Consider the following 54,868-nt stretch of genomic DNA (forward strand, 5'->3'; position numbering starts at 1 on the left):
TGGTTCTACAGCCGGCACCCGATGCCGCAGTTCGACGCCAAGGGCAACGCCATTCCCGTGACGCCCAAGCCCGGCCTGGTGGCCAAGATGCGCAAGACCACTCCCGAAGAGGCGGCACCGCCCGCCCCGCCGGAGCCTAAGATCATTAGGCAGCAGCCCAGCCGCCAGTCCCGCAGCAAGCGCACCGGCAGCAAGAAGTCTTGAACACGAAGGAGAGGCCGGCCATGACCGAGGCCGAGCAGGAGAAGGCTCCTGATCTCAACGCGCTTGAGCAGGAAGGCGAGATCGCTGCCGACTACGTCGAGGGCCTTCTCGACATCGCCGACATCGACGGTGACATCGACATGGATGTCGAGGGCGACCGAGCCATGGTCTCCGTCGTGGGGCTCAAGGGCAACGAGCTGGTCGGGCCCGCGGGGGAGGTCCTGGAGGCGCTGCAGGAGCTGACCCGCCTGGCCGTCCACCGGCAGACCGGGGAGCGGTCGCGGCTCATGCTCGACGTCGCCGGCTACCGCGAGCGGCGCCGGGCCGAGCTGAGCAAGCTCGGCACCGAGATCGCCATCCAGGTCAAGGAGAAGGGCGAGCCGAAGGCGCTGCACCCGATGACGCCGTTCGAGCGGAAGATCGTCCACGACGCGGTGGCGGCCGCCGGGCTGCGCAGCGAGTCCGAGGGTGAGGAGCCGCAGCGGTACGTGGTGGTCCTTCCCGCCTGAAACGTGAATTGTCAGCCGGTTCGGCCGTCTGTCGGCGCTTGGTTGCGCTGATGGGCGGCCGTTTCCGTATTTATGGCTGTACGTGCGGGTGGGCGAGCTTGTGTGGGCGGTTAGCGGGTTTGTGAGCGGACATCCAGACCTGTGCAGATCGATCCGGACTGTTGGTGGTCGGAGCGTTCTTCGGGGCCTTCGTGCGTTTGTGTGCGTGTTCGGGGCGGTCGGAGGGGCACGTGCGCATTTGTGCGGTGAGCTTGATGTTCGTCCATGAAGGTGCGCGTAAGGGTGTCTTTTGAGGGGTGTGCGCTTTATATCGTTTATTGGGGAGTTGGCGTCAGTGGCGGGATTGAGAGGTGCGCGCGGCGCGTGCTCGACGGTCACCTACATGCCAGCCCGCTAGTCTTCCAGTGTGATCTCACATCTAGCCTTGGGTGGACAGCGCCCCTAGAACGTCGGGACACCTACCGTCGAACGCCCACCGGCACCTCCGCCGAGCAGGCAACCTGAGTACCAACAGCATTTGAGACCGAGAAAGGCCAGCATCCAGTGAGCGAAGAGCTTCCGGCGCCGCCGGACATAGCGCGGGACGTCTTCGCCGGGGAGGCATGGGACCGCGCGAACGCGTTCGCCGCGATGCTGGCGGGCCCGGGTGTCGTCCGGGGGCTGCTGGGGCCGCGCGAAGTGCCGCGCATCTGGGATCGTCACCTGCTCAACTGCGCGGTGGTCGCCGAGGCCGTGCCGCCGGAGGTGCGTCTGGTGGACATCGGCTCCGGGGCGGGGTTGCCGGGGCTCGTCCTGGCCATCGTCCGTCAGGACATCGAGGTCACGCTGCTGGAGCCGCTGCTTCGCCGTACCGTGTTCCTGGAGGAGTGCGTCGAGGCGCTCAAACTGGACAACGTCGAGGTGCTGCGCGCGCGGGCGGAGGACCTGGCGGGGGAGCGGGAGTTCGACGTCGCCAGTGCTCGGGCGGTCGCGCCGCTCGACCGGTTGCTGAAATGGGCCATGCCTCTTCTGCGGGAGGGCGGCGAACTGATAGCCATGAAGGGCGAGCGGGCCGCCGGCGAGCTCGCCGAGGCGGAGTCCCAATTGCGGGCCAGCGGGGCCCGAACGGCCGAGCTTGTGACCGTCGGGCACGGTAAGGTCGAGCCGCCTGCAACATTGGTTCGGGTGGTAGCGGGTCGCGCGCCGGAGCGAGCCAGGCGGCGACGAAGGAGGTGACGGTTGTGCCAGTCGCGTCTTGCGGTCTTGGCTGGCCGGACAGCCGTCGGTCCGAGAGCCCAGCCGGGGTTGGATGGCCCGAAATGGGCGTGTCGCACAAGCAAATTCCCGGCACCGGCACACCACTGGTTGAAAGGATGGCCAACGTGACCCAGACCCCCCTGAACCCCGGTGATTCGCCGTTGGTACGAGAGGCGCTCAGTTCAGTGGTTTCACGTGAAACGCCTGCCGCCCAGCCGGCCGCCACCCCGCCACCTGCCGCGCAGCCTGCTGCCCAGCCCGCCGCCCAGAGAGGCGGCACCGGCAGCGAGGGCGACGGCTCCTGGCCGCGTCCGGCGCAGTGCAGGGTGATCGCGGTGGCCAACCAGAAGGGCGGCGTCGGCAAGACCACCACTTCGGTGAACATCGCCGCGGCCCTGTCGATGCATGGGCAGCGGGTCCTCGTGGTCGACCTTGACCCTCAGGGCAACGCCTCGACGGCGCTGGCGACCGAGCATCGCGGTGACGTACCGGATGTGTACCAGGTGCTCGTCGACGATCTGCCCATGGCGGACATCGTCAAGCAGGTCCCCGAGATGCCGAACCTCTACTGCGCCCCCGCCACGATCGATCTGGCCGGTGCGGAGATCGAGCTGGTCTCGCTGGTGGCGCGGGAGGCGCGGCTCCGGCGGGCGCTGGCGGCGTACGAGGTGGAGTTCGACTACATCGTCATCGACTGCCCGCCGTCCCTCGGCCTGCTGACGGTCAACGCCCTGGTCGCCGCGGAGGAGGTCATGATCCCGATCCAGTGCGAGTACTACGCGCTGGAGGGCCTGGGGCAGCTCCTCAGGAACGTCGACCTGATCAAGGCGCACCTCAACCCGACCCTGCGGCTCTCCACGATCGTCCTGACGATGTACGACGGGCGTACCCGGCTGGCCTCGCAGGTCGCCGACGAGGTGCGGTCGCACTTCGGCGACACGGTGCTGAAGACGGTCATCCCGCGCAGCGTCCGGCTGTCGGAGGCGCCCAGCTACGGGCAGTCGGTCATGACGTACGACCCGGGTTCGAGCGGGGCGATGGCGTACATGGACGCGGCCCGCGAGATCGCTCACCGCGCCACTGTGGCCTGACCCCGGTTGCGGATCTTCCGCGTACGCGCGAGAGGGCTCCTGGTGAGGTCGTGTCGGTTGTGGGCTCGTCATGCCCGCGCCCTGGGTGGTCTGTGTGGAATCACCGGCCGGCTGCCGTTGGGTGGGGCCGGTGGCCGGGTGGTCTTGTTCGTGGCCCGTCGTGAGTTACGCAGATTTGTAGCCGTGTCGGCGTAAATCCCACAGGACTGTGTGTGGCGTGGGGGCACCCCGTTGGGCCTGCAACGGTAACCTCTCCTGGAGTGACCGGAATCGACCGGCCGGATTCGACCGGCTGGATGAGGAGACGCAGTGAGTCAGCAGCGGCGGGGATTGGGCAAGGGACTCGGGGCGCTCATCCCGACCGGACCCATCGTTGACGGCCCGGGTACGGCGCCCGCTCCCTCGAACGGTTCCTCGGCCGAGGCGGGCCCTCAGCCGATCGCTGGAGCGTACTTCAAAGAGGTCGCGCTGACCGCGATCGTGCCCAACCCCCGTCAGCCGCGTGAGGTGTTCGACGGCGAGCGCCTCAAGGAGCTCGCTGACTCCATCCGCGAGGTCGGCCTTCTGCAGCCGATCGTGGTGCGCTCTGTGGGCGGCGGCCAGTACGAGCTGATCATGGGGGAGCGGCGTTGGCGGGCGTGCCAGCAGGTCGGTCTTGACCCGGTTCCCGCGATCGTCCGGAACACGCAGGACACCGATCTCCTCCGGGACGCGCTCATCGAGAACCTTCAGCGCGAGCAGCTGAACGCTCTGGAAGAGGCGGCCGCCTACCAGCAGTTGCTGGACGACTTCCAGGCGACCCACGAGCAGCTGGCCAGCAAGGTGGGGCGCTCCCGATCCCACATCACCAACACGCTCCGGCTGCTCAACCTCCCGCCGGAGGTTCAGCGCCGCGTGGCCGCCGGCACCATCAGCGCCGGGCACGCTCGCCCCCTGCTCGGCCTGAGCAGTGTGGAGGAGCAGGTTGCGTTGGCCAAGCGCATTGTGGCGGAGCTTCTGTCCGTGAGGGCGGTGGAAGAGATCGTCGCCATGGGCAGCGCGAAGGCTGCTCAGAAGGCGCCGCGTGAGCGGCAGGCGCCCAAGCCTACGGCTCCTGGCCTGACCCATCTGGCGGACCGGCTCTCCGACCACTTCGAGACGAAGGTCAAGGTCGACTTGGGGCGGCGTAAGGGGCGGATCGTGGTGGAGTTCGCGACGATCGACGACCTTGAGCGCATCATCGGGACGATGGCGCCTGAGGCGGCTCGGGTGATGCGGGAGCGCGAAGACTGAACCTCACGTGTTTCACGTGAAACGTGCGTGCTCCTTGGTGATTGTTGGCTCCCTGTACGAGCGCGTCTAGGCCGAGTGGCGTGGTGGCTCGCGTGAGACTCCGCCCTCGTTTCTCTCTCTTTCTTCGTTGAGTCTCGTCTTCTCTCCTGGGCGCTGCCGTCTGTCTTGTTTCACGCCCTCGGGTGGGCGCTGTTTCACGTGAAACCCTGTCGGTTCTGAGCGGTGGGGAGGCGGTGTTTCACGTGAAACGGCGCCGGGCGGCTAAGGGGTCGCTGCCTTGTAGAGGGCGGCCAGGAAGTCGTCCACGTGTTCTTCGGTGGTGTCGAAGGCGGTCATCCAGCGGACGGTGCCTGCGGGCTCGTCCCAGTAGTGGAAGAGGTAGTGCTGCCGGAGGGACTCGCTGATGGCGTGGGGGAGCGTGGCGAAGACGGCGTTGGACTCCACGGGGTAGGCCAGCGTCACGCCGGGGACGTCTGTGAGGCCGTTCGCCAGGCGGAGTGCCATCTGGTTGGCGTGCGAGGCGTTTCGGTGCCAGAGGCCGTCGGTCAGGAGGGCGGAGAGCTGAGCGGAGATGAAGCGCATCTTCGAGGCCAGTTGAAGCGACTGCCGTCGGAGGTACGGCACTGCGTCCGTCAGGGACGGGTCCAGGACGACCACCGCTTCGGCGGCCATGGCGCCGTTCTTGGTGCCGCCGAAGCTGAAGACGTCTACGCCTGCGTCCGTGGTGATGGCTTTCAGGGAGCAGTCGAGATGGGCGGCGGCGTTGGCGAGGCGGGCGCCGTCTACGTGGAGGCGTAGGCCGGCGGCGTGGGCTGTTTCGGCCAGAGCGGCGATCTCGGCGGGGGAGTAGCAGGTGCCCAGTTCGGTCACCTGGGAGATGGAGACGACCGTCGGCTGGGGCTCGTGGTGCTGGCCGATGAGGTTCAGGTGGGCCTTGATGTCGTCCGGGTGAAGCTTGCCCTGAGGGGTGGGGACGGTTCGGAGCTTCACCCCTAGAAGGCGTTCCGTGGCGCCTGTTTCGTGGGTGGCGATGTGGGCGGTGTCGGTGCAGAGGATGGCGTCGTAGCGGCCGAGCATGAGGGCCAGGCCGACCATGTTGGCGCCGGCTCCGTTGAGTACGGCGAAGCCTTCTGCTGTGGGGCCGAACGTTTCCTTGATCTTCTGCTCGAAGGTCGAGGTCCAGGTGTCGTCGCCGTAGGCGGGGGCGTCTCCCTGGTTGGCGGTGGTCATGGCGTTGAGGATGTCGGGGTGCACGCCTGCGTGGTTGTCGCTGGCGAAGCTCTTGGGGTGGGCGGGATTGATCGGCACACCGTAAGGCTATGCAAGGTGCTGGGGCGGGGGCGGGGAGGGGCGGGGTGGCTTCCGGGGGTGTTCTCGCTTCAGATGCCCGGTCCGTCCACGGTGGTGGTGTCGCCGTTGGCGTCGTGCTGACGCTTCAAGAGGGCAGGACGGCGTTGCCTGAAGCCTTAGGGCGGTTACGCGCAGGGGTAGGCGACCGCGAGCATCAAGGCACCGCAAGACGGTGGTGTCTGTCGGTGTGGGGGTGGAGGCGAGGTCGCCCTCGCGGTTGGGACGGAGATGGCGGAAGGCTGGTGACGCCGATGGCAACGGCTATGGCGCGGGTGGGAACGCGATGGAGACCACGGGGCGAGGCTTCAGGAGAAGGCGTGCTCAGATAGGTGCGCAGGCGGGCTGGGCGGGAAGCGTCTGCACGCGATCCGGAAGACCTTTGGGGAGAGGCGCGCTGAACCGGCGCCCAGTACAGGCGGGCGAAGAGAGCGGCGGCGCAGCGGCGTTCGTACATGACCAGGCGCGCGGACGCATCTCTGCGAGAAGTAATCAAGATTTCCTGGAAGGATCGCATGCTTGCGGGCAAACAAGGGTGTGATCACTGCTCCCGACGTCTTCGAGGTCGTCTTCGAAGCCCATTACGAGGAGATCCGGCGCTACATCGGGCGCAGGCTCGACCCCGGCGTGGCTGAGGATCTCGCCGCGGAGACGTTCCTCATCGCCTTCAGGCAACGTGAACGCTTCGACTCGGCCATGGGTGCGGTCAGGCCATGGCTGTACGGCATCGCGACCAACCTCATCGGCCGCCACCGGCGCGCCGAGGTGCGCAGGTACCGCGCCATGGCCCGGACGGGGCCGCCGCCTGACGACGAAGGACACGACCAGCGGATCGTGGACAGGCTCAGCGCGAGCGTGACGGTCGACCGGCTGGCCGGGGCGCTGGCGCGGCTGTCGAAGGGGGAGCGCGACGTGGTGCTCCTCATCGCGTACGGCGGGCTGGGCTACGACGAGGTGGCGGCGGCGCTCAGGATCGCCTCGGGGACGGTCGCGTCCCGGTTGAGCAGGGCCAGGACCAAGCTGCGTGAGGTGTTGGGATGAACGAGTTCCAGGTCATCGACTCGGTGATGCCCGATGTGCCGCCCCCGTCGGCCGGCCAGCTGGCGGCGGCGCGGGAGCGGGTACTCGCAGCCACCCGGGTGCCCCCTGCGTCCGGAGCGCGGGTGGGTAGACAGTCGTGGACGGGGATGGCGCTCGTCGCGGCGGCCGTCGCGCTCGTGGTCGGCGTGGTGGTGGCCCTCGTACCTCGACCTGCGGTGGAGCCGGTCGCGGTCACTCCCCTGCAGAAACTGGAAGCTGCGGCCGCCAGCTTGGCGGCGACGCCGGAGGCGAAGGGCCGCTATTGGCGACGCGACACCGAGCAGGTCATGCGGACGAAGAACGGCTATGCCTACAAGGTCGAGGAACGGGCCATGGAGGTCCTCGCCTTCGGGCCCGACCGCGAGGTCTACGGCTGGCACGAGCCGATCTCGTCGAAGCCGTACACGGCCGAGGGACTGAACGCGTGGCGACGGGACGGCTCCCCCCGGCTGTGCCCCGCGCGGGGGTGCGACAGGAACATGCCCGCATATTCCTCGGTGGACCTGGATGCGGGACTGGAGCTCGCCGATGGGCTGAACCCGACGCTGACGCAACTGCGGAGCCTCCCCGAGGAGCCGGCGGCGCTCAGGGAACGGCTGCTGGAAAGCTACGACCCCCATGCGGCCGCCGAGCGTGAGTCCTGGCTCGCGGGGGCCGCCTCGCGGCTCATCAACTCACCGGCGACGCCCGGCACCAGGGCTGCCGCCTATCTTCTCCTGGCGAAGGCGCCGGGCATCAAAGTGGTCGACGATGTTCACGGGACGTTCCGGCTCGACGGGCTGGCCCTCCAATCCAAGGAGGAGCAGATCGTGATCGACCGCAGGACCGGCCGATTCCTCGGGAGGCAACGGCTGACTCCGGAGGGCGTCGCCTGGAGCGCCGAGATCGTCAGGAAGGCGGGCTGGAGCGATGTGCGGCCGGCGCCGCCTGCCAGATGCGTCCGCTGTACGGCCCGGCTCTAGAACACGCGTAGTGGATCGCGGTGCGGTGAGCACTGCGTCCCGGCTGGGCGGGCGAGGGGGTGCGGACTCGCGAGAGAAGCTGGGGCCCGGGAGGTGAGAGCCCGGGCGAGCCCGCAATCCCCGCACGGTCAGGGGCGGGGGCGGTTGGCGGCGTTCTGGAGGAGGGTGCGGCAGAGGTCGCCGAGGTCGCGGCCCGCCGCCTCCGCCGCCATCGGCAGCAGCGACGTCTCCGTCATCCCCGGCGCCACGTTCACCTCAAGGAAGTGCGGGTCGTCGGCCGCGTCCACGATCAGGTCGGTACGGGAGATGTCCCGCAGCCCCAGCGCCGTGTGCGCCGTCACGGCCATCTGCGCGCAGGCTTCGGCGGCGGCCGTGGAGAGGCGGGCGGGGGCGAAGAACTCGGTGTGCCCGGCCGTGTAACGAGCCGCGTAGTCGTAGACGCCGGCGTCGGGGACGATCTCCACGGCGGGCAGCGCCACGGGCCCCTCGCCCAGGTCGACGACCGAGACCGACACCTCGACCCCCTCGACGTACCGCTCGATGAGGGCGGTGTCGCCGTAGGCGAAGCAGCCGACCATGGCGGCGGGCAGGTCTTCGGCCGTACGGACGATGGAGGCCCCGAGGGCCGAGCCGCCGCGCGCGGGCTTGACGAACAGCGGGAGGCCGAGCCGGTCGATGATGCGGCCGAGCACGACGGTGGCGCCGAGGTCGTGGAAGGTCTCCCGGGGGAGGGTGACGGACTCGGGGGTGCGCAGCCCGACCGAGCGTACGACGGCCTTGGCGGTGGGCTTGTCGAAGGCCACCCGGCAGGCGTCGGGGCCGGCGCCGACGTAGGGGACGTCGAGGAGTTCGAGCACGGAACGGATCGCGCCGTCCTCGCCCGCGCCGCCGTGGAGGGTGACGAACACCGCCTCCGGCGGGTCGGCGAGGATGGCGGGCACGAGGGAGGCGTCGGTGTCGCGGGCCTCCACGTCGATGCCCGTGGCGCGCAGCACCTCGCTCACCCGGCGGCCGGAGCGCAGGGACACCTCCCGCTCATAGGAGAGGCCCCCGGCCAGCACGAGCACGTGGCCCAGATCGCTCATCACATCTCCTCCGCTGATCGTACGCGTCCAACCGTACCGGCGGCTGGCGGCGAATGGTGTAGGTGAGGCCCGCACACGAGTACGGCCGGCGTCCCCGTCCCCGGGGAGCGCCGGCCGTACCGAGGAAAGCTAGGCCAGTTCGGGCCCCGGAGTGTCGACGCCGACCCGATCGGGACCGGAGCCGGTGCCGAACATGTCCCGGAGCTGCATCTCCTGCTCGATCACCCCGGACAGGCGTCGTACGCCCTCGCGGATGCGGTCGGGCTCGGGGAAGCAGTAGGACAGGCGCATGTGCCGGGCGCCGCTGCCGTCGGAGAAGAACCCGGTGCCGGGGACGAACGCCACCCGCTCGGCCACGGCCCGCGGCAGGATCGCCTTGGAGTCGAGCCCCTCGGGCAGGGTCGCCCAGACGAAGAAGCCGCCGGCCGGACGGGTCCAGGTGACCTCGGGCGGCATCAGGGCCTCCAGGGAGTCCAGCATGGAGTCGCGCCGCTCGCGGTAGAGCTCCTTGAAGGACTTGATCTGCTCCCGCCACGGCTGCGTGGCCAGGTATTGGCCCACGGCGAGCTGCGTGAACACCGAGTGCGACAGCACGGCCGACTCCATGGCCAGGATCAGCTTGTCGCGGATGGCGTGCGGCGCGAGCGCCCAGCCGACGCGGAAGCCGGGGGCGAGCGTCTTGGAGAACGACCCCAGGTAGACCACGCCGTCGGGGTTGTCGGCCCGCAGGGCGCGCATGGGCTCGCCGTCGAAGCCGAGCAGCCCGTAAGGGTTGTCCTCGATGACGAGGATCCCGGCGCGCTGGCAGATGTCGAGCACCTGCTGCCGCCTGGCCAGGTTCAGCGTGACGCCGGCCGGGTTCTGGAAGGTCGGGATCGTGTAGAGGAACTTGACGGGCGCTCCGGCGGTCTCCAGCGCGTAGATGGTCTGCGCCAGCGACTCGGGCACGATGCCCTGATCGTCCATGGCGATGTGGACCACTTTGGCCTGGTAGGCGGAGAACGTCCCAAGGGCCCCGACGTACGAGGGGCCCTCGGCGAGCACGACGTCACCCGGGTCGATGAAGATCCGGGTGATCAGGTCGAGCGCCTGCTGTGAACCGACGGTGACGACGACGTCGTTCGCCCCGGCCTCGATCCCCTCCAGCCGCATGACCTCGCAGATCTGCTCGCGCAGATGCGGGTCACCCTGGCCGGAACCGTACTGCAGCGCGACCGTGCCGCGCGTGGTGACCAGGTCGGAGACCAGCTCGCCGACCATGTCGAGGGGGAGCGCCGTGACGTACGGCATGCCGCCGGCGAGCGAGACCACCTCGGGTCTCGACGCGACGGCGAAGAGAGCTCGAATCTCGGAGGCGACCATCCCGGTAGCTCGTGCGGCGTACCGGTCGACGTAGGCGTCGATGCGCGACCCTTGGGTCGCGGGTGTCTGACCGTGATTCAGCTCTTCCGTCACGGCCCACCTCCTAGGTGTCATATCGGACCGAAATACCAGATTACGCCAGTCGGAGATGTCCTTCGTGACCGGGCTCGACCGTCGTGGTATCCGCTGGCTGCATCTTCACTGAGCTACCATGCCACCAACGGACGCGGTTTTCGCGCGCTTTTCTGGGTCGACGATAGGGGCCGTAGTTGTCGCGCCGGCTGGTCAACATAACCCTGGACAATCTCGAAGATCTGCCACGCCGTTGCCGGCGGTGCGTGTTCTGGGAGCTGGATCCCGTCAGTGGCGAGCGCGCCGTGCACTCGGGCGACTCCGGGCTGGAGAAGGAGGCCTGGATCTCGGGCACGCTGCTGGAATGGGGGAGCTGCGGGAAAATCGCCTATGTCGACGGGGTTCCGGCCGGGTTCGTCCTCTACAGCCCGCCGCTCTACAGCCCGCGTTCGCTGGCCTTCCCCACCTCGCCGGTGAGCGCCGACGCGGTGCTGCTGATGACGGCCCACATCATCCCCGAGTTCTCGGGCGGCGGGCTGGGCCGGATGCTCATTCAAGGCGTGGCCAAGGACCTGACCAGGCGCGGCGTGAAGGCCATTGAGGCGTTCGGCGACCTGAAGTGGGAAGAGCCTAGTTGTGTAGTTCCTGCTGAATACTTGCTTTCTGTGGGTTTTAAGACGGTTCGACCGCATTTGCGGTTTCCGCGGTTGCGTTTGGAGCTGAAGAGCGCCATCTCGTGGCGTGAGGACGTCGAGGTGGCCCTCGAACGCCTTCTGGGGTCCATGAGCCCGGAGCGCGCCCTTCGTCCCGTCTGACGGCTCTTGGGCGCCTGAGAAGGGCAAGCGAAAGCCCCCCGCGGGCACCGCCGCAGGGGGCTTCGACAGGAGGGCGACTAGATGATGCCTTCGAGCTCGCGCAGCAGCATGGCCTTCGGCTTGGCGCCGATGATCTGCTTCACGACCTCGCCCCCCTTGTAGACGTTCATCGTGGGGATCTGGAGCACACCGTACTGACGGGGAACCTCGGGGTTCTCGTCGATGTTCAGCTTGACGATCTCAAGCTTGTCGCCGTGCTCGTTCGCGATCTCCTGGAGGATGGGCGCGACCTGACGGCACGGGCCGCACCACTCGGCCCAGAAGTCGACCAGCACAGGCTTGTCGCTCTTGAGGACCTCGGTCTCGAACGTGGCGTCGGTAACTGCCTTCACGGTGCGCTCCTTACTTCTCGTTGTTGGCCAGCCAGCGCTCGGAGTCGAGCGAGGCGGCGCAGCCGGTGCCGGCCGCGGTGATGGCCTGGCGGTAGGTGTGGTCGACGACGTCGCCAGCCGCGAACACGCCGTCGATGTTGGTGGCGGTCGACGGCGAGGCGACCTGGATGTACCCGTTCTCGTCGAGGTCGATCTGGCCCTTGACCAGGTCGGTGCGGGGGTCGTGACCGATGGCCAGGAACAGCGCGTCGGTCGCCAGCTCGCACTCCTCGCCGGTCTTGACGTTGCGCAGCTTGACCGCCTCGACCTTGGTGTCGCCGAGCACGTCGACGACCTCGGAGTCCCAGACGAAACGGATCTTCTCGTTGGCGAACGCGCGCTCCTGCATGATCTTGCTGGCGCGCAGCTCGCCACGGCGGTGCACGACCGTCACCATGCGCCCGAACCGGGTCAGGAACGTCGCCTCCTCCATGGCGGTGTCGCCGCCGCCCACGACCACGATGTCCTTGTTGCGGAAGAAGAAGCCGTCGCAGGTGGCGCACCAGGACACGCCGTGGCCGGACAGGCGCTTCTCGTTCTCCAGGCCGAGCTCGCGGTAGCCGGAGCCCATGGTCAGGATGACCGACTTGGCGTAGTAGGTGTCGGTGTGGGTCTTGACGACCTTGGGGTTGGCCTCCAGGTCGACCTCGACCACGTCGTCGGCCACCAGCTCGGCGCCGAAGCGCTCGGCCTGCTTGCGCAGGTTGTCCATCAGGTCGGGGCCCATGATGCCGTCGGGGAACCCGGGGAAGTTCTCCACGTCGGTGGTGTTCATGAGGGCGCCACCCGCCGTCACGGAGCCCTCGAAGACCAGCGGCTTGAGTTCGGCGCGCGCGGAGTAGACGGCCGCGGTGTAGCCCGCAGGGCCCGACCCAATGATGATCACGTTACGAACGTCGCTCAACGCTCCCACGCCTTCCTCGTCTGCTGTTTGCTTCGGGCTCAACAGATCCTAGGCCGCGCTGATTCCCGCCCCTGCCAGCGAAACGAAAGAGCCCGCCGAAGCGGGCTCTGACGTGGGCTTTCGATTACCAGCGGCCCAATGTGGGCTTCCGCAGGTTCTTGCAGTTGAACGGGTCGACGATGTCGATGCGCAACTTCTTGGCGGCCTCGTCCTTCCAGGAGGCCACGACCAGCGCCTCCTGGCCGTTGTACTGGCCCTGGTCGACGGCGAACGTCTGCAGCTTGGAACGGGCGGCCACCTTGGCGACGCATCGGTCGACCCTGGCGGTGTCCGGGGAGCCTTCGAGGGCGGCCGGAGCCGCGCCGAAGTACCCGAGCAGCGGCTGGCGCAGCTCCCGGTCGCTGTAGTTGTAGTTGCTGTCGGTCAGGGCGTAGGCCCTCGCCCGCTGGTGGGACGGCTTCGACGATGTCGTCGACTCGGCCACCGTGGGCCCGGACGAACCGCCCGGTCCGCTTCCACCGGCCAGCAACCCGCCCGAGAGCGCCAGCGTGCCGACCACCACCGCGGCCGCCGCCGACGCCGCCACGGCGGGCATGGCCCACCTGCGCCGCCTGGAGGACCTGGTCCGGGCCGGGACGATGGTGCCGTCGTCGGAGACCACCCCGAGACGCGCCGGCTCGGGGACCTCCGCCGCCGGCTGCTCCCACGGCGCGTCCCGCATGAGCCTGTCCCAGTCAGGTGCCTCCACGAGGCCGACACCCCCGCGGGGGGACTCCGCCTCGGCGGCCAGCGCCTTGTCGATGCGCAGTGCGACGCCCATCGGCATTGCCGGTGTAGCGGTCGCCGCGAGCACCTCGCGAACCGCCGCCAGGTCTGCCAGAAGCTCCCCACAGGGGTCGCAGACCGCGAGATGCTCGCGGACCCGGCGTGCCGTCGCGGCGTCCAAGAGGTCCTCTGCCAGCTCGGCCAGGACCTCAAGATCGTAGTGCGTATCACCCGTCACGAAGTTCTGCTCCCTTCGCGGATGAGACGCGATTGAGGTCCGAACGGTTCCGCAGATGCGAAAGAATTGGGGCAAGTTTCGCGCGGCCCCGCGCGCATCTGCTCTTCACGGTGCCGCTGGGCACCTCAAGCACTTGAGCTGCGTCTTCGACTGAATAGCCCATCATGTCCACGAGCACGAGAGCCGCCCGCTGGTCGGTGGGCAGCAGTTTCAGAGCCGCCGAAACCTCCATCGAGACCTCGCGCTCGACGGTCTGGTCGGGGAGCGGGCTGTCCCGCTCGGCGGCCTCGATCAGTTCGTCGTCGGCCACCGGCCGGACGGACTTGCGCCGCATCCGGTCGAGACAGGCGTTGACGACGATGCGGTGGAGCCAGGTGGTCACGGCCGCCTCGCCTCGGAACGAGGCAGCCTTGCGATATGCGGAGACGAACGCGTCCTGAACGGCGTCCGCCGCTTCGTCAGGGTCACCGAGAGTACGCAACGCGACCGCCCACATGCGGTCACGGTGCCGTTTGACGATCTCGCTGAACGCGTGTGGATCCCCGTTGATGTGCGCGGTGAGCAGCTCGGCGTCTGTGATCGCCGGCCGTTCCGCTGCTGAGGGTGTCTCGGGTGGGGAGTTCACAAGAGAGATTCCTGATTTATGCCGATCCGGGAGAATGCACCACTACTTCATAGATGGTGCCACGAAACTGGCCTGCATCCGCCGGAACGCGCGTAAACCAGATCAAAACGTACCGACCGGTTGCCGGTTCCCCGGGAGTGAGGGTGGTCTTGCCCGAGGCGGACTTCTCGGTCGCCACGGTCTTGAGTGAACCGAGTTCGGGGGAGTCGCCGACCTTCAACTCGACGCTCGCGCCCTCGGTCTTGGCCAGCGTAGCCACCACGTCGCTGATCTGCATGGACTTGCCCATGTCGAGCAGCAGGCCGACGCCCTTCTTGAGGTTGCCCAGCTCGGCGCTGCCGTAGCTCTGGGTCGTCCAGGCCGTGCCGGGCTTGCCGTCGATGGCCTGGCCCGCGATGTCGGACTTCTCGTCGCCGTCGTCGCCGAGCGGGTCGAAGCCCTTGGCCTTGTCCGGCTTGACGGCCTGCGTCGAGGCCGCGGCGGAGGACTTGCCGGTGGTGGGGACGACCGACGCCTCCGGTGTGGCGGGGCTGCCGAGGCTGCGGCCGATCGTCCAGGCCCCGACGCCCACGGCGGCGATGACCAGCAGCACCACCAGGGTCATCAGCACCCGGTTGAGCACGTTGCCGCCACCCTGGTTGGGGGGACGGCGCGGCACGGTCGGCAGGGGCGGCGGCATGGTGCGCTGCTGCCGGTGGGCGATGTCGAGGCCCTCGGTGTGCGAGGCGGAGGCGACCGCCGGCGTCGAGGGGTAGGAGATCGCGATCGGCATGGGCCTGGCCACGTCGGCCAGCGCCTCGGCGACCTCGGACGGGCTCGACAGCGCGCCCTGGCCCTTGCGCGACTCGGGAAGGCAGGCGCGGACGGTAACCGTGTCCAGATAAGTCGGGACACCGGCGGTGACCTGTCGCGGCGAGCAGAAGTGGCCGTCGCTCATGGGGGCGGCGGGCAGGCCGCCCTCCTCCTCGTCGCCGGGCCAGTGGCCGGTCAGGCCGGCGTACAACAACCGGCCCAGCCCCTCGGCGTCGTCGAGGGCGGGCTGGTCGGTGGTGAGCCCGGACAGGGCGGCGTCGACGGCCACGCCGAGCACCTTGACCGTGTTGCCCGTCGTCCACACCAGGTGGGACGGGCGCAGGCACAGGTGGTAGAGCTTGGCCTCGTGGGCGTGCGCCAGGGCCTCGGCCGCCTCGGCCACCAGGCCGGCCGCGCGTTCGGGCTCCAGCGGGCCGCCGGCCAGCAGGTCGGTCAGGGAATCGCCGGTGACCCACTCGCTGACCACGTAGGAGTGGTCGTCGTCCTCGGCGGCGTCGAACACCTGCGTCAGGCGCGGGTCGGTGAGCCGGCTCGCGGCACGGGCGGCGGTGACGACCTCGTGCACGCGCGGGAAGTCGGGGCCGAACGTGTGCACCGCCACCGGCCGCGCGAGGATCTCGTCGATCGCCTTCCACAGGGTCGCGCCGTCGGACTCGCTGACGCGGTCCTCCAGCCGGAAGCGCTCGGCCAGTCGGGTGCCGGGTTCCACGGCCGACGTGCTCACAGGCTCTCTCCGCTAGGCCGATCGGGCGTGCTCATGACTCGACTCACCTGCGTGGTGGTGTCCCACGTAGGCACGCTATGCCGGGTGGATCCGCCCACGCCCCTCCTGCTTCCATTCGCGCGCGTAGGGCACCATGGTAGTGCCGAGTCGATTCCGCCCGCGTTCTTTGCCAACCGGAAACTCGTCAGCCGTCGTGGTCAAGTCCGTCCATATGGCGGATTTCCCAATTACTACCGACCTACGCGTCTCGCGACCATACCAACGAGTGAGTTGACCTCCGCTATGCGCATCCTGTGGGCGACGGCGAGATAGAGCAACAGGCCCAGGCCACCGCCCACCGCCAGGACGATCAGCGAGTTGACGAAGCCCAGACCGCCGAAGATCTGCGTGACCACCCAGACCGTGAGCAGCCCCAGCACGGCCGTGGGCAGGGAAGCCAGGTACATCCTGGTCAGAGCCGTGCCGATGGTCCAGCCGCCCAGGCCCTGCACCCGGCGGCTGGCCAGCGTCCAGGCCAGGACCGCGCCCAGCCCGTACGCGATGGCGTACGCGAGCGCCAGCCCCATCACGGCGTAGCGGGCGGGCAGCAGGACGAAGAAGATGATCATGAGCAGTGCGTTGACCGCGGTCGTGCCGGCCCCCACGAACACCGGCGTACGGGTGTCGCCGAAGCTGTAGAACACCCGCAGCAGGAGCTGGAACACCGCGAACGGCACCAGCGCCAGGCCGTAGACCTGGAGGACGTTCCCGATGTAGACGGCATCGGCGACGCTGTTGGCGCCGTGGCCGTAGATCGGCACGGTGATCGCCGGCCCGAGCACCATCAGCAGCAGCGAGACCGGCACCATGAGCGAGCAGATGAGCCGCACGCTCGACCCGAACTCGGTGCGCACGTCGTCGAGCCGGCCCTCGCCCACCGCCCGGCTCATCCGGGGCAGCATCGCGGTGATCACCGAGACGCCGATGATCCCGTACGGGAGCTGGAAGAGCTGGAACGCCAGCGTGTACGGGCTGATGCCGTGCCCGGCCACCTCGTTGCCCGCCGAGCTGGCCAGGTTGGTCGTCAGCATGAACCCGAGCTGGGTGACCACGACGTAGCCGATGGTCCAGACCCCGGCCCTGCCCATCTCGCCCAGCCGCGCGTTGCGCACGTCGAAGCGCGGCACGAACGAGAACCCCACGCGCCTGAGCGCGAAGATCAGCACCACCGCCTGGGCGACGATGCCCGCCGTGGTGCCGAGGCCGAGCAGCGCGAGGTCGCCGGTGGTGACCGCGTCGATGTCGGAGCCGCTGCCGACGACGGCGTAGGCCAGGAACACGCAGATGACGACCAGGTTGTTGAGCACCGGCGCCCACATGGGGGCGCCGTAGCGGTCGCGGGTGTTGAGGATGGCGCCCGCGACCGCGCCGATCCCGAAGAAGGCCAGCTGCGGCAGGATGAACCGGGCCAGCATGACCGCGGTCTCGAACTTGGGGGTGCCGCGGTCCCAGTCGGTGTAGAGGTCGATGAGCAGCGGCGCGCCCAGCACGGCGAGCGCCGCCACCACGACCAGCACGGCGGTGGCCAGCGTCAGCAGGCGCTGCTCGTAGGCCCGCCCGCCGTCGGCGTCGTGCTGCTGCGCCCGGACGATCATCGGCACCACGACGCTGCTCAGCACGCCCAGCAGCAGCAGGTCGAGGATGCTGTACGGGATCGCGTAGGCCGCGTTGTAGGAGTCGCCCAGCGCCGCGGTGCCGATGGCGTAGGCCAGCACCATCGTGCGGGCGAACCCGGTGACCCTGGACACCATCGTGCCCGCCGCCATGATGGCGCTGGCCCGCAACATACGGCTCATACGGTCTCATTCTCCCGGGATTTGCCCGCCCGCGCGAGCCGTCGCTCCGACCTTCGGCGCAGGATCCGCGTCACGACGGCGGCGAGCATCACCGTCAGCGCGGCGCCCACGATGACCAGGGCGATGCCGGTGTAGCCGGTGGTGCGGATGGTCAGTCGCTGCGGCTTGCCGTAGGGCAGGTTGTCGACTGTGCGCAGTTGCACGGTGACGGTGGCGTCGCCGCTGGTGGTGGCGTTCATGCTCACCTGGAGCGTGCCGCTCTGGTTGCCGCCGATCACCAGCGGCTCGATCGGCGCCGGCGGCGACAGGATCTGCAACCGCGCGCGGTCGTTGGACTTGACGTCGATGTAGAGGGTGACGGGTTTGTCCAGCGAGTTCTTCACGCTGATGGGCACCACGCCGTTGCTGCCGGCGAGCGTGCGCGGCGCGTCGGTGATCTGGATCTTGTCGATCTGGTCGTCGACCGCCGTGCCGACCAGCTTGGTCACCACCCGGCCCGCGCGGGTGTTGTTGCGCCAGGCGGACGAGGTGAGCCTGAGCACCGCGGCGTCGAAGGCCGTGGGCGCCTTGGCCCCGGTGATCGACGCGGTGAGCTGCGCCTGCGACGCGACCTCCCGGACGGGGGCCAGGTACTTGGCGCTCAGCTCCTCCTTGCGGTCCTGCTCGGTGTACGTGAGCCCGGCCCGCGGCGTCGCCGTCTTGCTCGGCTTGATCGAGTCGAGCGTGGTCATCGACAACCACGGCAGTTTGCGGGCGGTCTTCAGCAGGCTGGTGACCAGCGTCGGGTTGGGGTCCCAGCGGCGCGACGGCGCGACGACCAGCGACCGCGGCTCGACCTGCCCGGCCTCGGCGGCGATCATCGCGGTCTCGGCGATGAAGCGCTGGGTGCTGAGCAGGACCGTGGTGGGCGCGGTCGGCTCGAACAGCCGGCTCAGCTCGGCGTCGGCGACCAGCGCCTTGACCGGCCCGGCGACGGTGTCGAGCATGGCGGCGGCGTCGGGCGTGTGGGTGACCGGCGGCTGCGGCGGCAGGTTGGTGGAGTTGAGCAGGACGGTGGTGACCTTGCCGGGGCTGACCGAGAGCAGGTCGAGGGCATCGGCATCGAGGACGCCCGCGGGCGGCCAGTTGATCGACGTCTGCGTGTTGCGGTTGAGCAGCGCCCTGGCGGTCTGGCCGCCGAGCTCGATGGCCCGGCCGGGCTGCGCGTCGAGCCCCTGATGGGCCAGGGCCGTCACGTCGGGGTCGGCGTACGGGGTGGCGATCACGGGGGAGGCGGCCAGCGCCGTGCTCATGGTGGTCAGCCAGGTGCCGGCGGTGTCGTTGGCCGGCTTGCCCTCGGTGCCGTCCTTGGTCTTGACGTGGTAGCCCTTGGTCATCGCCTTCAGGTCGTCGAGCAGCGACGGCTCGACGAACCAGGTGACGCTCTTCGGCGCCTCCTGCGCGATGCGGGCCAGGTCGGCCAGGCGGCCCTTGCCGCTGAGCGACTGGCTCAGCTTGTCGTCGACGAACAACGTCTCGTCGGAGCCCCGGTGGGGCTGGTCGATGACGGGCAGGGCGACGGCGAGCTTGTTGCGCGGCGGCTTCGGCGTGGTGGGCGGGGCATAGGTGAGGAACGTGCGCTGCGCGCTGATCGGCACTTCGTTCTGGGAGACGTCGACGGCGACCCGGTAGACGCCGAACGCCTGGTAGCCGAGCTGGACCGGGGTCGCGGTGAACGTCCAGGTGGCCTGCCCGCCCACGGCCAGGGCCGGGACGTCCATGGCCGAGGTGCGGGACACGTTGGCGGGCAGGGTGGCGATGTTCTGGTCGCTCTGGTAGGCGGCCATGGAGGCGCGGTCGAAGAAGCGTTCGCCCGTGTAGCGCAGGCGTACGCGGAGGGGGCCGAGCGCGGTCCCGGTGTCGTTGCGGACCGTGCCGGTGAACTTGATCTCGTCGGTCGGACTGGTCGCCACCTGTGGCGTGATCGACGTGATGGAGACGGAGAGCGTCTCCCGTGCCGCCGCCGTGGCGGCGGAGTCGGGCGCCGCCGCCACCATGGCAGCGGAGTTCGGCGCCGCCGCCACCAAGGGGGCGAGCGACGCGGCGGACATCACGGCGAGCAGCGCGGCCTTACGGATCACGCGCATGCCAGGGCTGGGGTACGACGGCGCACGCCCGCAATGGTACGGGTTCAGTGCCGCGGCGCGACCGCCTCGCGGGTGCCCCGCGGTCGCGGCACCCGCAGGTCGACCGTCTTGCCGGTGAGAAGATTCAGCAGGTCGAGCGCACGAAGACAGAGCGCGGTGTGCCTTTCCCCGGTGGCGGTGAAGACGGCCGCGTCGTCGGCGACGAGCCGGTCGTCGATGAGCACCGGCAGCGACTCCGGCAGCAGCAGCGGGCAGACGAGCCCGCCGGTGTAGTCGGTGGCCGAGTTGACCAGGAAGGCCGGGGCCGGGCGCACCTGGCGGGCCCCCAGCAGGCCCCCGACGACGCCGGGCTGGGGCGGGGCCGCCGCCGTGGAGACGACGGCGACGACGACCTCGCTGCCGATCCTGGTGGCGACGTCGAACACGGTGACCACGACGCACCGCCCGGGTGCCGCGGAGACCGTCTCCGGCAGTTCCTCCGCGCAAGTCATGGGGCGCGGAAGGCGTACGATCTCATGATGGACCTGGTGTGCGAGGAGCCAGCGGTGGATCGCGAGGGCGTCCTTCATGAAGTCCTCCTCCGTCTCGCCCTGTTCCATGGCCCCCGACGGTCCCCAGACCGACGGTAACCCGGACCTGATGTGGCTCGGGGGATATGTTCCGGAATCGAAGGACCGACAGGGTTTGTCCGACTCAACAATGACCGAAAGCCAGCAGCGGGCGATGCACGACCTGTTCCGCAAGATCGCACCGGTGGCCGACGAGCTCGGCCGCCTGTTCGCCGACCACGGGCACGAGCTGGCCCTCGTCGGCGGGCCCGTGCGCGACATCCTGCTGGGCCGCGTCGGCAACGACCTCGACCTGACCACCGACGCCAACCCCCACAGGGTGCTCGACGTCGTCAGGGACTGGGCCGACTCCGTGTGGACGATCGGCATCGACTTCGGCACCGTCGGCCTGCGCAAGGGCAACTGGCTGATCGAGATCACGACGTACCGGAGCGAGTCCTACGACCCCAAGTCGCGCAAGCCCGAGGTCGCCTACGGCGAGACCCTGGAGGCCGACCTTGAGCGTCGCGACTTCGCGGTCAACGCCATGGCGGTACGCCTGCCCGGCCACGAGTTCGTCGACCCCTACGGCGGCCTGAACGACCTGCGCGCCAAGCTGCTGCGCACCCCCGGCACCCCCGAGCGCTCGTTCGCCGACGACCCGCTGCGCATGCTCAGGGCCGCGCGGTTCGCCTCCCAGCTCGGCTTCGGCGTCGACCGGGCCGCCCTGGCGGCGATGACCGCGATGGCCGAGCGCATCGAGATCGTCTCGGCCGAGCGCATCCGCGACGAGCTCGACAAGCTGATCTGCGGCGCCAACCCGCGCGAGGGCCTGCGCCTGCTGGTGGAGACCGGCCTGGCCGCCCACGTGCTGCCCGAGCTGCCCAAGCTGCGCCTGGAGATCGACGAGCACCACCGGCACAAAGACGTCTACGAGCACTCGCTGACCGTCCTCGACCAGGCCATCGCCCAGGAGGAGGACGGCAAGCCCGACCGCATCCTGCGCTGGGCCGCGATCCTGCACGACATCGGCAAGCCCAAGACCCGCCGCCACGAGGCCGGCGGGCGGGTGTCGTTCCACCACCACGAGGTGGTCGGCGCGCAGATGACGAAGAAGCGCATGACCGAGCTGAGGTTCCCCAAGGACGTCGTGGCCGACGTCTCCCAGCTCGTCGAGCTCCACCTGCGCTTCCACGGCTACGGCACGGGGGAGTGGACCGACAGCGCGGTGCGCCGCTACGTTCGCGACGCCGGCCCCCTGCTCGGCCGCCTGCACAAGCTGACCAGGGCCGACTGCACCACGCGCAACAAGCGCAAGGCGGCGGCGCTGTCGCGCACCTACGACCAGCTCGAAGAGCGCATCTCCCGGCTGGCCGAGGAGGAGGAGCTGGCCAAGATCCGGCCCGAGCTCGACGGCAACGAGATCCAGGCCGTCCTCGGTGTGGGCCCCGGGCCCGTGGTGGGTCGGGCGTACAAGTTCCTGCTCGACCTCAGGCTGGACAAGGGCGTGCTCGGCAAGGAGGCGGCCACCCAGGCGCTGCTCGACTGGGCGAGGTCACACGACCTGGGAGCGTGAGGACGACGTCGTGACCATCCGGTAGACCAGCGCCGCCACGGGGTAGCCGACCGCGATGATCACGACGGCCAGGTACGACTTGCCGTTGGGCGGCAGGATCGCCGCCGAGAGCGCGGCGGCCAGCACGTACATGCCGTTGAAGAGCATGTCGTAGATCGAGAAGGCGCGGCCGAGATAGGCGTCCTCGACGTCGCGCTGGACGGTCGTGTCGGCGCAGATCTTGACGCTCTGCCCGGCCACGCCCAGCACGAAGCCGGCCACCGGCAGCCCCCACGTCTGGAACGGCAGGACGAACGCCCCCGCCAGCACGCCGGCCGAGGACAGCGCGATGACCACCCAGCGGCCGATCCCGAACCGCTCGGTCGCGTACGGGGTGATGATCACCGCGAGGAAGTAGCCGAAGCCGGAGGTGGCCACCACCAGGCTGATCCCGCGCAGCGCGGCGTCGGGATCGCCGTCGGTGAAGTAGTAGCGGTAGAGGATGATGCCGAGGGCGGTGGCCATGCCGTACAGGAAGCGGTGGGCGGCCATCGCGCCCATGGTCGCGGCGGCGTCGCGGTGGCTCGCCAGGTGCCTGGCGCCGTCGACCAGGCCCACGACCACGTTGCGCAGCGCCTCGCGGGCCTGCGGCTGGCCGGGGTCGTAAGAGGGGCCGAGCAGCGCGCGGTCCATCGTGCGGGCGACCAGGGCGCTCAGCCCGAACATCACGCCCGACACGACCAGCAGCAGCGCGATGCCCGCGTCGCCGTCGCCGAACACCTCACGCAGCAGGAACCCGACGCCCGCGCCGACGAACGTGACCACGGTGCCGCAGGTCGGCGTCACCGCGTTGGCCGCCATCAGCCGGTCGGACGGCACCACGTGCGGCAGCGAGGCGCCGAGCGCGGCCAGGAAGAACCGGTTGACGCCGAGCACGCCGAGCGCGGCCGCGTAGAAGACGGGGTCGGGCGCGTCGGCGGCGACCAGCCCGGCGGCGACCAGCAGCAGCCCCCCGCGCACGAAGGGCGCGATGACGAGGATCTGCCGCCGCGACCACCGGTCGATGAACACCCCGACGAACGGCCCGAGCACGCTGTACGGCAGGAACAGCACGGCGAGGCCCGCGGCCACCGCAAGGGCGGTCGTCTGCTTCTCGGGGCTGAAGAACGCGAAGTTCGTGACGCCGAACTGGAAGATCCCGTCGGAGAACTGGGAGACCAGCCGCGTGCTGAACAGCCGTCGGAAGTCACGGCCTTGAAGGACGACGCGGAGATCGGCGACGAATGACACCCCGTCAGCCTAGCCCCGAGTGCCTGAACTAGGATGCGCCGGAGGTTGGTACGGCAGATGCCCGGCGGGTTACGAACGTGCGCCGGGATCTCGTACGCTTCGAAGCGTGACCACTGAGGAACACGTTGTGCTGGTCGACCGCGAGGGGCACGCGCTCGGCACCGCGCCCAAGACGTCGGTGCACGGCCAGGAGACCCCGCTCCATCTAGCCTTCTCCAGCTACGTCTTCGACCCTGAAGGCCGCGTGCTGCTCACCAGGCGGGCGGACCACAAGATCACCTGGCCGGGCGTCTGGACCAACAGCTGCTGCGGCCATCCGCTGCCCGGCGAGAAGCCCGCCCAGGCGGTCCTCCGCAGGCTCTCCTACGAGCTGGGCCTCGACGCCGGCCGCGCCGACCTCATGCTGCCCGGCTTCTCCTACCGCGCCGTCATGGGCAACGGCATCGTCGAGCACGAGCTGTGCCCGGTCTACCGCGTCACGGTCGACACCCCGGTGGCGCCCAACCCCGACGAGGTGGGCGAGGTGCGCTGGATGCCGTGGAAGGAGTTCGCCGAGGGCGTGCTGAGCGGCCTGCTGGCGATCTCGCCGTGGTGCAGGGAGCAGGTGCCGCTGCTCAGTGAGCTGGGCGCCGACCCGCTGGCCTGGCGTCCCGCCCCCGACGACGAACTGCCCCCCGCCGCGCGCGGCTGAGCCGCGGCCGCGAGGGGCCACCGGTCAGCGCTCGACCTCGCCCCTGATGAACTTCTCGACGTACTCGCGGGCCTCGTCGTCGGAGTACTGCTCCGGCGGCGACTTCATGAAGTACGACGAAGCCGACAGGATCGGGCCGCCGATGCCCCGGTCGAGGGCGATCTTGGCGGCGCGCACGGCGTCGATGATGATGCCGGCGGAGTTGGGGGAGTCCCAGACCTCCAGCTTGTACTCCAGGTTCAGCGGCGTGTCGCCGAACGAGCGGCCCTCCAGGCGCACGTACGCCCACTTGCGGTCGTCGAGCCACGGCACGTGGTCCGACGGGCCGATGTGCACGTCGGCCTTGCCCATCTCGTGCGGGATCTGCGAGGTGACCGACTGCGTCTTGGAGATCTTCTTCGACTGGAGGCGCTTGCGCTCCAGCATGTTCATGAAGTCCATGTTGCCGCCGAAGTTGAGCTGGTACGTGCGCAGCAGCTCGACCCCGCGGTCCTCGAACAGCTTGGCCAGCACGCGGTGCGTGATCGTGGCGCCGACCTGCGACTTGATGTCGTCCCCGACGATCGGCACGCCGGCCTCGGTGAACTTCTCGGCCCACTCGGGGTCGGAGGCGATGAAGACCGGCAGCGCGTTGACGAACGCCACCTTGGCGTCGATGGCGCACTGCGCGTAGAAGCGGTCGGCCTCCTCCGAGCCCACCGGCAGGTAGGACACCAGGACGTCGACCTGGTTGTCGCGGAGCACCTTGACCACGTCGGCGGGTTCCTCGTCGGACTCCTCGATGATCTCGCTGTAGAACTCGCCCAGACCGTCGAAGGTGTGACCGCGCATCACGGTCACGCCCGTCGGGGGCACATCGGTGATCTTGATGGTGTTGTTCTCGCTGGCGACGATCGCCTCCGACAGGTCGCGGCCGACCTTCTTGGCGTCCACGTCGAAGGCGGCGACGAACTCGACGTCGCCCACGTGATAATCACCGAACTTCACGTGCATCAGGCCCGGCACTCGCGCGGCCGGGTCCGCGTCCTTGTAGAAGTGGACACCCTGGACCAGCGAAGACGCGCAGTTGCCGACACCGACAATGGCCACGCGAACCGAACCCATCGCACTCGCTCCCTTACTCATCAGTTGACGTGGTATCTCTCTCGGGCCCTTCCGAGGCCCGCCGCTCCGTGGCGATCAGCTCGTTCAGCCAACGCACCTCGCGTTCGACCGACTCAAGCCCATGGCGCTGCAGCTCGAGCGTGTAGCTGTCGAGCCTCTCCCTGGTACGGGCCAGCGCCGTGCGCACGCTGTCGAGGCGCTCCTCCAGGCGGCTGCGGCGGCCTTCGAGGATGCGCAGGCGCACCTCGGCCTCCGTGTGCCTGAAGAAGGCGAAGTGCACACCGAAGCTCTCGTCCTCCCAGGCTGACGGGCCGGCCTGGGTCAGCAGCTCCTGGAGGCGTTCCTTGCCCTCGGCGGTCAGCTTGTAGACGATTTTCGACCGGCCGCCGACCATCGTGGCGGGAGCGGGCTGCTCCTCCACGATGAGGCCCTGGGCCAGTAGCGATCGCAGACAGGGGTACAGCGATCCATAGGAGAACGCACGGAACATGCCCAACAGGGCGTTGAGCCGTTTGCGCAGCTCATAGCCGTGTAGCGGCTGTTCGTGCAGCGACCCGAGAACGGCGAGCTCCAGAACTCTGCCTTGTCCGCTGGCCACTGGAATCGCCTCCTCTCGCGTCGATGTATCGAGTCGATACATCCAGAGGATACGTCGATTCGCTATAAGGCCGCAATCAAAGGATTTGCCAAGCCGTTGGGATGATTCGGTAAAACGCCGTAGTCTGGCGCTCATGTGGTCACAGCGGAGGGTGGTGGACTACGGCCTCGCCAAGCGGGCAGCGGTCCGTTCCCTTGAGGTGGGCCGCGCCTCGCGCGGAGACCTCTGTGACGCACAGCCGTACCTCCTTCGCGCAGCCCGCGTGTTCGGCGAGTCGACCGAACGTCTCTGCCCGGTGTGCGAGAGGGAGAACGTCACCAACGTGACCTATGTCTACGGCGATTCGCTCGGGCGGCATGCCGGTCAGGCAAAGGCCACGTCAGAGCTTGTCGAAATGGCCCATGATTACGATGAGTTCCGGGTGTACGTCGTCGAGGTCTGCCAAGGTTGTTCCTGGAACCACCTGACGGTCTCGTTCGTCCTCGGCAACGGACCGCCAGACCTCGTCGGCCAACCGTGAACACCGAGGGCGGCGAGTCACCTCACGCCCATACGCCGTTTTTATCCGACGACGATGCGAGGACGTGTGAGTAACAGCATGAATGAGGGGACGGCCCGCCCGGGAAGGCGCCGTCGCTCCAACTCATCCCGTTCTGTGCCCCCAGGTTCTCCTCCCCAAACCGGCGACTCCGATTGGGGTTCGACGCAGTCGCCGCGTCGTCCTGAAGCCGCCTATGAGCAGACCGGCGCGATGTCCGCGCAGTCGTACAGCGACCCCGCCTCCGGGCCGCAGCCCCGGCGCGGGGCGCCCCAGGGGCGCGAGGAGCCGCCGCCGCGCGCCCGCTCCCGGGCGCGGCAGGACACGCGTTCCGTGAGCAACCAGGAGACGATGGTCGGCGAGGCGCCGCCCAGGCGCTCGCGCCGGGCGAGCGGGCAGGACGAACCCCCGGAGCCGCCCGGGCCGCCGACCAAGAGGCGCAGCGGCTGGCGCCGGTTCGTGCCGAGCTGGAAGATCGTCGTGGCCAGCGTGGTCGTGCTGGCGGCCGGCATCTTCGGCATGATCATGGTCGCCTACAACCTCACGCCGGTGCCCGAGGCCACCCAGGCGTCGGCGGTCGCGCAGCAGAGCACGCTCTACTACCGCAACGGCAAGGTCCTCGCCAAGCTCGGTGTGCCCCGGCAGACCGTCGACTTCAAGGACATGGCCGACACCGTCAAGGACGCCACGGTCGCCATCGAGAACAAGACGTTCTACGAGGACTCCGGCGTCTCCCTCTCCGGCATGGCGCGTTCGGTGTGGATGACCGCGACCGGCCAGCAGCTCCAGGGCGCCTCGACCATCACCCAGCAGATGGCCCGCGGCTACTACGACGGCCTCAGCCAGGAGGTCTCCGTCAAGCGCAAGCTCAAGGAGATCTTCGTCGCGGTCAAGCTCAACCAGGAGCTGACCAAGGAAGTCATCCTCGCCCGCTACCTCAACACCGTGAACTTCGGCCTCGCCTACGGTGTCGAGGCCGCCTCGCAGGCGTACTTCGGGAAGAGCGTCCACGCCAAGAGCCTGACCCCCGAGCAGGGCGCCTACCTGGCCGCGCGCATCCAGCGCCCGAGCTGGGGCCCCGACGACCCCGGCCTGCGCGAGCGGTGGAGCACGACCATCAAGTACATGGCCGAGCAGTGGCCCCAGAAGTACGGCGACCTGCCGGCGAAGGCGAAGTTCCCCAAAATCTACAAGGGCGACGCCAAGGAAGCCTACGCGGGCCTGCGCGGCTACATGATCACGCAGGTGCTGGAGGAGCTGAAGCAGCGCAAGCTCACCCCTGACATGGTCAGGAGCGGCGGCTACCAGATCACCTCGACCTTCGACGAGAAGCTCATGAAGGCCGCCAAGACGGCGGTCGAGGCCACGACGGCGAACATGTCGAAGGAGTTCCACGCCGGCCTGGCCGCCGTCGACCCGAAGAACGGCCGCGTCCTGGCCTTCTACGGCGGCCGCGACTTCCTCACCGACCCGTTCAACGAGCCCTTCGACGCCAGCAAGCAGGCCGCGTCGGCGTTCAAGCCGTACGTGCTGGCGGCCTGGCTGCAGGCCGGTTACTCGCTCAAGAGCTACGTGCCGGGCAACCAGACCGTGCCGAAGATCATCCCGGGCCAGCAGAAGGACGGTTTCCGCAACAGCCACAACGTCGGCCAGGCCGTCGACGTGATCAAGGCCACGGCGCAGTCCGTCAACACCGCGTACGTGTCGATGGCGTTCAAGCTGCCCAGGCAGCTCGAAGACGTCAAGGAGCTCGTGGAGAACGCCGGGTTCGACAAGGGACGCATGGACCAGGACGTCAGGGAGCACCAGTTCCAGTTCGCCATCGGCAGCGCCCTGGTGAAGCCGGTCGAGCAGGCCGCCGGGTATGCGATCTTCGCCAACGGCGGCAAGTACACCAAGTACCACGTGGTGCAGGACGTCAAGCTCAACGGGCAGGTCGTCTACCCCGAGCAGCGGACCTCGACCAGGGTCATCGACGCGGAGGTGGCCGCCGACTCGACGACCGCCATGCAGGAGGTGCTGAGGAGCGGCACCGCAGCGGGCCAGGGGCTCGGCAACCGGCCCGCGGCCGGCAAGACCGGCACCAACAACAACGAGAAGGAAGCCTGGTTCGTCGGCTACACGCCGCAGATCTCCACGGCTGTCGGGTTCTACCGCGAGCGCTGCGTGACCAAGACGGGCAAAATCGTCCAGCCCCTGCATGCCAACTGCCCGGAGACCCCCGGCGGCAAGCCGAGCAAGAAGTACGGCCCGAACAACAAGTACACCAAGGCCGAGGAGGCCCCGCTCGGGTTCGAGGGCGCCGGCCCGCCCACCGCGACCTGGCGGCGGTTCATGCTCGCCGCGCACGAGGGCAAGCCGATCGAGCAGTTCCCGCAGAAGGCCGACATCGGCCTGCCGGAGAACATCGTGCCGCGCCCGGTGCCGACGCCGACGCCGACCGCCACAAGCCCGCTCGACGACGGCTCGGGCAACCCCTTCGACGACGGCAACCAGCAGGACTGCCTGGTCGCGCCCTGCAACGACGATGGCGGTGACGTCACCGACGACTCCCAGCAGGACACCGGCATCCCCGAGGCCGACGACCACGGCATCCTGAGCGGCGGCGGAGGCGGCAAGGTGCCCGACTCCCGCCCGGCCGGCACCCACCAGATGAACGCCAGACACGAGGAGTGGTGACCACGACCGAGGCACGCGTCCCTCTGGCGGCGCGTGCTGTGCCGTTCCTCCCCCTGGGGCTGATCGCCGCCCTGGGGGCCGTCCTCGCCTACGTGGTGCGGCTGCCGTGCCGGGCCGGCGGATGGAACGACCAGGTCCAGACGTACACGAACTTCTGTTACACCGACATCTACCCGCTGTACTTCGACCGGCAGCTCGCGACCCAGAACCCGTACTTCGCCGACGTGCCGTTCGACAAGCAGGTCGAGTACCCGGTGGTGCTGGGCGAGGTGATGCAGGTCATCGCCTGGATCTCGCGGAAGCTGGACCTCGACCAGGTCGCCCAGGCCGTCAGGTTCTACGACCTCACGGTCCTGCTGCTCGGCATCTGCCTGGTGGTCGGCGTCCTGCTGATGGCGGCGGTGGCCGGGCCCACCCGCCGGTGGGACGCGCTGTGGTACGCGATCTCGCCCGCCGTGATCCTGGCCGCGTACATCAACTGGGACCTGGTCGCCGGCGCGCTGTCGATGGGCATGCTGCTGGCCTGGGCGCGCAAGCGGCAGGTGCTGGCGGGCGTGCTGCTCGGCCTGGCGATCGCGACCAAGTTCTACCCGCTGATGTTCCTTGGCGCGCTGTTCCTGCTCACGCTGCGGACCGCCCGCTGGCGGCCGTTCCTGGTGACGCTGGGCTCGACCGCGGGGGCCTGGCTCGTGGTGAACGTGCCCTTCATGCTCTTCGCCTGGGACGGCTGGCGCCGCTTCTACGTCTTCTCCCAGGAACGCGGGATCGACTGGGGATCGCCATGGCTGTTCTTCCAGCGCAAGGGCTGGGGCATCCTGGGCGAGGCCGACGTCAGCACGCTCGGCATGGTGGCGCTGGCCGTGTTGTGCCTGGGTATCGCCGTGCTCGCGCTCGCCGCGCCGCGCCGGCCCCGGCTGGTGCAGATCTGCTTCCTCGCCCTGGCCGCGTTCATGATGACGAACAAGGTGTGGTCGCCGCAGTTCGTGTTGTGGCTGGTGCCGTTCGCGGTGCTGGCCAGGCCCAGGTGGAAGCCGCTGGCGCTGTGGCAGCTCGCCGAGGTCTGGTACTTCGCGGCGATCTGGCTCTACCTGCTCGCCCAGCCCCCGCTCAGCCGCGACGACCTGGGCATCGGGGACGACACGTACTTCACCGCGGTCTGGGGACGGGTCATCACCATCGGGATCATGATGGCGTTCGTCGTCCGGGACATCCTGCGCCCGGAACGGGACGTGGTGCGCCAGGGTGACATCGACGACCAGGCGGGCGGGGTGTTCGACGACGCCCCCGACCGGTTCGTACTGAAGACACCATGATCACGCGCTCGGCCGGCCGGGACGCGCTGCTGCTGTGGCTCGGATCGCGGGCCGGGCTCCTGGTGTCGACGCTGCTCGGCGTGACCCTCGCCGAGTACGCCGGCAAGTGGCGCCAATGGGACGCCGGCCTGTTCGTCACGATCGCCCAGTACGGGTACGACGGAGAACCCGGCAAACCGCACGACGACGGCCTGCCCGCGTTCTTCCCCGGCCTGCCGGTCGTGCTGCGGGCCGTGCATCTCGTGGTGCCCGACTGGGCGATCTGCGGGATGCTGATCTCGCTGGTCGCCGGGGCGGTGGCCATGGTCGCGCTGGCCAGGCTGGCCGAGCTGGAGGGCGCGACCGGCTGGATGGCGGTGCTGGCGCTGCTGCTGTTCCCGATGGCCGTGTTCCTGTCGGCGGGCTACAGCGAGTCGCTGTTCCTGGCCTTCGCGATCCCCGCGTGGCTGGCCGCCCGCCTCGGACGCTGGCCGCAGGCCGTCCTGCTGGCCGCGGGGGCGTCGTGCGTGCGGATCACCGGGTTGTTCCTGGCGGTCGCGCTGGCGGTGGAGTTCGTCAGGAGCAGGGAGTCGTGGCGGCGGGCCGGCTGGCTGGCGGTGCCCTTCCTGCCGCTGGCGGCGTACTCGTTCTACCACTACCGGCGCTCCGGGGACTGGCTGGCGTGGAAGCACGCGCAGGAGGCCGGCTGGGGTCGCGACTTCGAGTGGCCCTGGCAGGCGTGGCGGACGACGTGGAGCTCGGCCATGGGCACCGACGACTTCGCGGTGGCCTTCCGCATGGAGATCGCCGGGGCCGTGCTGGCGGTGGGCGTGCTGGTGTGGCTGCTGGCGCTGCGCAGGTGGAGCGAGGCCGTCTACTGCGGGTTGCAGGCGGCGGCGCTGATGACCTCGGCGTACTACCTGTCGATCCCGCGCTCGCTGCTGCTGTGGTTCCCGCTGTGGGTGCTGGTCGCGAAGGTGGCGACCAGGAAGCCGTGGGTCATCGTGCTGTACGCGCTGATCTGCGGGCCGCTCATGTACCTCAACGCGGCCCGCTTTCTCACGGGCGCCTGGGCGGGCTGAAGTCTCTACCCGTTTCTTCGCCTCGGTAATCCAGGGAAGTTATCCACAGGCTGTGTGTTTTCGGTCCAGAGGCTCCCGCGCGGCGTTCCGAGGCCCCAGTGCGGCGTTCCGAGGTTCTCGCGCCGCGTTCAGAGGTTCTTGCGCAGGAACGCGATGTCGTCGGCCTGGCCCTCGCCCGGCGTCTCCACCACGACCGGGGCGCCGGCCGCGCGGCAGACCGCCAGGATCAGCTCGGGGTCGATCTTCCCCTGGCCCAGGTTGGCGTGCCGGTCGGCGCCGGAGTCGAAGTCGTCGCGCGAGTCGTTGCAGTGGACGAGGTCGATCCGGCCGGTGATCGCCTTGACCCGCTCGACCAGGTCGACCAGCTCCTCGCCGCCCGCGTGCGCGTGACAGGTGTCGAGGCAGAAGCCCACGTCGAAGCCGTCGAGCGCGTCCCACAGCCGGGCGATGCGCTCCAGCTTGCGGGCCATCGCGTTGCCGCCGCCCGCGGTGTTCTCGATGAGCACGGGGATCGGGCACTCCATGCGCTCGAACACCTTGCGCCAGTTGTCGAAGCCCACCTGCGGGTCGTCGCTCTTGTTGACGTGGCCGCCGTGCACGACCAGGCCCTTGGCGCCGAGCCCCGCGGCCGCCTTCAGATGTTGTTCGAGCAGCTTGCGGCTGGGGATCCTGATGCGGTTGTTCGTCGTGGCGACGTTGATCAGGTAGGGCGCGTGGATGTAGACGTCGACGCCCTCGACCGGCTTGTCCGGCAGCACCGGCTTGGCGTAGCCCTGGGGATCGCCGAGGAAGAACTGCACGACCTCCGCGCCGACCCGTTCGGCGTGAGCGGCGGGATCGTCCTGGTCGACGTGAGCTCCGATACGCAGCATGTCAAGGAGCTTATCCGTTTGGCGGGACCGCCCCCGGGAAGACGCCCGGCACCCCCTACCCCCGAGGAGAACGCATATGACACGCTGGCGGCTGCGGGCGCTGCTCTTATTGGTCTACGTGATCGTCGGAATCTACGTCGCCTGGATCTACGACTACATCACCCCGGGTCTCCTCCGGGACGTCGCCGAGGCACTGCTCGCGGTGTTCCTCTGGTTCCTGGTCCTGCTCGGCATCGACCTGCACATCGGCAGGTGAGCCGCGGACACACGACGGCCCCGGGCGTCACCGGGGCCGTTCGCCGTACGGGGGCCCGTCAAGGATGCGGCAGGAAGCCGCCGTGGGCGATGCCGAGCACGGCTCCCACGAACGAGGCCACCAGACCCACGATGTTGACCGAGCGCTGAGGCGTGGTCACCGAGATGTACTGCGAGTAGAGACCGGTCCCGAAACCGAGCGTGCCGAGCCAGGACGAGATCACGTGGGCGGCGGGGAAGAACGCGGCGACGAACGCCACGAGACCGCACGCCAGTGTCGCGACCGCCAGGCCGTTCTCCACCGGGTGAGAGCGTCCGTCGGTGTTGAGCGTGAGCCTGAACCGCTCCCTTTCAGAGGGATGAAGCACATGTGGCACAGCCGCCACCCCCTTGCTTTCTTACATGCTTTCCCACCTACTCGTGGCTGGTAACCTGGGCAGCGCTGCGTTGTGATGGGTGATCCATCGACCCGGGGCGCCGAAATGGGGCGCCGCGGCCTGACGTCAGCGTCCTCCTGTCACGGCAGAGTGTCGTGACCGCAAGAGTCCAGAGGAGGTTGGAGTCCCGCATGCGTCGTTACGAAGTAATGGTCATTCTGGACCCTTCGCTCGATGAGCGCACTGTCGCGCCGTCCCTCGACCAGTTCCTCACCGTGGTCCGCAACGACGGCGGCACCGTGGAGAAGGTCGACGTCTGGGGCCGTCGTCGGCTCGCCTACGACATCGACAAGAAGTCGGAAGGCATCTACGCCGTCATCGACCTGTCCGCGGAGCCCGCGACGGTCAAGGAGCTCGACCGGCAGATGAACCTCAACGAGGGCATCCTGCGCACCAAGGTCCTGCGCCCGGACGTGCACTAGCAGCAGGAAGGCCGCGAAGCGGGCCGCCGTCCCGGTGGCGGGCCGACGAGCGGGTTTCTTGTTGACGACCACCGGCTTTTTGTCGGAGAGCACCCGTACTCTGAGCCGTAACCCAAGCGAAGGCGTGCAGGAAGGCGAGCGCTAGCCATGGCAGCAGGCGACACCGTAATCACCATCGTCGGCAACCTTGTCGACGACCCGGAGCTGCGCTTCACCCCGACGGGTCAAGCGGTGGCTCGATTCCGCATCGCGTCCACTCCGCGGTTCATGGATCGCCAGACCAACGAGTGGAAGGATGGCGAAAGCCTCTTCCTGACCTGCAACGTGTGGCGGCAGGCGGCGGAGAACGCCGCCGAGAGCCTCCAGCGCGGCATGCGGGTCATCGTGCAGGGGCGGCTCAAGCAACGGTCTTACGAGACCAAGGAAGGCGAGAAGCGCACGGTCTATGAGGTCGAGGTCGACGAGGTCGGCCCGTCCCTGCGCAACGCCACGGCCAAGGTCAACCGCACCACCCGTCAGGGCGGCGGCGGCGGTGGCGGCGGCTTCGGCGGCGGCCCTGCCGACGACCCGTGGGCCTCTGCCTCGCCCGCCCCGCCCCAGGGCGGCGGCTACCAGGGCGGTGGCGGTGGTGGCGGCGGCTTCGGCGGCGGCGGCAACCAGGGCGGCGGCTTCGGCGGCGGCAACGACTTCAGCGACGAACCGCCTTTCTAACACCTGTCCACAAGCCCGAGTCCATTCCCGCCCGAAAGGCGGGGCTCTGAGAGGAGCACCACGATGGCTAAGCCGGCACTGCGCAAGCCCAAGAAGAAGGTTTGCCTGTTCTGCCACGACAAGATCTCATACGTCGACTACAAGGACACGGCGCTGCTTCGGAAGTTCATCTCCGACCGCGGCAAGATCCGTGCGCGCCGGGTGACGGGCAACTGCACCCAGCACCAGCGCGACGTGGCGACCGCGATCAAGAACGCCCGTGAGGTGGCTCTGCTGCCTTACACGAGCACCGCGCGCTAAGGAGGTCTGTCGACATGAAGCTCATCCTCACCAACGAGGTCTCCGGCCTCGGCGCCCCTGGCGACGTCGTCGAGGTCAAGGACGGCTACGGCCGTAACTACCTCATCCCGCGCGGCTACGCCATGCGCTGGACGCGTGGCGCCGAGCGCCAGATCGAGACCATCAAGAAGGCTCGCGACGCTCGCGAGATCCGCGACATCGGCACCGCCAAGGAGGTCGCCGGCCAGCTCGGCGCCCTGCGCGTGCGGCTGACCACCCGCGCGGGCGAGTCGGGCCGGCTGTTCGGCTCGATCACCACGGGCGACATCGCCGACGCCGTCAAGGCGGCCGGTGGCCCGACCCTCGACCGCCGTCGCATCGAGATCCGCAACCCGATCAAGAGCGTCGGGTCGCACAAGATCTCCGTCAAGCTCCACCCCGAGGTGTCGGCGTCCGTCGACGTCGACGTCGTGGCCGGCTGACGATCGCTGATCAAGCCCCTCTCCGCAAGGAGGGGGGCTTTTTCGCGTTCCCGTGCCCGCCGCCCGTGGCCGGTGTCCTTTTCCGGTCCTTACGGCTGCGCCAGGTCCGGCCACCCGCCGTGCTCCGGCCGAGGGCCCTCCAGGGGAACGGCCGCTGACCCTTCACCGGCGGGCCGCCGTGACGCGCGCCCACGCGTGACCGGCTGCCGTGGTGACCTGCGCACTTGTTTCCCGTGGGGGCCGCGTAGAATGCCTGCGTTCTTTGTGTGTGTTTCCCCCTGGAGGCTCTGCCATGGCCCGTTCCACGATGCTGCTCGCGATCGGTGTGCTCGCGGTAGGGGCCGTCGCATGTGCCCCGGCGGACCAACCGGCCCCCGCGGCCACGGCGACCGGCTCCGCGGCTGCCGACATGTGCACGAAGGACCAGCTCAAGCTCGTCAACGGCGGCAAGCTCACTATCGGCACCGACAAGCCGGCCTACGAGCCGTGGTTCAAGGACGACGACCCGAGCAACGGCCAGGGCTTCGAGAGCGCGGTGGCGTTCGCGGTGGCCGGCGAGCTCGGCTTCGACCGGACCGAGGTGCAGTGGAGCACGATCAAGTTCGACTCCGCGTTCGCGCCGGGGGCCAAGCAGTTCGACTTCGACGTCAACCAGGTCTCGATCAACCCCGACCGGGCCAAGGCGGTCGACTTCAGCAAGGGCTACTACACGGTCAAGCAGGCCGTCGTGGCGATCAAGGGCAGCAAGTTCGCCGAGGCGAAGAACGTGGCCGAGCTCAAGGACGCCAAGTTCGGCGTCCAGGTGGGCACCACGTCGCTGGCCGGGGTCAAGGACGTCATCAAGCCGTCCGCCGAGCCCAACGTCTACAACGACCAGGTCGACGCCGTGAACGCGCTGAAGAACAAGCAGGTGGACGCGATCGTCGTCGACCTGCCCACCGCGTTCTACGTCACGGCCGCCCAGGTGGACAACTCCAAGATCGTCGGCCAGTTCAGCTCGACCGCGGGCACGCCGGAGGAGTTCGGCCTGGTCATGGAGAAGGGCAGCGCGCTCAAGCCGTGCCTGGACAAGGCCGTCGACTCCCTGAAGTCGAAGGGCGACCTGGCGAAGATCGAGCAGGAGTGGCTGGGCTCGGCCGCCGGCGCGCCTGAGTTGTCGTGAGCCCGACGAGTAAGCCCGCCAGCGAGCACGTCCCCTCGCAGCGGCAGCTTGAGCGCGAGCGCGTCCGCAGGTCGCGGGCGCGCCGCTCGGGCTCGATCGCCACGGCCTCGACGATCGTCTTCATCGTCCTGGTCGTGGTCCTGGTCACGAACTCGCCCGGTTGGCCCCGGGTTCAGGAGGCGTTCTTCGCCCCCGAGTGGTTCGTCAAGGCGCTGCCCCACGTGCTGGACGGGTTCCTGCTCAACATCAAGATGTTCCTGATCGCCGAGCCGCTGATCCTGATCGTCGGGCTGCTGGTGGCGCTGGCCAGAGGCATCACCACGCCCGCGTTCTTCCCGATCAGGGCCCTGGCCACGCTCTACACCGACGTCTTCCGCGGCGTGCCGACGATCCTGGTCATCTACCTCGTCGGCTTCGGGTTGCCCGCGCTGCGGCTGCAGGGCATCCCCACGGACCTGGCCACGCTCGGCGTGATCGGGCTCACGCTCTCGTACGGCGCGTACGTGGCCGAGGTGTTCCGCTCCGGCATCGAGTCGGTGCACCCCAGCCAGGTCGCGGCCGCCCGCTCGCTGGGCCTGAGCCACGTCAAGACCATGCGGTTCGTCGTGCTCCCGCAGGCCACCCGCCGGGTCGTGCCGCCGCTGCTCAACGACTTCGTCTCGCTGCAGAAGGACACCGCGCTGGTGGCCACCATCGGGCCGCTGGAGGCGCTCAGGCAGGCCCAGATCATCGCCTCCAGCAAGTTCAACTACACGCCCTACCTGGTCGCCTCGCTGCTGTTCATCCTGCTCACGATCCCGATGGCCAGGCTCACCGACCACCTGGCCGCCCGTACGCGCAGGAGGCGTGGCGCATGAGCCTGCTGACCATCGAAGGGGTGTGGAAGAACTTCCACGGTCACAGCGTGCTGCGCGGCATCGACCTGGAGGTGCGCGCGCACGAGGTCGTCAGCCTGATCGGCGCGTCCGGGTCGGGCAAGTCCACCCTCCTGCGCTGCGTGAACCTGCTGGAGACCGTCGACGACGGCGCCATCCACCTCGACGGCCAGGAGATCACCGACCCCCGCGTGGACGTCGACGACGTGCGCAAGCGGCTCGGCATCGTGTTCCAGGCGTTCAACCTGTTCCCGCACATGAGCGTGCTCGACAACGTCACGCTCGCGCCCCGGCGGGTGCTCAGGACGTCCAAGGAGCAGGCCGAGGAACAGGCGCACGAGCTGCTGACCAAATTCGGGCTGGCGGCCAAGGCCGGCGCCTACCCCGACCAGCTCTCGGGCGGCCAGCAGCAGCGGGTGGCGGTCATCAGGGCGCTGGCCATGCAGCCCAGGCTGATGCTGCTCGACGAGGTCACCTCGGCGCTCGACCCCCAGCTGGTGGTCGAGGTGCTGGGGATCGTCAGGGAGCTCAAGGAGTCGGGGATGACCATGATCCTCACGACCCACGAGATGAGCTTCTGCCGCGACATCTCCGACACCGTGTGCTTCCTCGACGACGGCGTCCTGGTGGAGAAGGGCCCGCCGGAGAAGATCTTCGCCTCGCCGGAGCAGCCGCGGACCAGGGAGTTCCTGCGCAGCGTGCTCGAATCCGGACGCCTCTAGCGGCGGTGGCGGCCCCGGCCGGGTTCGGCCGGGGCGTCGCGCGGGGTGGCGAGCAGGCTGTGGCGGCGGCCGTACAGAAGGTAGACCAGCAGCCCGAAGGCCATCCACAGGACGAACCACGCCCAGGTGAGCACGCGCAGGTTGAGCATCAGCCAGAGCGTGGCGACCAGCGAGAGCGCGGGCAGCAGCGGCGAGAGCGGCACGCGGAAGCCGCGCTCCAGGTGCGGCATGCGCCGCCGCATCACGATCACCCCCGCCGCCACGAACAGGAACGCGAACAGCGTCCCGATCACCACCAGCTCCTGCATGGTCAGCACCGGCACGAACTCGGCCAGCACGATCGCGATGAACCCGATCAGCAGCGTCACCCGCGTCGGCGTGTGGTACCTGCGGCTGACCGTGGCCAGGCCACGCGGGATCAGCCCGTCGCGGGCCATCGAGAACAGCACGCGCGTCTGGCCCACGATCAGCACCAGGATCACCGTCGTCAGCCCGAGCACCGCCCCCGCGTCGATGACGTGCACCATCCAGTCCACGCCCACGGCACGGAACGCGCTCGACAGCGGCGCGTCCCCGCTGATCTTCGTGTACGAGACCATGCCCACCATGACGAGCGCGACCGCGAGGTAGATGACCGTGGCGATCACCAGACTGCGGATCATGCCCTTGGGCACGGCCTTCGGCGCGTTGACGCTCTCCTCGGCCGAGGTGGCGACGATGTCGAAGCCGATGTAGGCGAACGCGATCGCCGAGGCCGCCGCGAAGACGCCGAACCAGCCGAAGGCCATGCCGTGCCCGGCGAAGAGCTCGATGACGGTCCGCGGACGCACGGGCAACACCTTGGGCTCGACGTAGAAGTCGCCGTAGTTGGCCACGTCGATGTGGGTCAGGCCCACGACGATGACCGCCCCGATGGCCAGCAGCTTGGCCGACACCATGATCCACAGCGCCCGCAGCCCGACCCGCGCGCCGAGGGCCACGATGCCCGTCAGCAGCACCAGGATGACCAGGACGAGCACGTCGTCCACGGACTGCGGCACCCGTACGCCGAAGTCGGCGACCGCCTTGACCGCGATGGACGCCCAAGCCCTGGCCACCACCGCGGCGGCGAACTGCAGCTCCAGGATCAGCGCCCAGCCGATGATCCACGCCCAGACCTCGCCGAAGATGACGTACGTGAAGGTGTAGGCGCTGCCCGAGGTCGGCATCGTGGACGACAGCTCGGCGTAGCACAGGCACGCCAGCAGGCACGCGATCCCGGCGATCATGAACGAGAGGATCACGCCGGGCCCCGCGGTGGTCTGGGCCTGCTCGCCGGCGACGCTGAAGATGCCGGCTCCGATGATCACACCGAGCCCGAGAACCACGAGGTCGGCCGGGCGATAGACCTCGGACAGGCTGTGGCGGGCGCCGGTGCGTAACCCGGTCGCCTCTGACGGCGGCAGTCGTCGCAGAATCGTGGACACGGAACACCCCGCTCAGGGAACTCGCCCATGCTGTCTCACCAGTTGGACAACGGCAAGCACAAGACGATTACGGTGACCCGGACTCCGGCCGTCCGCCGGGGTGACGCGGCAGGTCGGATCGGCTACGCGCCGGTCACCAGCCAGGCCGTGCCGGCCGCCCGCCGGGTGAGGGTGACCAGCCGGGCGATCATCCAGACCCCGAGCGCGCACCAGAGCGCGACCAGGCCGAGCTCGGCGGCCAGGAAGGCCGCGGGCAGGTACGCCAGCGTCGTCCACACCCCGGCCCAGGCCAGGTAGCGCTGGTCGCCCGCGCCGATCAGCACGCCGTCGAGCACGAACACCACCCCGCAGATCGGCTGGAACAGCGCGACCGGCCACAACACGGCCAGAAGCTCGTCGGTCACCGCCGGGTCGGCGCCGAACAGGCCGGGCAGCAGCGGCCTGGCCGCCACGACCGCCACGCCGAGCGCCAGGCCCGACCACAGGCCCCACTGCATCATCCGCCTGGTCGCGGCCCTGGTGACGACCGTGTCCCCGGCGCCGAGCGAGCGTCCGGTGATGGCCTGGCCGGCGATCGCGATCGCGTCGAGGGCGAAGGCCATCAGGTTCCACACCTGGCCGGCGATGGCGTACGCGGCCAGTTGGGCCTGGCCCATCCTGGTGGCGACCACCGTGCCCACGATCAGCACGATCCGCAGGCACACCGTACGGATGAGCAGGGCGAGACCGGCCGTACCGGCCTGCCGGACGCCCGCGAGGTCGGGCGTGAGCGGCGTGCCGAGCCGCCGGGCGCCCCTGACCACCACGACCAGGTAGACGACGGCTCCGAGCGTCTGGGCCAGTGTGGTGCCCCACGCCGACCCGGCGATGCCCCAATGCAGCCCGAGCACGAACCAGGCGTTCAGCGCCGCGTTGAGCGCGAACGAGCCCACGGCCACCACCAGCGGCGTGACCGTGTCCTGCAGGCCGCGCAGCACCCCGGTGCCCGCCAGCACGACCAGCATCCCGGGCGCGCCGAGCAGGCTGATCCGCAGGTACGTCACGGCCAGCTCGGCCTGGTCGGGAGCGGCTCCGAACAGGTCGACCATGGCCGGCGCGAGCGGCCAGCCCAGGGCGATGAGCACCACGCCGATGGACAGGGCCAGCCAGATGCCGTCCACGCCGTTGCGCATGGCCCGCGCGTGGTTGCCGGCGCCGCTCTGCCGCGCCACGGACGCCGTCGTGCCGTACGCGAGGAAGACGCAGAGGTTCACCAGCGTCGCCAGGACCGCCCCCGCCACGCCCAGCGCGCCCACGGCCGTGGTGCCGAGGCCGTGGCCGACGATGGCGTAGTCGGCGAGCAGGAAGAGCGGCTCGGCGACCAGCGCGCCGAACGCGGGCAGCGCGAGCCGCAAAATCTCCCGGTCCTGGGGTGTAATGGGCATTTGTCTATTATGGCCATTACACGGCGTGTCGGGCCAACTTTCTTTCCTCCACAGCCGGTGGACACTGTTTGCCCAGGTCAGACGATGATCGGTGCATATCCGAAAGAGTTATCCCCAGGCTCGTCCACAGAGCTTTCACACCCTGGGCGCGCTGGTGCACAGCTCACCCACAGCGTTGTCCACAGGCCGCGTTGCCCTCGCGCGCCGAACCAGCGAAACTGTCACACCGGTCGACTACAAGTGGGGGTGGTGCGACCGCCTGCAAGGTTGTTCGAGGGGGCGCGGTGAGCATTGACGAAGAGGGCGGCGGAGGCCCCGGTTTCGATCGCACCCCGCCGCACAACATCGAGGCGGAGCAGTCCGTGCTCGGCGGCATGCTGCTGTCGAAGGACGCCATCGCCGACGTCGTGGAGATCCTGCGCTCCGACGACTTCTACCGGCCCGCCCACCAGATGGTCTACGAGGTCATCACCGACCTCTACGGCCGAGGCGAGCCCGCCGACGCCGTCACCGTCTTCGACGAGCTGCAGAAACGCGGCGAGATGGCCAGGGTGGGCGGCGCCGCCTACCTCCACACGCTGACGGCGGTCGTCCCCACGGCCGCCAACGCCGGCTACTACGCCAAGATCGTGCGCGAGCAGGCGATCCTGCGCCGCCTGATCGAGGCCGGCACCCGCATCGTCTCCTTCGGCTACGGCGGCCAGAACGAAGAGGTCGACGACCTCGTCGACCGCGCCCAGGCGGAGATCTACAAGGTCACCGAACGCCGCACGTCGGAAGACTACGCGCCGCTGGCCGACATCATGCCTGGCGCCCTCGACGAGCTGGAGGCCATCGGCAGCCGCGGCGGCCAGATGGTCGGCGTCCCGACCGGCTTCCAGGACCTCGACCAACTCACCAACGGCCTCCACCCGGGCCAGATGATCGTCGTGGCCGCCCGCCCGGCCATCGGCAAGGCCCTGGCCCTCGACACCCCACTGCCCACGCCCACCGGCTGGACGACGATGGGCGAGGTCGAGGTCGGCGATGAGCTGATCGGAGCCGACGGCAGGCCGACCCGGGTCGTCGCGGCGACCGACGTGATGGACGACAGGCCGTGCTACGAGGTGGAGTTCAGCGACGGCACGGTGATCGTCGCAGACGCCCAGCACCAATGGCGTACGTCCTCGCGCGCGGCCAGGAGGGCGGCCGCCACGCTGCCGTCCCTCTACTGGACGGCGGCGGCGGCGGTCCGGCGGGTCGAAGAGGCCCGCGACGCGGCGTTCGGACATCCGGACAGGCCGGTGACGCATCGCGAGGCCCTTGAGACCGTGGGGGAGGAGTTCCGCAACGTCCTCCACACCGTCCAGCGGCAGGTCGGCCCCATGGGGAAGGTCCCCACCGCCGTCGGCGGCCCGATCAGGAGCTCTTCCTGGCATGCCCCCGCCTATCCGGCGGGCGAGCTCCACAGCGCTCTGCACACGCGGATCACCACGCCGAAGAACGCCGCCACGACCGCGGAGCACCAGCACGTCGTGACGACGGAGGAGATCGCCGCCACCCTCCGCTGCACGACGGCCGACGGGCGGCCCAACCACGCGGTGGCGGTGGCGGCGCCCTTCGCGCTGGCCGAGCGGGAGCTTCCGCTGTCCCCTTACGTGCTCGGCGTGTGGCTGGGCGACGGCCACAGCACGGGCGCGCGGTTCTCCACCGTCGACCCGGAGATCATCGAGAACATCGAGGCCGAGGGCATCCGGGTCACCCGCGTGGGCTCCTCGATCGCCTACCAGATGACCCTGCCGGAGCCGGCCGCGCCCACGTGTCCCGACTGCGGTCGTCCCTCGAGCGGGCTGCGGCGGTGTCGGGCCTGCCCTCTCGACCACGGCACCGTCCAAGGACTCCTCCGCACTCTGGGCGTCCTCGGTGACAAGCACATCCCGGCGGGCTACCTGCGGGCCTCTGAGGGACAGCGACGCGCCCTGCTGGCCGGGCTGCTCGACTCCGACGGCCACGTCAACGCCGCTGGGCAGATCCAGTTCGCCGTCACCAGCCGTCGCCTCGCCGCCGACGTGCACGAGCTGGTGCTGAGCCTCGGCTACAAGGCGACCATGCGTACCAAGCCGGTCAGAGGCAGGACCGAGGAGAGCTCGACCTGCTACATGATCAGTTTCACGACCTCCGACAAGCTCTTCCGGCTGCCGAGGAAGGCGGCCAGGCAGGTCGATGCCGCGCATCCCAAGACCCGGGTCCGCTACATCGTCGATGTGCGGAAGATCGAGAGCCGTCCGGTGCGCTGCGTCGAGGTCGACAACGCCGACCACATGTACCTGGCGGGCCGCACCTGCATTCCCACTCACAACAGCACGCTGGGTCTGGATTTTGCGCGTTCTGCGGCGATCAAGCATGGAATGACCACTGTCATCTTCTCGCTGGAAATGTCCCGCAACGAGATCACCATGCGTCTGCTGTCCGCCGAGGCCAGGGTCGCCCTGCACGCGATGCGTTCGGGCATGATGGGCGACGACGACTGGACCCGCCTCGCGCGCAGGATGAGCGAGGTGGCCGAGGCGCCGCTGTTCATCGACGACTCGCCCAACATGTCGATGATGGAGATCCGGGCCAAGTGCCGGCGGCTCAAGCAACGCAACGACCTGCGGTTCGTGGTCATCGACTATCTCCAGCTCATGAGCTCGCCGAAGAAGACCGAGAGCCGCCAGAACGAGGTCTCGGAGATCTCGCGTGCGATCAAGCTGCTGGCCAAGGAGCTTGAGGTGCCGGTCATCGCCATCTCGCAGCTCAACCGTGGCCCCGAGCAACGTACGGACAAACGCCCCGCAGTTAGCGACCTTCGCGAATCGGGATCTATCGAGCAGGACGCCGACATGGTCATCCTGTTGCATCGCGAGGACGCCTACGAGCGGGAGTCGCCCCGGGCCGGTGAGGCCGACCTGATCGTGGCCAAGCACCGTAACGGCCCGACCGCCACGGTGACCGTGGCCTTCCAGGGTCACTACAGCCGCTTCGTGGACATGGCCCAGCACTGACGCCAAACGACGGTCAAGGTGTGACAAACCAGACAGCCGCGGAAGGGATGGGGATCGATCATCAGGGCGCTCTACCCGATGACGTAAGCAAAGGGGAGAACGCCATGACCATCCTGATCGCCTACGACGGCTCGGCGGATTCGCGCAGCGCCATCGAGTTCGCCGCCAAGAATCTGGCCGCTCAGCCGACCGTCGTCGTCACCGTGTGGGAGCCGCTGCTCGTGCAGATGAGGAAGTACCCGCTGGCAGCGGGGGCGATCTCGCCGGAGACCGAGACCGAGGCGCAGGCCCAGGCCGAGTACTACGCCAAGGAAGGCGCCGAGCTGGCTGTCGCCGCCGGTCTGCCCGAGGTGACCCACCGCGCGGTCGCCGACAACGAGTCCATCTGGAAGACGGTCGTCGACGTGGCCGACGAGATCGACGCCTCGCTCATCGTGACCGGCTCGCGGGGCCTGGCCGGGGTCAGGTCGGTGCTGCTCGGCAGCGTGTCCAACCATGTGCTCCACCACGCCCACCGGCCGACGCTCATCGTTCCGCCGGTTGCGGCGCCGAAGGGCTGACGCAGCAGACTTTGGGCGGGGACAGCCGGGTGTCCATGCGGCGGGCGCCCGGCCCTTCCTCGCCGAGCCGGTCGTAGGGGTTGGCGACCGGGCATCGGTCGAGTGACAGGCAGCCGCAGCCGATGCAGTCGGTCAGGTCGTCGCGCAGCCGCTGGAGCTGCTCGATGCGGTCGTCCAGCTCGCCGCGCCAGGCGGCCGACAGCCTGGCCCAGTCCTCCCGGTTGGGGGTGCGCCCGTCGGGCAGTTCGGACAGCGCGTCCCCGATGGTCGCGAGGGGGATGCCGAGCCGTTGCGAGAGCCGGATGAAGGCGACCCTGCGCAGGGTGTCGCGGTGGTAGCGGCGCTGGTTGCCGGCGGTGCGGCGGCTGGAGATGAGACCCTTGGTCTCGTAGAAGTGCAGCGCGGAGACGGCCACGCCGCTGCGTTCGGCGAGCTGTCCGACCGTCAGTTCTTTGCTGTTCCAGGCGACCATACCTGAAGCTTACTTGAGGGTTCGCTCGAAGAACGTCTCCAGCACGACGATGGTCTGGGTGCCGGTCACGCCGTCCACCTCGAAGATCTGGCGCAGGACGTCCTGGAGCTCCTTGGTGCTGGACGTGCGCACCTTGACCAGCAGCGACGCCGGCCCCGCGATGACGTGGGCCTCCTCCACGGCGGGGATCGCGGCCAGCGGGCCGGCGGTGTCGCCCATCCAGGTCGCGCCGTCCACCAGGACGTAGGCGGTCACCGTGCGGCCCAGGGCGTCCTGGTCCACCTCGATCGTGGTCCGTCTGATCACGCCGCGCTCGCGCAGCTTCCGTACGCGTTCGTGCGCCGCCCCGCTGGACAGCCCCACCGCCTTGCCGAGCGCCGCGTACGACTGCGTCGCGTCCTCCAGCAACAACCCGATCAGTGACCTGTCGATCTCGTCCATTGCTGAATCCTATACGGCGGAATGTCGATATGACCGAATGTCGTATGGTGGTCGTCATGGACACGATCCCCACCGAGTTCGAAGCCCTCGACGAGCGTTTCGCCGGCATCGGCGGCGACGACCGGCTCGAACGCCTCCACACGGGCACCCGATGGGCCGAGGGCCCGGTCTACTTCCCGGCCGGCCGTTACCTGGTCTGGAGCGACATCCCCAACGAGCGCATGCTCCGCTGGGACGAGACGACCGGCACGGTCGGCACGTTCCGGCAGCCGTCCGGCTACACCAACGGCAACACCATCGACCGCGAGGGCCGGCTGATCTCCTGCGAGCAGGGCAACCGCCGCGTCACCCGCACCGAGCACGACGGCTCGATCACCGTCATCGCCGACCGCTGGCAGGGCAGACGCCTCAACAGCCCCAACGACGCCGTCGTGCGCTCCGACGGCTCCGTCTGGTTCACCGACCCCCCGTACGGCATCACCAGCAACTACGAGGGCGTCGTGGCCGAGCAGGAGATCGACGGCTGCCACGTCTACCGCGCCGACCCGGTGACCGGCGAGGTGCGCATGGTGGCCGGCGACTTCGTCCGTCCCAACGGCCTGGCCTTCTCCCTCGACGAGAAGCTCCTGTACGTCGCCGACACCAGGGCCAGGCACCTGCGCGTCTTCGAGGTCGGCGAGGACGGCACGCTGTCGGGCGGCAAGGTCTTCGCCGAGGGCACCCCGGCCGACAACTTCGACGGCCTGCGCCTCGACGACACCGGCCGCGTCTGGGCCGCGGCCGGCAAGGCGCTGCTCTGCCACGACCCCGACGGCACCCTGATCGGCCGGCTCAGGCTGCCGGAGAACACGGCGAACCTGGTGTTCGGCGGGCAGAAGAGGAACAGGCTGTTCATCGCCTCCTCCTCTTCGCTCTACTCCCTGATGACCAACGTCACCGGCGCCCGCCCGGTCTGGGCCCGCCGCTGACGTCCCTACTCCCACCGGAACAGCCGCACGGCCAGGCCCCCGAACACCGCCAGCCCTGCGGCCATCACCACCACGTGCAGGAGTTGGGGGGCCTGTCCGGCCCAGGTGTCCTTGAGCGCCTGGGCGAAGGGCCCGGCCACGGAGAAGTCGCTGACCTTGCGCAGCGCGTCCGGCATCATCTCGCGCGGCAGCCACATGCCCCCGACGAACATCAGCGGGAACATCACCGCCGACCCGATCCCCGAGGCCGCCTTCCCGTTGGGCGCCAGCGCCGCGATCACCAGGCCGATGGCCATCAGCGCGGCGGTGCCGAGCAGGAAGACCAGCACGAACCCGAGCCACTGCCTGGGCGCCGACGTCCCGAACGCCGCCATCCCGGCCACGATCAGCACGACCGTGGACACGGCCCCGACGGTCAGGTTGACCACGAGTTGCACGGCCAGCAGCCGTCCCGGATGCACCGGCGTGGTGGACATGCGCCTGAGCACGCCCTGCTCCCGGTAGCCGGCCAGCACGGTGGGCAGCACGCTGCAGGCCAGCGTCAGCAGTGCGAGCAGGGTCATCATGGCCGGCATGTGGGCGTCCACCGACCGCAGCCCGGATGCGTCGGGCTTGGTCATGTCCGGCACGCTGAGCCCCAGCACCAGCAGCAGGCCGACCGGCAACCCGATGGTGAAGATCATGAACGGCCAGTCGCGCAGGTGCAGCTTGGCCTCCACGAGCAGGATCTTCGTCATGACAACTTCCTTCCGGTGAGCGCGAGGAACGCGTCGTCCAGGGTCGCCTGCTCGATGCGCAGGTCGGCGGGGATGATCTGGTGCTGGGCCAGGGCCAGCGTGACCACATGGGCGAGGTTGCCGGTGCCCGAAACCGAGACCTGCCCGCCGTGCCTGACGACCTCGCGCACCTCGGGCAGCGCCAGCAGCACGGCGTCGTCCAACGGGCCCGAGGGGCGGAACCGTACGTGCTGCTCGGCCCCCACCTGGGCGATCAGCCCCGCGGGCGTGTCGGTGGCCACCACCTTGCCCGCGTCGATGAGCGCGAGCCGGTCGCAGAGCCGCTCGGCCTCCTCCATGAAGTGCGTGACCAGCACGATCGTCACGCCCGAGTCGCGTACCTGCTCGATCAGCTCCCACGTGTCCCTGCGGGCCTGCGGGTCGAGGCCGGTGGTCAGCTCGTCGAGCACCGCCACCCGCGGCCGGCCCACCAGCGCCAGCGCGACCGACAGCCGCTGCCGCTGGCCGCCGGAGAGGTTCTTGAACGTGGCGTCGCGCTTGTGCCCGAGACCGACGTGTTCGAGCAGTTCCCTCCAGTCGGCGGGGTCGGGGTAGAAGGAGGCGTACAGGTCCAGGGCCTCCCACACCTTGATCTTCTCCGGCAGCGCGGCGCTCTGCAGTTGCATGCCGAGCACCTGGCGCAGCTCGTCCCGGTCGCGGCGTGGGTCCAGGCCCGTCACGCGTACGGTGCCGCCGTCCGATGAGCGCATGCCCGCCACGCACTCCACGGTCGTGGTCTTGCCGGCGCCGTTGGGGCCGAGGATGCCGAAGATCTCACCCTCGGCGACCTCGAAAGACACGTCGTCCACCGCGAGGTGGTTCGGATACTGCTTGCGCAGGTTCCTCACTTCGATCACCTTCATGGCATCGACGCTAGGAGTCCCGGCTTTTCCGCGGAATCGCGGTAGATGCCGGGCAAGGGTGTATCTAGGTGCAGTGTTCCCGGCGCGGATGTTGGCGCAGACTGGGAGCATGCTTCAGAGGTTCGGGCAGGTCGCGGCCCTGTACGCGCTGCTGCTGGTCGAGATCGTGCTGATCCCCTTGGCCGGCGCCATGATCACGCTGTCGTTCGGGCTCGGGATGGTCTTCTTCTTCCCGTGGCAGGCCCGGATGGTCCGGCGCACGGCCGAGAAGCACCGCGGCCTGCTGCGCGCGTGGACCGGCATCGAGATCGAGCCGCCCTACCTCCCCAAGCCGCCGCCGCCGGTCCCCATGTCCGACGGCCTCTACCGCGTCGACCGGACGCTGTACAAGTCGCCGCGCATGCCGGCCTGGAACGACCGGTTCAAGTGGCTGCTCACCGACCCGGCGACCTGGCGCGACACGCTCTGGCTGGTGCTCGACCCGATCGTCAAGGTCGGGCTGCTGCCGCTGTTCGTCGTGTTCCCGGGGCGCGGCCTGCGGCTGTACGCCCTCATGGTCCGCCTCCTGCTCGGCGCCACCTCCGCCAGCCGCCTGTCCGGCCAGCTCATCCATCTCAGGCAGGTACGCAACCTCGCCGCCGACTCCCAGGCCGCCGAGATGCGCAGGATCGAACGCGACCTGCACGACGGCACCCAGGCCCGCCTGGTGGCCATCGGCATGACGCTGGGCGCGGTCGAGCAGCTCATCGACGACAACCCGGCCGCCGCCAAGGTCCTGCTGGCCAAGACCAGGGACGCCTCGGCCGAGACCCTGACCGAGCTGCGTACCGTCATCCGCGGCATCCACCCGCCGGTGCTGGCCGAGCGCGGCCTGGCCGACGCCGTACGCGCCCTGGCCATGGACAGCCCGCTGCGCGTCACGGTGGACGTCGAGCTGCCCCAACGCCTGGAGCCCCCGGTGGAGGCGGCGGCCTACTTCGCGATCAGCGAGCTGCTCGCCAACGCCGCCCGGCACAGCGGGGCCGAGTCGGCGGCCATCGACATCAGCGTCAACGGCGCGGCCCTGCGCATCACCGTCCGCGACGACGGCATGGGCGGCGCCGACCCGGCAGCGGGCAGCGGCCTGACCGGCATCGAACGCCGCCTGGCCGCCTTCGACGGCGTGCTGGCCCTGCACAGCCCGCCCGGCGGCCCCACCGTCGTCACCCTGGACATCCCGCACGTGCTCCCCGACCAGGCCGAGCAGACCAAGCTGCCCCCCAGGAAGGCCGCCACGATCGCCGTCCTGTACGCCACGGCCTGGTGCCCGCTGTTCCCCCAGGGCCTCGTCACGGCCGTCTTCAAGGCGGCCCACATCGACGAGCGGAGCTGGTTCCTCGCCCTCTACCTGCCCGAACCCCTGCAATGGCCGCTGATCGTGTTCAACATCGCCATTGGCACCATCATGTACATTGCGGCCATGCGTATCCGGCTCGTCCACAACAGAAGCCTCGTACTCGGCCGCGTCGGTGGTCTGGGGTCCTGCTGATGAAGCGGGTGCTGGTCGCCGAAGACCTCTACCTGCTCAGAGACGGCCTGGTCCACCTGTTGCAGGCGCACGGCTTCACGGTCGTCGCCGCGGTCGAGAGCGGCCCCGAGCTGCTGAAGGCCCTGCTGGAGCTGCGTCCCGACGTCTCGGTCGTCGACGTACGGCTGCCGCCCACGTTCACCGACGAGGGCCTTCAGGCCGCGCTGACCGCCCGCGCGCAGGTGCCGGGGCTGCCCGTCCTCGTGCTGTCGCAGCACGTCGAGCAGCTCTACGCCCGCGAGCTGCTGGCCGACGGCTCGGGCGGCATCGGCTACCTGCTGAAGGACCGGGTGTTCAACGCGGAGCAGTTCATCGACGCCGTGCGCAGGGTGGCCGAGGGCGGCACCGCGATGGACCCCGAGGTGATCGCCAAGCTGCTGGCCAGCAACGCCAGGAACGAGCCGCTGGCCGCGCTCACGCCGCGCGAGCGCGAGGTGCTGGAGGCCATGGCCGAGGGCCGCTCCAACGCCGCGATCTCCCAGCGGCTCTACCTGAGCGAGAGCGCCGTCGCCAAGCACACGGCCGGCATCTTCGCCAAGCTCGGCCTGGCCCCCTCCGACGACGACAACCGCCGCGTCCTCGCCGTGCTCGCATACCTGAACAGCCGGGCCTGACGCCCTTCCTGCCCCACCAGGCTCAATGGTCACTGGCCGCCCAGTCGTGCCCGGTCTCAGCCGGAGTTGTCGGTGGGAGCGGCTATTTTCATAGAGGCACGGCGCGACGAAAGGGTGGATCCTCGTGAAGATCCGGGTTAACCGCGATGTACTGGCAGATGCGGTGGCATGGGCCGCCAGAGTCCTGCCCAGCCGCCCGGTGGTGCCCGTACTTTCCGGGTTGCTCCTGGAGGCGGGCGACGAGCTGACCCTGTCCGCCTTCGACTACGACGTCTCCGCGCGCGCCCGGGTCGACGCCGACGTGGCCGAGCCCGGCAGCGTGCTCATCCCCGGCAAGCTGCTCGCCGAGATCAGCCGCAGCCTGCCGGCCGAAGACGTCGAGATCGTCACCGAGGGCGCCGAGGCCGTGCTGACCTGCGGGAGCGCCGAATTCGGGCTGATCACGATGCCGGTCGAAGACTTCCCGGCCCTGCCGACGATGCCTCCGAGCATCGGCGCGATCGGCGGCGGCGTGTTCGCCACCGCGGTCAGCCAGGTCGCGCCCGCGGCCAGCCGCGACGACACGCTGCCGATGCTCACCGGCATCCGGGTCGACATCGACGGCGAGTCCGTGGCGATGGCCGCCACCGACCGCTACCGCATCGCCGCCCACGACTTCGTCTGGCGTCCGGCCGCGCCGGGCGTCGCCGTCTCGGCCATGGTGCCGGCGAAGGTGCTGGTGGAGGTGGCCAAGTCGCTGCGCGGCGGCGAGGTGTCGGTCGCGATGGGCGACGGCGTGGCCGGGTTCGAGAGCGTCGGCCGCAGCACCACCGTGCGCCTGCTCGACGAGCAGTTCATCGACTACCGGGCCAGGCTGACCTCCGACTGGTCGATCAGGGCCGACGTCGCGGTGACGCCGTTCGTCAACGCGATCAAGCGAGTGGCTCTGGTGGCCGAGCGCAACACCGCGATCCGGCTGTCGTTCTCGCAGGGCCAGGTGCTGATCCAGGCGGGCGGTGGCGACATCGGGCGCGGCACCGAGGTGGTCGGATGCGACCTGCGCGGCGACGACATCCAGATCGCCTTCCAGTCGCAGTTCCTGCTCGACGGCCTGACCGGCATCGAGACCGAGCTGGCCAGGATCAACATGGAGTCGCCGACCAGGCCCGCCCTCATCCAGGACGTCCCGGGCGACGCCCAGCCCGCCTTCCGCTACCTGGTCATGTCGCTGCGCCTGACCTGAGCCGTCATCCCGCCGCGCCCGTCTGCCGCTCGGCGACCAGCTTGAAGACCCTCTTGAACTCCGCGTACGCCTGCTCGCCCACGGCCTGTGCGTGCGCGGCCTCCATCTCGGCGATGATGGCGTCCGACCTGGTCATGTGGTCCAGCGCCTTCTCCGTGGGCACGATCAGCTTGGCCCGGCGGTCGGCCGGGTCGGGCTGGCGTTCCACGTAGCCGAGCGCGACCAGCTCGTCCACCAGCGTGCCGATCACCTGCTTGTGCTGCCCCGACTGCGCCGCCAGGTCGGTCGCCCTGCTGCCCTCCTCGTCCAGGTAGGCCAGCACCGCCCCGTGCCGCGGCCGCAGACCCGGATGCCCCTGCTCGGCCAGCTTGGCGAAGAGCTCGCCCTGCAGGGCGAAGAGCGTGCGCCCCGCCAGGACACCGAGGTCTGGTTCGTCCTGCTTGCGATGACTCCTGCGCACGTGTCGGCCCTCCATTTAGTCACTAATTTTGACTGTCACTGATTCTTACTATATTGTCGTGGCATGACGACGACGGTGGAACTCACCAGATTCAGAGTGTCCCCGGAGCGTGCCGACCAGTTGCTGGCGGCCCGCCCGGACATGCTCGCCGACTTCGCGGCCGACCGCGCCGGCTTCCTCGGCGCCAGGCTCGTCCGCCTGTCCGACGACGAATGGCTGGACATCGTCGACTGGCGCTCGGGCGACGATTTCGCCGCCTCCCGCGCCAAGGGGGCGAACCTGCCGGGCATCCAGAAGTTCTTCGACCTGATCGACGAGTTGATCTCCGCAGAAGAGGGGACATTGCGATGACCATCCTGATCACCGGTGCCACCGGCACCGTCTCCGGCGCCGTGCTGAGGTCCCTCGGCGACCTGACCGACGTGCGCGTCCTGGTGCGCGACGCGGCCAAGGCCCCCGCGGGCGTCGAAGTGGCCGTCGGCGACCTCGACGATCCCGCCACGCTCGACGCGGCCTTCGCGGGCGTCGACACCTTGTGGCTGTTGACCGCCATGGGCCCCCAGGCGCCCCACGCGAGCATGAACGCCCTCTGGGCGGCCAGGAAGGCGGGGGTGCGTCACGTCGTGCGCCTGTCGGCCATCGGGGCCGCCCACGACGCCCCCACCCGCAACGGCCGCCTGCACGCCCTGTCCGACGTCGAGCTGGCCGCCTCGGGCCTCGACTGGACCGTCATCCGCCCGGCCTTCTTCATGCAGAACCTGCTGGGCTCGGTCAACGGCGACACCCTCTACGGCGGCACGGGGGAGGGCAGGATCGGGTTGATCGACGTCCGCGACATCGGCGACTTCGCCGCCGCGGTGCTGCGCGACCCGGCGTCGCACAAGGGCCGCACCTACACGCTCACGGGCCCGGCCAGCATCTCGCTGGGGGAGGCGGCCACCGCCCTGACCGAGGTCTACGGCACGCCGATCGCCTACCAGCCCGTGGCACCCGACGACGCCTACCGCTCGATGCTCGACGCCGGCCTGCGCGAGTGGGACGCGGCCGTCACCAGGGAGTACCTCAACGCGTACTCCGGGAACTGGGGCGACCTCACGACGACGGCCTTCACCGACGTGACGGGACGCCCGGGCCGGTCCTTCACCGAGTTCGCGAAGGACCATGCGGCCGAGCTGCGTCCCGCCGCCTGACAGCCGGTCAGGCGTCGGTGAGGGCGATGAGGATGTGCTCCATGCACGCGTGCCCGGCCCGCTCGGCCGCGGTGGCGTCCCCGGCGGCGATGGCACGGGCGATGGCGTCGTGCGGGATGTAGCTCTTGTTGAACGACGTGCCCGCAGCCGTGATGCTGGCCCGCAGAGCCGCCGAGAAGTCCTCGTAGAGGTCGATGAGCACGAGGTTGTGGGTGGCGTGCGCGACCGCCATGTGGAAGGCGAGGTCGGCCTCGACGAAGAAGTCGGGGTCGTCCAGCTCCCAGGCGCGGTCGCGTTCGGCCAGCGCGGCCTCGATGCGGCGGATGTCCTCGTCGGTGCGGCGGGTCGCGGCCAGCCGGGCGGACTCGACCTCCAGCGCGCGCCGCACCTCAAGGATCTCCAGCTGCTCGGCCTGGCGCAGCCGGCGCAGCATCGCCCCCGACAGCTCACTGGTCGCCCGGACGTAAGTGCCGTCCCCCTGACGGCACTCCAGCAGCCCGGCGTGCGTCAACGCACGTACGGCCTCGCGAACGGTGTTGCGCCCCACCCCGAGCTGCTCGGCGAGCACCGTCTCGGTGGGGATCTTGCCGTTCATCTGCCACGACCCTGAGGTGATCTGCTCCTTGAGCTGATCGATCACCTGGTCGACGAGCGAAGCCCGCTGCGCCGTACGCAGACTCACAGTCCGCCTCCTCCGGGGAAACCAATCATCCTATGAGTCAATGACTGGTAGACCCTAATTATTCCAGACTCAAAAGTCCAAATCTGGAGCTCCCGGAGGTTCAGTGCGCGACCGTGGCGTCTACCGTCACCCCTGCCAATGCCGAGCGAACTCCGGCAGCTTCAAGGGCTTTACGATATGCCGCGGTCTGCTGTGCTCTCGCCCCGACCCTGCCGTAGAGGTCACCCAGCTCGCGCCAGCAGCGGGCGGCCTGCCTGTCGGACCCGAACACCGGACGGTCGAGCGAGTCGAGCATCTCGTGCGCGGTGCGGAGCTGCGTCGTGGCACTGCCGTCGAGGTCGAGCGCGACGGTGGCGAGCAGAAGGTTCGCCTCGGCCGGCGTGGTGCCCGAACCGTCGTGGGCCAGCCCCAGCGCCGTGGTGGCCAGCTCGGCGGCGCCCGTCTGGTCGCCCGCCCGCAGCCGGACCCGCGCGTGCGCGATCAGGCTCTCGCCGTGCTCACGGACGCTGCCGGGAGAGGCGGCGAAGGCGCGCGACGCGGCGGCGGCCAGCCGCTCGGCCTCGTCGAGGGGCGCGGTGACCAGCCTGGACCAGTGCATGGCCGCCCGCGCGAGCTGAAGCGCGAGCCGGGCCTGACGGCCCGCCATGATGGCGTCGTCGGCCAGGCGCACGGCCAGCGCGGAGTCCTCCCCGGCGGCGGCGGCGGAACTCGCCTGCCACAGCGCGTGGATTTCCTCGGAACGGTCCATAACTTCAGGAACGCCGCTGTTGTCCAGCACCCTCTTGACGTACTCGAGCTCGGGGGAGTCGCCCTCACGCTCGCTGCGCGCCTCGACCAGAGCGGTGGCCAGGTCGACCGCGATCTCGCCCTGCGAGATGGACAGCCGCTCGGCCTGCTCCAGCGCGGACGCGGCCAGGTCACGGGCCCTCAACCGGTCGCCGGCCCGCTGGTAGCAGCGGCTCAGCGCGATCGTGAGCGGCAGGTCGGCCAGGCGCTCGGGATGCGCGGCGGCCTCCCTGCGCAGCCGCTCGAACGCCTCGACGGCCTGCCCGAGACGCCCCTGCACCTCCAGCGCACGGGCCCGGCCGAACCGGGCGTGCGCGGTGAGCATGGCGTTCTCCTCGTCGGCGGCCTTCACGATCTCCGTGAAACGGTCGGCCGCAACCGCGGGGTCGCCGTGCTGCAGCTCCAGCTCGGCATGGCGGAGACCCAGCTCGGTGTCGATGCGCTGCCTCGGCTCGATGCCGTGCAGGAGGAACTCGGTGGTGCATCCCAGCCGCTCGGCGAGGAGGCGGGCCACGACAGGAGTCGGCGTACGCTTGCCCGACTCGATGAGCGAGACATAACTGTCAGACAGGTCGGGTCCGGCCAACTGGGCCTGGGACATCCGCCTGTTCAGCCGCAGTCCACGGACGCGGTCACCGATGGTTCCCTGACTCGGCATCTCATCTCTCAAGGCGGGGAAGGGTCAACAACACGCAATGATTGCATGAAGTGGCCGAATCTGGTATCCCCGCGTGAAGAATTTGCCACGTCGAGATTAATCGTCGCTCTCGTCCTTGCTGGGAAAAAGCATCTGGCAGACCTCCAGGTAGAGGGTCTCCGGATACGGAATGTACTCGACCGTTGACAGAGCCTGGTCCTGACCAGCGGACTCGAGGATGAACTCGCCGTAACCGAGCATGCGCCCCAGGAGAGATCGCTGGAAGCTCATGTCGGTGACCTTGCCGAGCGGCATCATCGCGACCTTGCGCGTGATCAACCCTGTGGTGAGCAACATGCGCTTGGACGTCACCACAAAGTAATCGACCGACCACTCCGCGACTTTCCATACGAAGCGGACGAGCAGCAGCAGCCACAGCCACCACACCACGACGAGCGCGGTGCCGCCGGACTCCCCACCACCGAAGAACTTGCTGAGGAGCCCGGCGACGACCAGGCCGCCGAAGACCTCGGCGACCGGACGCAGAAGTACGGCGGGATGACGCCGCACCATGATGACCTGTTGTTCGTTGGGGAGGAGGTAGCGGTTGACCGACGACGGAGCAGA

The 54,868-nt window shown here is 69.3% G+C and carries 56 protein-coding genes (2 of these 56 running past the window's edge); 30 read left to right on the forward strand and 26 right to left on the reverse strand.

Annotation, left to right across the window (positions count from 1 at the left end; translation table 11 throughout):
• From yidC to AB0J97_RS02630, 5 genes are all read left to right on the forward strand, one after another.
• Positions 1-204: the 3' end of a membrane protein insertase YidC gene (gene yidC / locus AB0J97_RS02610; RefSeq protein WP_357693310.1), read on the forward strand. It extends 720 nt beyond the left edge of the window; the window shows 204 of its 924 coding nt (coding positions 721-924); the start codon falls outside the window, past its left edge; its stop codon occupies positions 202-204.
• A gap of 20 nt (positions 205-224) precedes the next feature.
• Entirely contained in the window at positions 225-713 is a 489-nt protein-coding gene (locus AB0J97_RS02615; protein WP_357693312.1) for a R3H domain-containing nucleic acid-binding protein, read from the forward strand.
• A gap of 543 nt (positions 714-1,256) precedes the next feature.
• Positions 1,257-1,928 (forward strand): 16S rRNA (guanine(527)-N(7))-methyltransferase RsmG, encoded by a 672-nt coding sequence (gene rsmG / locus AB0J97_RS02620; RefSeq protein ID WP_357693314.1) that lies wholly within the window; start codon positions 1,257-1,259, stop codon positions 1,926-1,928.
• A gap of 206 nt (positions 1,929-2,134) precedes the next feature.
• Positions 2,135-3,040 carry a ParA family protein gene (locus AB0J97_RS02625; RefSeq protein ID WP_357693316.1) on the forward strand — a complete coding sequence of 302 codons (906 nt, stop codon included), beginning with the start codon at positions 2,135-2,137 and terminating at the stop codon, positions 3,038-3,040.
• A gap of 309 nt (positions 3,041-3,349) precedes the next feature.
• Positions 3,350-4,312: a ParB/RepB/Spo0J family partition protein gene (locus AB0J97_RS02630; RefSeq protein ID WP_357693318.1), complete on the forward strand. Its 963-nt coding sequence runs from the start codon at positions 3,350-3,352 to the stop codon at positions 4,310-4,312.
• Positions 4,313-4,573: 261 nt separating this feature from the next.
• Here AB0J97_RS02630 and AB0J97_RS02635 read toward each other — a convergent pair whose 3' ends face one another.
• The gene (locus AB0J97_RS02635) at positions 4,574-5,620 is read right to left on the reverse strand and encodes an aminotransferase class V-fold PLP-dependent enzyme (RefSeq protein ID WP_364083571.1); all 1,047 of its coding nucleotides are present in this window, start codon (positions 5,618-5,620) and stop codon (positions 4,574-4,576) included.
• Between the two features lie 558 nt (positions 5,621-6,178).
• On the opposite strand from AB0J97_RS02635, the gene AB0J97_RS02640 reads away from it, so the two are divergent.
• Positions 6,179-6,700, forward strand: a complete 522-nt coding sequence (locus tag AB0J97_RS02640) for an RNA polymerase sigma factor (RefSeq protein WP_357693322.1) — start codon at positions 6,179-6,181, stop codon at positions 6,698-6,700.
• A complete protein-coding gene (locus tag AB0J97_RS02645) occupies positions 6,697-7,701 on the forward strand; it encodes a hypothetical protein (protein ID WP_364083574.1) in 1,005 nt (334 codons plus the stop codon). Before AB0J97_RS02640 ends, AB0J97_RS02645 begins: the two co-directional genes overlap by 4 nt.
• 128 nt (positions 7,702-7,829) lie before the next feature.
• Here AB0J97_RS02645 and AB0J97_RS02650 read toward each other — a convergent pair whose 3' ends face one another.
• Together AB0J97_RS02650 and AB0J97_RS02655 are read right to left on the reverse strand one after the other, a co-directional pair.
• On the reverse strand, positions 7,830-8,786 hold the full coding sequence (locus tag AB0J97_RS02650; protein WP_357693326.1) for a D-alanine--D-alanine ligase: 957 nt from the start codon (positions 8,784-8,786) through the stop codon (positions 7,830-7,832).
• 129 nt (positions 8,787-8,915) lie between these two features.
• The gene (locus AB0J97_RS02655; RefSeq protein WP_357693547.1) at positions 8,916-10,148 is read right to left on the reverse strand and encodes a PLP-dependent aminotransferase family protein; all 1,233 of its coding nucleotides are present in this window, start codon (positions 10,146-10,148) and stop codon (positions 8,916-8,918) included.
• Between the two features lie 269 nt (positions 10,149-10,417).
• Here AB0J97_RS02655 and AB0J97_RS02660 point away from each other — a divergent pair, with 269 nt between their 5' ends.
• Complete coding sequence (locus tag AB0J97_RS02660; protein WP_357693328.1) at positions 10,418-11,035, forward strand: GNAT family N-acetyltransferase; 618 nt, start codon at positions 10,418-10,420, stop codon at positions 11,033-11,035.
• Positions 11,036-11,112: 77 nt separating this feature from the next.
• Here the strand turns inward: AB0J97_RS02660 and trxA are convergent, their stop codons facing one another.
• The 8 genes from trxA to AB0J97_RS02700 all read right to left on the reverse strand — a co-directional run bounded on the left by trxA (position 11,113) and on the right by AB0J97_RS02700 (position 20,065).
• The gene (trxA, locus tag AB0J97_RS02665) at positions 11,113-11,427 is read right to left on the reverse strand and encodes a thioredoxin (protein WP_364083578.1); all 315 of its coding nucleotides are present in this window, start codon (positions 11,425-11,427) and stop codon (positions 11,113-11,115) included.
• 10 nt (positions 11,428-11,437) lie between these two features.
• The gene (gene trxB / locus AB0J97_RS02670) at positions 11,438-12,370 is read right to left on the reverse strand and encodes a thioredoxin-disulfide reductase (protein WP_357693331.1); all 933 of its coding nucleotides are present in this window, start codon (positions 12,368-12,370) and stop codon (positions 11,438-11,440) included.
• 124 nt (positions 12,371-12,494) lie between these two features.
• Positions 12,495-13,373: a zf-HC2 domain-containing protein gene (locus AB0J97_RS02675; RefSeq protein ID WP_357693333.1), complete on the reverse strand. Its 879-nt coding sequence runs from the start codon at positions 13,371-13,373 to the stop codon at positions 12,495-12,497.
• Positions 13,363-13,998, reverse strand: a complete 636-nt coding sequence (sigM, locus tag AB0J97_RS02680; protein ID WP_357693335.1) for an RNA polymerase sigma factor SigM — start codon at positions 13,996-13,998, stop codon at positions 13,363-13,365. The genes AB0J97_RS02675 and sigM overlap by 11 nt, the downstream gene beginning before the upstream one ends.
• Before the next feature lie 16 nt (positions 13,999-14,014).
• Positions 14,015-15,535 (reverse strand): protein kinase family protein, encoded by a 1,521-nt coding sequence (locus AB0J97_RS02685; RefSeq protein WP_364083583.1) that lies wholly within the window; start codon positions 15,533-15,535, stop codon positions 14,015-14,017.
• A 230-nt stretch (positions 15,536-15,765) separates the two neighbouring features.
• Positions 15,766-17,370: a murein biosynthesis integral membrane protein MurJ gene (gene murJ, locus AB0J97_RS02690; protein ID WP_357693339.1), complete on the reverse strand. Its 1,605-nt coding sequence runs from the start codon at positions 17,368-17,370 to the stop codon at positions 15,766-15,768.
• The gene (locus AB0J97_RS02695; RefSeq protein ID WP_364083586.1) at positions 17,367-19,496 is read right to left on the reverse strand and encodes a DUF6049 family protein; all 2,130 of its coding nucleotides are present in this window, start codon (positions 19,494-19,496) and stop codon (positions 17,367-17,369) included. Before AB0J97_RS02695 ends, murJ begins: the two co-directional genes overlap by 4 nt.
• Positions 19,497-19,540: 44 nt before the next feature.
• Positions 19,541-20,065, reverse strand: a complete 525-nt coding sequence (locus AB0J97_RS02700; RefSeq protein WP_357693343.1) for a YbaK/EbsC family protein — start codon at positions 20,063-20,065, stop codon at positions 19,541-19,543.
• Positions 20,066-20,195: 130 nt separating this feature from the next.
• Here AB0J97_RS02700 and AB0J97_RS02705 point away from each other — a divergent pair, with 130 nt between their 5' ends.
• On the forward strand, positions 20,196-21,620 hold the full coding sequence (locus tag AB0J97_RS02705; RefSeq protein ID WP_364083589.1) for a CCA tRNA nucleotidyltransferase: 1,425 nt from the start codon (positions 20,196-20,198) through the stop codon (positions 21,618-21,620).
• On the opposite strand, the gene AB0J97_RS02710 is transcribed toward AB0J97_RS02705, so the two are convergent.
• Positions 21,600-22,889 (reverse strand): MFS transporter, encoded by a 1,290-nt coding sequence (locus tag AB0J97_RS02710; protein WP_364083592.1) that lies wholly within the window; start codon positions 22,887-22,889, stop codon positions 21,600-21,602. The genes AB0J97_RS02705 and AB0J97_RS02710 overlap by 21 nt on opposite strands.
• A 106-nt stretch (positions 22,890-22,995) precedes the next feature.
• On the opposite strand from AB0J97_RS02710, the gene idi reads away from it, so the two are divergent.
• Complete coding sequence (gene idi / locus AB0J97_RS02715) at positions 22,996-23,580, forward strand: isopentenyl-diphosphate Delta-isomerase (RefSeq protein ID WP_364083595.1); 585 nt, start codon at positions 22,996-22,998, stop codon at positions 23,578-23,580.
• A gap of 24 nt (positions 23,581-23,604) precedes the next feature.
• Here the strand turns inward: idi and AB0J97_RS02720 are convergent, their stop codons facing one another.
• Together AB0J97_RS02720 and AB0J97_RS02725 are read right to left on the reverse strand one after the other, a co-directional pair.
• Positions 23,605-24,684, reverse strand: a complete 1,080-nt coding sequence (locus tag AB0J97_RS02720; RefSeq protein ID WP_364083598.1) for an inositol-3-phosphate synthase — start codon at positions 24,682-24,684, stop codon at positions 23,605-23,607.
• Positions 24,685-24,697: 13 nt separating this feature from the next.
• The gene (locus AB0J97_RS02725) at positions 24,698-25,282 is read right to left on the reverse strand and encodes a PadR family transcriptional regulator (protein ID WP_125640646.1); all 585 of its coding nucleotides are present in this window, start codon (positions 25,280-25,282) and stop codon (positions 24,698-24,700) included.
• Between the two features lie 133 nt (positions 25,283-25,415).
• On the opposite strand from AB0J97_RS02725, the gene AB0J97_RS02730 reads away from it, so the two are divergent.
• From AB0J97_RS02730 to AB0J97_RS02745, 4 genes are all read left to right on the forward strand, one after another.
• Entirely contained in the window at positions 25,416-25,802 is a 387-nt protein-coding gene (locus AB0J97_RS02730; RefSeq protein ID WP_364083602.1) for a DUF5318 family protein, read from the forward strand.
• A gap of 231 nt (positions 25,803-26,033) precedes the next feature.
• On the forward strand, positions 26,034-28,499 hold the full coding sequence (locus AB0J97_RS02735) for a transglycosylase domain-containing protein (protein ID WP_364083605.1): 2,466 nt from the start codon (positions 26,034-26,036) through the stop codon (positions 28,497-28,499).
• Positions 28,496-29,812 carry a glycosyltransferase 87 family protein gene (locus tag AB0J97_RS02740; protein WP_364083608.1) on the forward strand — a complete coding sequence of 439 codons (1,317 nt, stop codon included), beginning with the start codon at positions 28,496-28,498 and terminating at the stop codon, positions 29,810-29,812. The genes AB0J97_RS02735 and AB0J97_RS02740 overlap by 4 nt, the downstream gene beginning before the upstream one ends.
• On the forward strand, positions 29,809-30,873 hold the full coding sequence (locus tag AB0J97_RS02745) for a mannosyltransferase family protein (RefSeq protein WP_364083611.1): 1,065 nt from the start codon (positions 29,809-29,811) through the stop codon (positions 30,871-30,873). The genes AB0J97_RS02740 and AB0J97_RS02745 overlap by 4 nt, the downstream gene beginning before the upstream one ends.
• A 128-nt stretch (positions 30,874-31,001) precedes the next feature.
• On the opposite strand, the gene AB0J97_RS02750 is transcribed toward AB0J97_RS02745, so the two are convergent.
• On the reverse strand, positions 31,002-31,745 hold the full coding sequence (locus tag AB0J97_RS02750) for a deoxyribonuclease IV (protein ID WP_364083614.1): 744 nt from the start codon (positions 31,743-31,745) through the stop codon (positions 31,002-31,004).
• Positions 31,746-31,821: 76 nt separating this feature from the next.
• Here AB0J97_RS02750 and AB0J97_RS02755 point away from each other — a divergent pair, with 76 nt between their 5' ends.
• A complete protein-coding gene (locus AB0J97_RS02755; RefSeq protein ID WP_357693360.1) occupies positions 31,822-32,001 on the forward strand; it encodes a hypothetical protein in 180 nt (59 codons plus the stop codon).
• Positions 32,002-32,059: 58 nt separating this feature from the next.
• On the opposite strand, the gene AB0J97_RS02760 is transcribed toward AB0J97_RS02755, so the two are convergent.
• Positions 32,060-32,302: a hypothetical protein gene (locus tag AB0J97_RS02760; protein WP_364083617.1), complete on the reverse strand. Its 243-nt coding sequence runs from the start codon at positions 32,300-32,302 to the stop codon at positions 32,060-32,062.
• Positions 32,303-32,568: 266 nt separating this feature from the next.
• Here AB0J97_RS02760 and rpsF point away from each other — a divergent pair, with 266 nt between their 5' ends.
• The 7 genes from rpsF to AB0J97_RS02795 all read left to right on the forward strand — a co-directional run bounded on the left by rpsF (position 32,569) and on the right by AB0J97_RS02795 (position 37,090).
• A complete protein-coding gene (gene rpsF, locus AB0J97_RS02765; protein ID WP_026214314.1) occupies positions 32,569-32,859 on the forward strand; it encodes a 30S ribosomal protein S6 in 291 nt (96 codons plus the stop codon).
• Positions 32,860-33,006: 147 nt separating this feature from the next.
• Positions 33,007-33,570 carry a single-stranded DNA-binding protein gene (locus AB0J97_RS02770; protein WP_364083620.1) on the forward strand — a complete coding sequence of 188 codons (564 nt, stop codon included), beginning with the start codon at positions 33,007-33,009 and terminating at the stop codon, positions 33,568-33,570.
• Between the two features lie 63 nt (positions 33,571-33,633).
• The gene (rpsR, locus tag AB0J97_RS02775) at positions 33,634-33,870 is read left to right on the forward strand and encodes a 30S ribosomal protein S18 (RefSeq protein ID WP_020543048.1); all 237 of its coding nucleotides are present in this window, start codon (positions 33,634-33,636) and stop codon (positions 33,868-33,870) included.
• 14 nt (positions 33,871-33,884) lie between these two features.
• Complete coding sequence (gene rplI / locus AB0J97_RS02780) at positions 33,885-34,331, forward strand: 50S ribosomal protein L9 (RefSeq protein WP_357693364.1); 447 nt, start codon at positions 33,885-33,887, stop codon at positions 34,329-34,331.
• Positions 34,332-34,623: 292 nt separating this feature from the next.
• On the forward strand, positions 34,624-35,493 hold the full coding sequence (locus AB0J97_RS02785) for an ABC transporter substrate-binding protein (protein ID WP_357693366.1): 870 nt from the start codon (positions 34,624-34,626) through the stop codon (positions 35,491-35,493).
• Entirely contained in the window at positions 35,490-36,350 is an 861-nt protein-coding gene (locus AB0J97_RS02790; protein WP_357693368.1) for an amino acid ABC transporter permease, read from the forward strand. Before AB0J97_RS02785 ends, AB0J97_RS02790 begins: the two co-directional genes overlap by 4 nt.
• Entirely contained in the window at positions 36,347-37,090 is a 744-nt protein-coding gene (locus AB0J97_RS02795) for an amino acid ABC transporter ATP-binding protein (RefSeq protein ID WP_364083625.1), read from the forward strand. The genes AB0J97_RS02790 and AB0J97_RS02795 overlap by 4 nt, the downstream gene beginning before the upstream one ends.
• Here AB0J97_RS02795 and AB0J97_RS02800 read toward each other — a convergent pair.
• Complete coding sequence (locus AB0J97_RS02800) at positions 37,087-38,556, reverse strand: amino acid permease (protein ID WP_364083628.1); 1,470 nt, start codon at positions 38,554-38,556, stop codon at positions 37,087-37,089. The two genes, AB0J97_RS02795 and AB0J97_RS02800, sit on opposite strands and share 4 nt — an antisense overlap.
• Before the next feature lie 122 nt (positions 38,557-38,678).
• Complete coding sequence (locus AB0J97_RS02805) at positions 38,679-39,980, reverse strand: MATE family efflux transporter (RefSeq protein WP_364083631.1); 1,302 nt, start codon at positions 39,978-39,980, stop codon at positions 38,679-38,681.
• A gap of 284 nt (positions 39,981-40,264) precedes the next feature.
• Between AB0J97_RS02805 and dnaB the strand changes: the two genes are divergently transcribed.
• Positions 40,265-43,003 carry a replicative DNA helicase gene (gene dnaB, locus AB0J97_RS02810; RefSeq protein ID WP_364083634.1) on the forward strand — a complete coding sequence of 913 codons (2,739 nt, stop codon included), beginning with the start codon at positions 40,265-40,267 and terminating at the stop codon, positions 43,001-43,003.
• A 104-nt stretch (positions 43,004-43,107) separates the two neighbouring features.
• Positions 43,108-43,563, forward strand: a complete 456-nt coding sequence (locus AB0J97_RS02815; protein ID WP_364083637.1) for a universal stress protein — start codon at positions 43,108-43,110, stop codon at positions 43,561-43,563.
• On the opposite strand, the gene soxR is transcribed toward AB0J97_RS02815, so the two are convergent.
• Both soxR and AB0J97_RS02825 read right to left on the reverse strand, forming a co-directional pair.
• Positions 43,529-44,035 carry a redox-sensitive transcriptional activator SoxR gene (soxR, locus tag AB0J97_RS02820; protein WP_364083640.1) on the reverse strand — a complete coding sequence of 169 codons (507 nt, stop codon included), beginning with the start codon at positions 44,033-44,035 and terminating at the stop codon, positions 43,529-43,531. The genes AB0J97_RS02815 and soxR overlap by 35 nt on opposite strands.
• A 9-nt stretch (positions 44,036-44,044) precedes the next feature.
• Positions 44,045-44,476 carry an Lrp/AsnC family transcriptional regulator gene (locus AB0J97_RS02825; protein ID WP_364083643.1) on the reverse strand — a complete coding sequence of 144 codons (432 nt, stop codon included), beginning with the start codon at positions 44,474-44,476 and terminating at the stop codon, positions 44,045-44,047.
• Between the two features lie 56 nt (positions 44,477-44,532).
• Between AB0J97_RS02825 and AB0J97_RS02830 the strand changes: the two genes are divergently transcribed.
• Positions 44,533-45,444 (forward strand): SMP-30/gluconolactonase/LRE family protein, encoded by a 912-nt coding sequence (locus tag AB0J97_RS02830; RefSeq protein WP_357693384.1) that lies wholly within the window; start codon positions 44,533-44,535, stop codon positions 45,442-45,444.
• A 5-nt stretch (positions 45,445-45,449) separates the two neighbouring features.
• Here the strand turns inward: AB0J97_RS02830 and AB0J97_RS02835 are convergent, their stop codons facing one another.
• Together AB0J97_RS02835 and AB0J97_RS02840 are read right to left on the reverse strand one after the other, a co-directional pair.
• A complete protein-coding gene (locus AB0J97_RS02835) occupies positions 45,450-46,181 on the reverse strand; it encodes an ABC transporter permease (protein WP_364083647.1) in 732 nt (243 codons plus the stop codon).
• A complete protein-coding gene (locus AB0J97_RS02840; RefSeq protein ID WP_357693388.1) occupies positions 46,178-47,083 on the reverse strand; it encodes an ABC transporter ATP-binding protein in 906 nt (301 codons plus the stop codon). The genes AB0J97_RS02835 and AB0J97_RS02840 overlap by 4 nt, the downstream gene beginning before the upstream one ends.
• Before the next feature lie 109 nt (positions 47,084-47,192).
• On the opposite strand from AB0J97_RS02840, the gene AB0J97_RS02845 reads away from it, so the two are divergent.
• The 3 genes from AB0J97_RS02845 (at position 47,193) to dnaN (ending at position 50,486) form a co-directional block, all read left to right on the forward strand.
• Positions 47,193-48,611 (forward strand): histidine kinase, encoded by a 1,419-nt coding sequence (locus tag AB0J97_RS02845; protein WP_364083650.1) that lies wholly within the window; start codon positions 47,193-47,195, stop codon positions 48,609-48,611.
• Positions 48,611-49,264 carry a response regulator transcription factor gene (locus AB0J97_RS02850; protein ID WP_357693392.1) on the forward strand — a complete coding sequence of 218 codons (654 nt, stop codon included), beginning with the start codon at positions 48,611-48,613 and terminating at the stop codon, positions 49,262-49,264. The genes AB0J97_RS02845 and AB0J97_RS02850 overlap by 1 nt, the downstream gene beginning before the upstream one ends.
• A gap of 124 nt (positions 49,265-49,388) precedes the next feature.
• A complete protein-coding gene (gene dnaN, locus AB0J97_RS02855) occupies positions 49,389-50,486 on the forward strand; it encodes a DNA polymerase III subunit beta (RefSeq protein ID WP_364083653.1) in 1,098 nt (365 codons plus the stop codon).
• A 4-nt stretch (positions 50,487-50,490) separates the two neighbouring features.
• Here the strand turns inward: dnaN and AB0J97_RS02860 are convergent, their stop codons facing one another.
• A complete protein-coding gene (locus tag AB0J97_RS02860; RefSeq protein ID WP_357693395.1) occupies positions 50,491-50,946 on the reverse strand; it encodes a helix-turn-helix domain-containing protein in 456 nt (151 codons plus the stop codon).
• A gap of 63 nt (positions 50,947-51,009) precedes the next feature.
• Here AB0J97_RS02860 and AB0J97_RS02865 point away from each other — a divergent pair, with 63 nt between their 5' ends.
• On the forward strand, positions 51,010-51,297 hold the full coding sequence (locus AB0J97_RS02865) for an antibiotic biosynthesis monooxygenase (RefSeq protein ID WP_364083657.1): 288 nt from the start codon (positions 51,010-51,012) through the stop codon (positions 51,295-51,297).
• Positions 51,294-52,136 carry an SDR family oxidoreductase gene (locus tag AB0J97_RS02870; protein ID WP_364083660.1) on the forward strand — a complete coding sequence of 281 codons (843 nt, stop codon included), beginning with the start codon at positions 51,294-51,296 and terminating at the stop codon, positions 52,134-52,136. The genes AB0J97_RS02865 and AB0J97_RS02870 overlap by 4 nt, the downstream gene beginning before the upstream one ends.
• A gap of 7 nt (positions 52,137-52,143) precedes the next feature.
• Here the strand turns inward: AB0J97_RS02870 and AB0J97_RS02875 are convergent, their stop codons facing one another.
• The 3 genes from AB0J97_RS02875 to AB0J97_RS02885 all read right to left on the reverse strand — a co-directional run.
• A complete protein-coding gene (locus AB0J97_RS02875; RefSeq protein ID WP_357693399.1) occupies positions 52,144-52,818 on the reverse strand; it encodes a FadR/GntR family transcriptional regulator in 675 nt (224 codons plus the stop codon).
• Between the two features lie 100 nt (positions 52,819-52,918).
• Complete coding sequence (locus AB0J97_RS02880) at positions 52,919-54,262, reverse strand: helix-turn-helix transcriptional regulator (protein WP_364083663.1); 1,344 nt, start codon at positions 54,260-54,262, stop codon at positions 52,919-52,921.
• A 96-nt stretch (positions 54,263-54,358) separates the two neighbouring features.
• Positions 54,359-54,868, reverse strand: partial view of a PH domain-containing protein gene (locus tag AB0J97_RS02885; RefSeq protein WP_125640563.1) — the 3' portion only. The gene runs 24 nt beyond the window's last position; the window shows 510 of its 534 coding nt (coding positions 25-534); the start codon falls outside the window, past its right edge; the stop codon is at positions 54,359-54,361.

The organism is Nonomuraea sp. NPDC049607 (assembly GCF_040675375.1).
Lineage (GTDB): Bacteria > Actinomycetota > Actinomycetes > Streptosporangiales > Streptosporangiaceae > Nonomuraea.

What these genes read in the sequence shown, in the direction of transcription:
- AB0J97_RS02650 (WP_357693326.1), bottom strand. Translation starts at nt 8,786, where the DNA reads ATGAGCGATCTGGGCCACGTGCTCGTGCTGGCCGGGGGCCTCTCCTAT.
- AB0J97_RS02745 (WP_364083611.1), top strand. Translation starts at nt 29,809, where the DNA reads ATGATCACGCGCTCGGCCGGCCGGGACGCGCTGCTGCTGTGGCTCGGA.
- AB0J97_RS02845 (WP_364083650.1), top strand. Translation starts at nt 47,193, where the DNA reads ATGCTTCAGAGGTTCGGGCAGGTCGCGGCCCTGTACGCGCTGCTGCTG.
- AB0J97_RS02700 (WP_357693343.1), bottom strand. Translation starts at nt 20,065, where the DNA reads ATGAAGGACGCCCTCGCGATCCACCGCTGGCTCCTCGCACACCAGGTC.
- AB0J97_RS02750 (WP_364083614.1), bottom strand. Translation starts at nt 31,745, where the DNA reads ATGCTGCGTATCGGAGCTCACGTCGACCAGGACGATCCCGCCGCTCAC.
- AB0J97_RS02805 (WP_364083631.1), bottom strand. Translation starts at nt 39,980, where the DNA reads ATGCCCATTACACCCCAGGACCGGGAGATTTTGCGGCTCGCGCTGCCC.
- AB0J97_RS02655 (WP_357693547.1), bottom strand. Translation starts at nt 10,148, where the DNA reads ATGGTCGCCTCCGAGATTCGAGCTCTCTTCGCCGTCGCGTCGAGACCC.
- rpsF (WP_026214314.1), top strand. Translation starts at nt 32,569, where the DNA reads ATGCGTCGTTACGAAGTAATGGTCATTCTGGACCCTTCGCTCGATGAG.
- AB0J97_RS02850 (WP_357693392.1), top strand. Translation starts at nt 48,611, where the DNA reads ATGAAGCGGGTGCTGGTCGCCGAAGACCTCTACCTGCTCAGAGACGGC.
- AB0J97_RS02835 (WP_364083647.1), bottom strand. Translation starts at nt 46,181, where the DNA reads ATGACGAAGATCCTGCTCGTGGAGGCCAAGCTGCACCTGCGCGACTGG.
- AB0J97_RS02785 (WP_357693366.1), top strand. Translation starts at nt 34,624, where the DNA reads ATGGCCCGTTCCACGATGCTGCTCGCGATCGGTGTGCTCGCGGTAGGG.
- AB0J97_RS02830 (WP_357693384.1), top strand. Translation starts at nt 44,533, where the DNA reads ATGGACACGATCCCCACCGAGTTCGAAGCCCTCGACGAGCGTTTCGCC.
- AB0J97_RS02730 (WP_364083602.1), top strand. Translation starts at nt 25,416, where the DNA reads ATGTGGTCACAGCGGAGGGTGGTGGACTACGGCCTCGCCAAGCGGGCA.
- AB0J97_RS02695 (WP_364083586.1), bottom strand. Translation starts at nt 19,496, where the DNA reads ATGCGCGTGATCCGTAAGGCCGCGCTGCTCGCCGTGATGTCCGCCGCG.
- rplI (WP_357693364.1), top strand. Translation starts at nt 33,885, where the DNA reads ATGAAGCTCATCCTCACCAACGAGGTCTCCGGCCTCGGCGCCCCTGGC.
- AB0J97_RS02795 (WP_364083625.1), top strand. Translation starts at nt 36,347, where the DNA reads ATGAGCCTGCTGACCATCGAAGGGGTGTGGAAGAACTTCCACGGTCAC.
- murJ (WP_357693339.1), bottom strand. Translation starts at nt 17,370, where the DNA reads ATGAGCCGTATGTTGCGGGCCAGCGCCATCATGGCGGCGGGCACGATG.
- AB0J97_RS02865 (WP_364083657.1), top strand. Translation starts at nt 51,010, where the DNA reads ATGACGACGACGGTGGAACTCACCAGATTCAGAGTGTCCCCGGAGCGT.
- soxR (WP_364083640.1), bottom strand. Translation starts at nt 44,035, where the DNA reads ATGGTCGCCTGGAACAGCAAAGAACTGACGGTCGGACAGCTCGCCGAA.
- AB0J97_RS02870 (WP_364083660.1), top strand. Translation starts at nt 51,294, where the DNA reads ATGACCATCCTGATCACCGGTGCCACCGGCACCGTCTCCGGCGCCGTG.
- AB0J97_RS02880 (WP_364083663.1), bottom strand. Translation starts at nt 54,262, where the DNA reads ATGCCGAGTCAGGGAACCATCGGTGACCGCGTCCGTGGACTGCGGCTG.
- AB0J97_RS02615 (WP_357693312.1), top strand. Translation starts at nt 225, where the DNA reads ATGACCGAGGCCGAGCAGGAGAAGGCTCCTGATCTCAACGCGCTTGAG.
- AB0J97_RS02755 (WP_357693360.1), top strand. Translation starts at nt 31,822, where the DNA reads ATGACACGCTGGCGGCTGCGGGCGCTGCTCTTATTGGTCTACGTGATC.
- AB0J97_RS02645 (WP_364083574.1), top strand. Translation starts at nt 6,697, where the DNA reads ATGAACGAGTTCCAGGTCATCGACTCGGTGATGCCCGATGTGCCGCCC.
- AB0J97_RS02770 (WP_364083620.1), top strand. Translation starts at nt 33,007, where the DNA reads ATGGCAGCAGGCGACACCGTAATCACCATCGTCGGCAACCTTGTCGAC.
- AB0J97_RS02815 (WP_364083637.1), top strand. Translation starts at nt 43,108, where the DNA reads ATGACCATCCTGATCGCCTACGACGGCTCGGCGGATTCGCGCAGCGCC.
- AB0J97_RS02705 (WP_364083589.1), top strand. Translation starts at nt 20,196, where the DNA reads ATGACCGAAAGCCAGCAGCGGGCGATGCACGACCTGTTCCGCAAGATC.
- AB0J97_RS02825 (WP_364083643.1), bottom strand. Translation starts at nt 44,476, where the DNA reads ATGGACGAGATCGACAGGTCACTGATCGGGTTGTTGCTGGAGGACGCG.
- AB0J97_RS02735 (WP_364083605.1), top strand. Translation starts at nt 26,034, where the DNA reads ATGTCCGCGCAGTCGTACAGCGACCCCGCCTCCGGGCCGCAGCCCCGG.
- rpsR (WP_020543048.1), top strand. Translation starts at nt 33,634, where the DNA reads ATGGCTAAGCCGGCACTGCGCAAGCCCAAGAAGAAGGTTTGCCTGTTC.
- AB0J97_RS02840 (WP_357693388.1), bottom strand. Translation starts at nt 47,083, where the DNA reads ATGAAGGTGATCGAAGTGAGGAACCTGCGCAAGCAGTATCCGAACCAC.
- AB0J97_RS02720 (WP_364083598.1), bottom strand. Translation starts at nt 24,684, where the DNA reads ATGGGTTCGGTTCGCGTGGCCATTGTCGGTGTCGGCAACTGCGCGTCT.